Annotated in this window: 56 protein-coding genes and 1 pseudogene (1 of these 57 running past the window's edge); 28 read left to right on the forward strand and 29 right to left on the reverse strand. The window is 56.3% G+C overall.

Going from position 1 to position 57,098, the window contains the following annotated elements; all coding sequences use genetic code 11:
• From F7P80_RS12130 to F7P80_RS12165, 8 genes and pseudogenes are all read right to left on the reverse strand, one after another.
• A pseudogene (locus tag F7P80_RS12130) lies at positions 1 to 269 on the reverse strand (transposase); the annotation flags it as partial.
• 184 nt (positions 270 to 453) lie between these two features.
• Positions 454 to 1,980: a hypothetical protein gene (locus F7P80_RS12135; RefSeq protein ID WP_151045024.1), complete on the reverse strand. Its 1,527-nt coding sequence runs from the start codon at positions 1,978 to 1,980 to the stop codon at positions 454 to 456.
• Positions 1,981 to 2,281: 301 nt separating this feature from the next.
• Positions 2,282 to 2,584: a hypothetical protein gene (locus F7P80_RS12140; RefSeq protein WP_151045026.1), complete on the reverse strand. Its 303-nt coding sequence runs from the start codon at positions 2,582 to 2,584 to the stop codon at positions 2,282 to 2,284.
• Positions 2,585 to 2,716: 132 nt separating this feature from the next.
• Complete coding sequence (locus F7P80_RS12145) at positions 2,717 to 4,759, reverse strand: DEAD/DEAH box helicase (RefSeq protein WP_151045028.1); 2,043 nt, start codon at positions 4,757 to 4,759, stop codon at positions 2,717 to 2,719.
• Positions 4,760 to 4,819: 60 nt separating this feature from the next.
• A complete protein-coding gene (locus tag F7P80_RS12150) occupies positions 4,820 to 5,398 on the reverse strand; it encodes a hypothetical protein (protein WP_151045030.1) in 579 nt (192 codons plus the stop codon).
• A gap of 586 nt (positions 5,399 to 5,984) precedes the next feature.
• Positions 5,985 to 6,203 carry a hypothetical protein gene (locus F7P80_RS12155; RefSeq protein ID WP_151045032.1) on the reverse strand — a complete coding sequence of 73 codons (219 nt, stop codon included), beginning with the start codon at positions 6,201 to 6,203 and terminating at the stop codon, positions 5,985 to 5,987.
• 172 nt (positions 6,204 to 6,375) lie between these two features.
• Entirely contained in the window at positions 6,376 to 6,690 is a 315-nt protein-coding gene (locus F7P80_RS12160) for a hypothetical protein (RefSeq protein WP_151045034.1), read from the reverse strand.
• Between the two features lie 20 nt (positions 6,691 to 6,710).
• A complete protein-coding gene (locus F7P80_RS12165) occupies positions 6,711 to 7,127 on the reverse strand; it encodes a single-stranded DNA-binding protein (protein WP_151045036.1) in 417 nt (138 codons plus the stop codon).
• A gap of 166 nt (positions 7,128 to 7,293) precedes the next feature.
• Here F7P80_RS12165 and F7P80_RS12170 point away from each other — a divergent pair, with 166 nt between their 5' ends.
• Positions 7,294 to 7,485 (forward strand): hypothetical protein, encoded by a 192-nt coding sequence (locus F7P80_RS12170; protein WP_151045038.1) that lies wholly within the window; start codon positions 7,294 to 7,296, stop codon positions 7,483 to 7,485.
• On the opposite strand, the gene F7P80_RS12175 is transcribed toward F7P80_RS12170, so the two are convergent.
• The 9 genes from F7P80_RS12175 to F7P80_RS12215 all read right to left on the reverse strand — a co-directional run bounded on the left by F7P80_RS12175 (position 7,464) and on the right by F7P80_RS12215 (position 15,838).
• The gene (locus tag F7P80_RS12175; RefSeq protein WP_151045040.1) at positions 7,464 to 7,841 is read right to left on the reverse strand and encodes a hypothetical protein; all 378 of its coding nucleotides are present in this window, start codon (positions 7,839 to 7,841) and stop codon (positions 7,464 to 7,466) included. The two genes, F7P80_RS12170 and F7P80_RS12175, sit on opposite strands and share 22 nt — an antisense overlap.
• Before the next feature lie 41 nt (positions 7,842 to 7,882).
• The gene (locus tag F7P80_RS12180) at positions 7,883 to 8,395 is read right to left on the reverse strand and encodes an RNA-dependent RNA polymerase family protein (protein ID WP_249041457.1); all 513 of its coding nucleotides are present in this window, start codon (positions 8,393 to 8,395) and stop codon (positions 7,883 to 7,885) included.
• A gap of 52 nt (positions 8,396 to 8,447) precedes the next feature.
• A complete protein-coding gene (locus tag F7P80_RS12185) occupies positions 8,448 to 9,548 on the reverse strand; it encodes a PFL_4669 family integrating conjugative element protein (protein WP_249041458.1) in 1,101 nt (366 codons plus the stop codon).
• Positions 9,549 to 9,614: 66 nt separating this feature from the next.
• Positions 9,615 to 10,010: a hypothetical protein gene (locus tag F7P80_RS12190; RefSeq protein WP_151045044.1), complete on the reverse strand. Its 396-nt coding sequence runs from the start codon at positions 10,008 to 10,010 to the stop codon at positions 9,615 to 9,617.
• Between the two features lie 154 nt (positions 10,011 to 10,164).
• The gene (locus tag F7P80_RS12195; protein WP_211372031.1) at positions 10,165 to 11,958 is read right to left on the reverse strand and encodes a hypothetical protein; all 1,794 of its coding nucleotides are present in this window, start codon (positions 11,956 to 11,958) and stop codon (positions 10,165 to 10,167) included.
• 20 nt (positions 11,959 to 11,978) lie between these two features.
• Positions 11,979 to 12,542, reverse strand: a complete 564-nt coding sequence (locus F7P80_RS12200; RefSeq protein WP_211372032.1) for a hypothetical protein — start codon at positions 12,540 to 12,542, stop codon at positions 11,979 to 11,981.
• Positions 12,543 to 12,578: 36 nt separating this feature from the next.
• On the reverse strand, positions 12,579 to 13,196 hold the full coding sequence (locus F7P80_RS12205) for an STY4526/YPO1902 family pathogenicity island replication protein (protein WP_151045048.1): 618 nt from the start codon (positions 13,194 to 13,196) through the stop codon (positions 12,579 to 12,581).
• Between the two features lie 22 nt (positions 13,197 to 13,218).
• A complete protein-coding gene (locus F7P80_RS12210; protein ID WP_151045050.1) occupies positions 13,219 to 14,925 on the reverse strand; it encodes a hypothetical protein in 1,707 nt (568 codons plus the stop codon).
• Between the two features lie 13 nt (positions 14,926 to 14,938).
• Positions 14,939 to 15,838, reverse strand: coding sequence for a ParA family protein (locus tag F7P80_RS12215; protein ID WP_151045052.1), 900 nt, complete (start codon positions 15,836 to 15,838; stop codon positions 14,939 to 14,941).
• A gap of 217 nt (positions 15,839 to 16,055) precedes the next feature.
• Between F7P80_RS12215 and F7P80_RS12220 the strand changes: the two genes are divergently transcribed.
• From F7P80_RS12220 to maiA, 5 genes are all read left to right on the forward strand, one after another.
• Positions 16,056 to 17,753, forward strand: a complete 1,698-nt coding sequence (locus F7P80_RS12220; RefSeq protein ID WP_151045054.1) for an FAD-dependent monooxygenase — start codon at positions 16,056 to 16,058, stop codon at positions 17,751 to 17,753.
• Positions 17,754 to 17,773: 20 nt separating this feature from the next.
• A complete protein-coding gene (locus tag F7P80_RS12225; RefSeq protein WP_151045056.1) occupies positions 17,774 to 17,968 on the forward strand; it encodes a DUF2783 domain-containing protein in 195 nt (64 codons plus the stop codon).
• Positions 17,969 to 18,020: 52 nt separating this feature from the next.
• Entirely contained in the window at positions 18,021 to 18,560 is a 540-nt protein-coding gene (locus F7P80_RS12230) for a VOC family protein (protein WP_054065299.1), read from the forward strand.
• A 107-nt stretch (positions 18,561 to 18,667) separates the two neighbouring features.
• A complete protein-coding gene (gene fahA / locus F7P80_RS12235; RefSeq protein WP_151045058.1) occupies positions 18,668 to 19,996 on the forward strand; it encodes a fumarylacetoacetase in 1,329 nt (442 codons plus the stop codon).
• A 14-nt stretch (positions 19,997 to 20,010) separates the two neighbouring features.
• Entirely contained in the window at positions 20,011 to 20,655 is a 645-nt protein-coding gene (maiA, locus tag F7P80_RS12240) for a maleylacetoacetate isomerase (protein ID WP_151045060.1), read from the forward strand.
• Positions 20,656 to 20,760: 105 nt separating this feature from the next.
• On the opposite strand, the gene hppD is transcribed toward maiA, so the two are convergent.
• A complete protein-coding gene (gene hppD, locus F7P80_RS12245) occupies positions 20,761 to 21,843 on the reverse strand; it encodes a 4-hydroxyphenylpyruvate dioxygenase (protein ID WP_054065338.1) in 1,083 nt (360 codons plus the stop codon).
• 244 nt (positions 21,844 to 22,087) lie between these two features.
• Here hppD and F7P80_RS12250 point away from each other — a divergent pair, with 244 nt between their 5' ends.
• From F7P80_RS12250 to gloA, 4 genes are all read left to right on the forward strand, one after another.
• The gene (locus tag F7P80_RS12250) at positions 22,088 to 22,567 is read left to right on the forward strand and encodes an Lrp/AsnC family transcriptional regulator (protein ID WP_054065298.1); all 480 of its coding nucleotides are present in this window, start codon (positions 22,088 to 22,090) and stop codon (positions 22,565 to 22,567) included.
• Positions 22,568 to 22,768: 201 nt separating this feature from the next.
• Positions 22,769 to 23,734: a Bug family tripartite tricarboxylate transporter substrate binding protein gene (locus F7P80_RS12255; protein ID WP_151045062.1), complete on the forward strand. Its 966-nt coding sequence runs from the start codon at positions 22,769 to 22,771 to the stop codon at positions 23,732 to 23,734.
• Between the two features lie 124 nt (positions 23,735 to 23,858).
• A complete protein-coding gene (locus tag F7P80_RS12260) occupies positions 23,859 to 24,320 on the forward strand; it encodes a MarR family winged helix-turn-helix transcriptional regulator (RefSeq protein WP_054065337.1) in 462 nt (153 codons plus the stop codon).
• Positions 24,321 to 24,390: 70 nt separating this feature from the next.
• Positions 24,391 to 24,807: a lactoylglutathione lyase gene (gloA, locus tag F7P80_RS12265; RefSeq protein WP_054065296.1), complete on the forward strand. Its 417-nt coding sequence runs from the start codon at positions 24,391 to 24,393 to the stop codon at positions 24,805 to 24,807.
• A 54-nt stretch (positions 24,808 to 24,861) separates the two neighbouring features.
• Here gloA and F7P80_RS12270 read toward each other — a convergent pair whose 3' ends face one another.
• Positions 24,862 to 25,416: an OmpA family protein gene (locus tag F7P80_RS12270; RefSeq protein WP_054065295.1), complete on the reverse strand. Its 555-nt coding sequence runs from the start codon at positions 25,414 to 25,416 to the stop codon at positions 24,862 to 24,864.
• Between the two features lie 177 nt (positions 25,417 to 25,593).
• On the opposite strand from F7P80_RS12270, the gene pdxH reads away from it, so the two are divergent.
• On the forward strand, positions 25,594 to 26,241 hold the full coding sequence (gene pdxH, locus F7P80_RS12275) for a pyridoxamine 5'-phosphate oxidase (protein ID WP_151045064.1): 648 nt from the start codon (positions 25,594 to 25,596) through the stop codon (positions 26,239 to 26,241).
• Between the two features lie 165 nt (positions 26,242 to 26,406).
• Here pdxH and F7P80_RS12280 read toward each other — a convergent pair whose 3' ends face one another.
• The 5 genes from F7P80_RS12280 to msrA form a co-directional block, all read right to left on the reverse strand.
• On the reverse strand, positions 26,407 to 27,351 hold the full coding sequence (locus F7P80_RS12280) for an AEC family transporter (protein ID WP_151045066.1): 945 nt from the start codon (positions 27,349 to 27,351) through the stop codon (positions 26,407 to 26,409).
• 231 nt (positions 27,352 to 27,582) lie between these two features.
• A complete protein-coding gene (locus F7P80_RS12285) occupies positions 27,583 to 27,942 on the reverse strand; it encodes a hypothetical protein (RefSeq protein ID WP_077344941.1) in 360 nt (119 codons plus the stop codon).
• Positions 27,943 to 27,972: 30 nt separating this feature from the next.
• Positions 27,973 to 28,272: a hypothetical protein gene (locus tag F7P80_RS12290; protein WP_151045068.1), complete on the reverse strand. Its 300-nt coding sequence runs from the start codon at positions 28,270 to 28,272 to the stop codon at positions 27,973 to 27,975.
• A 55-nt stretch (positions 28,273 to 28,327) separates the two neighbouring features.
• Positions 28,328 to 28,789: a Fur family transcriptional regulator gene (locus tag F7P80_RS12295; protein ID WP_249041459.1), complete on the reverse strand. Its 462-nt coding sequence runs from the start codon at positions 28,787 to 28,789 to the stop codon at positions 28,328 to 28,330.
• Positions 28,790 to 28,851: 62 nt separating this feature from the next.
• On the reverse strand, positions 28,852 to 29,391 hold the full coding sequence (gene msrA, locus F7P80_RS12300; RefSeq protein ID WP_054065335.1) for a peptide-methionine (S)-S-oxide reductase MsrA: 540 nt from the start codon (positions 29,389 to 29,391) through the stop codon (positions 28,852 to 28,854).
• A 159-nt stretch (positions 29,392 to 29,550) separates the two neighbouring features.
• Between msrA and F7P80_RS12305 the strand changes: the two genes are divergently transcribed.
• The 6 genes from F7P80_RS12305 to F7P80_RS12330 are packed head-to-tail and all read left to right on the forward strand — an operon-like array spanning position 29,551 to position 37,193.
• Positions 29,551 to 30,189 (forward strand): TetR/AcrR family transcriptional regulator, encoded by a 639-nt coding sequence (locus tag F7P80_RS12305; protein WP_249041460.1) that lies wholly within the window; start codon positions 29,551 to 29,553, stop codon positions 30,187 to 30,189.
• Positions 30,186 to 31,385, forward strand: a complete 1,200-nt coding sequence (locus tag F7P80_RS12310; protein WP_249041461.1) for an efflux RND transporter periplasmic adaptor subunit — start codon at positions 30,186 to 30,188, stop codon at positions 31,383 to 31,385. The genes F7P80_RS12305 and F7P80_RS12310 overlap by 4 nt, the downstream gene beginning before the upstream one ends.
• Before the next feature lie 21 nt (positions 31,386 to 31,406).
• Positions 31,407 to 34,619, forward strand: a complete 3,213-nt coding sequence (locus F7P80_RS12315) for an efflux RND transporter permease subunit (RefSeq protein WP_151045072.1) — start codon at positions 31,407 to 31,409, stop codon at positions 34,617 to 34,619.
• A gap of 49 nt (positions 34,620 to 34,668) precedes the next feature.
• Positions 34,669 to 35,376, forward strand: a complete 708-nt coding sequence (locus tag F7P80_RS12320; protein WP_151045074.1) for a protein-L-isoaspartate O-methyltransferase family protein — start codon at positions 34,669 to 34,671, stop codon at positions 35,374 to 35,376.
• Positions 35,377 to 35,408: 32 nt separating this feature from the next.
• Entirely contained in the window at positions 35,409 to 35,756 is a 348-nt protein-coding gene (locus F7P80_RS12325) for a rhodanese-like domain-containing protein (protein WP_151045075.1), read from the forward strand.
• A 33-nt stretch (positions 35,757 to 35,789) separates the two neighbouring features.
• Positions 35,790 to 37,193 (forward strand): TolC family outer membrane protein, encoded by a 1,404-nt coding sequence (locus F7P80_RS12330; protein WP_151045077.1) that lies wholly within the window; start codon positions 35,790 to 35,792, stop codon positions 37,191 to 37,193.
• Positions 37,194 to 37,425: 232 nt separating this feature from the next.
• On the opposite strand, the gene F7P80_RS12335 is transcribed toward F7P80_RS12330, so the two are convergent.
• Positions 37,426 to 38,034, reverse strand: coding sequence for an isochorismatase family protein (locus F7P80_RS12335; RefSeq protein ID WP_151045079.1), 609 nt, complete (start codon positions 38,032 to 38,034; stop codon positions 37,426 to 37,428).
• 196 nt (positions 38,035 to 38,230) lie between these two features.
• Here F7P80_RS12335 and F7P80_RS12340 point away from each other — a divergent pair, with 196 nt between their 5' ends.
• Positions 38,231 to 38,827, forward strand: a complete 597-nt coding sequence (locus tag F7P80_RS12340; RefSeq protein WP_082669827.1) for a C40 family peptidase — start codon at positions 38,231 to 38,233, stop codon at positions 38,825 to 38,827.
• A 42-nt stretch (positions 38,828 to 38,869) separates the two neighbouring features.
• Positions 38,870 to 39,151, forward strand: a complete 282-nt coding sequence (locus tag F7P80_RS12345; protein WP_054065279.1) for a hypothetical protein — start codon at positions 38,870 to 38,872, stop codon at positions 39,149 to 39,151.
• A 59-nt stretch (positions 39,152 to 39,210) separates the two neighbouring features.
• Here F7P80_RS12345 and F7P80_RS12350 read toward each other — a convergent pair whose 3' ends face one another.
• Together F7P80_RS12350 and F7P80_RS12355 are read right to left on the reverse strand one after the other, a co-directional pair.
• A complete protein-coding gene (locus F7P80_RS12350) occupies positions 39,211 to 42,204 on the reverse strand; it encodes a xanthine dehydrogenase family protein molybdopterin-binding subunit (RefSeq protein ID WP_211372033.1) in 2,994 nt (997 codons plus the stop codon).
• Between the two features lie 45 nt (positions 42,205 to 42,249).
• Positions 42,250 to 43,335 (reverse strand): porin, encoded by a 1,086-nt coding sequence (locus tag F7P80_RS12355; protein WP_151045081.1) that lies wholly within the window; start codon positions 43,333 to 43,335, stop codon positions 42,250 to 42,252.
• 517 nt (positions 43,336 to 43,852) lie between these two features.
• On the opposite strand from F7P80_RS12355, the gene dusA reads away from it, so the two are divergent.
• The 3 genes from dusA (at position 43,853) to F7P80_RS12370 (ending at position 47,137) form a co-directional block, all read left to right on the forward strand.
• Entirely contained in the window at positions 43,853 to 44,818 is a 966-nt protein-coding gene (gene dusA / locus F7P80_RS12360) for a tRNA dihydrouridine(20/20a) synthase DusA (RefSeq protein ID WP_249041462.1), read from the forward strand.
• A gap of 256 nt (positions 44,819 to 45,074) precedes the next feature.
• Positions 45,075 to 46,406: a polyhydroxyalkanoate depolymerase gene (locus F7P80_RS12365; protein WP_151045085.1), complete on the forward strand. Its 1,332-nt coding sequence runs from the start codon at positions 45,075 to 45,077 to the stop codon at positions 46,404 to 46,406.
• Between the two features lie 83 nt (positions 46,407 to 46,489).
• Positions 46,490 to 47,137, forward strand: coding sequence for an RnfABCDGE type electron transport complex subunit B (locus F7P80_RS12370; protein WP_151045087.1), 648 nt, complete (start codon positions 46,490 to 46,492; stop codon positions 47,135 to 47,137).
• Here the strand turns inward: F7P80_RS12370 and F7P80_RS12375 are convergent.
• Positions 47,120 to 48,673: a methyl-accepting chemotaxis protein gene (locus F7P80_RS12375; protein ID WP_077345042.1), complete on the reverse strand. Its 1,554-nt coding sequence runs from the start codon at positions 48,671 to 48,673 to the stop codon at positions 47,120 to 47,122. The two genes, F7P80_RS12370 and F7P80_RS12375, sit on opposite strands and share 18 nt — an antisense overlap.
• 198 nt (positions 48,674 to 48,871) lie before the next feature.
• Between F7P80_RS12375 and dapC the strand changes: the two genes are divergently transcribed.
• The 6 genes from dapC to F7P80_RS12405 all read left to right on the forward strand — a co-directional run bounded on the left by dapC (position 48,872) and on the right by F7P80_RS12405 (position 56,520).
• Positions 48,872 to 50,077: a succinyldiaminopimelate transaminase gene (dapC, locus tag F7P80_RS12380; protein ID WP_151045090.1), complete on the forward strand. Its 1,206-nt coding sequence runs from the start codon at positions 48,872 to 48,874 to the stop codon at positions 50,075 to 50,077.
• Between the two features lie 3 nt (positions 50,078 to 50,080).
• A complete protein-coding gene (gene dapD, locus F7P80_RS12385) occupies positions 50,081 to 50,914 on the forward strand; it encodes a 2,3,4,5-tetrahydropyridine-2,6-dicarboxylate N-succinyltransferase (protein ID WP_151045092.1) in 834 nt (277 codons plus the stop codon).
• A gap of 129 nt (positions 50,915 to 51,043) precedes the next feature.
• Entirely contained in the window at positions 51,044 to 52,207 is a 1,164-nt protein-coding gene (locus tag F7P80_RS12390) for a PilT/PilU family type 4a pilus ATPase (protein ID WP_054066336.1), read from the forward strand.
• A gap of 70 nt (positions 52,208 to 52,277) precedes the next feature.
• On the forward strand, positions 52,278 to 53,465 hold the full coding sequence (gene dapE, locus F7P80_RS12395) for a succinyl-diaminopimelate desuccinylase (protein ID WP_151045094.1): 1,188 nt from the start codon (positions 52,278 to 52,280) through the stop codon (positions 53,463 to 53,465).
• Positions 53,462 to 54,391 (forward strand): 50S ribosomal protein L3 N(5)-glutamine methyltransferase, encoded by a 930-nt coding sequence (gene prmB, locus F7P80_RS12400; RefSeq protein WP_054066334.1) that lies wholly within the window; start codon positions 53,462 to 53,464, stop codon positions 54,389 to 54,391. The genes dapE and prmB overlap by 4 nt, the downstream gene beginning before the upstream one ends.
• A 134-nt stretch (positions 54,392 to 54,525) precedes the next feature.
• Complete coding sequence (locus F7P80_RS12405; protein WP_151045096.1) at positions 54,526 to 56,520, forward strand: ABC-F family ATP-binding cassette domain-containing protein; 1,995 nt, start codon at positions 54,526 to 54,528, stop codon at positions 56,518 to 56,520.
• A 94-nt stretch (positions 56,521 to 56,614) separates the two neighbouring features.
• Here F7P80_RS12405 and mnmH read toward each other — a convergent pair whose 3' ends face one another.
• Positions 56,615 to 57,098, reverse strand: partial view of a tRNA 2-selenouridine(34) synthase MnmH gene (mnmH, locus tag F7P80_RS12410; protein ID WP_054066332.1) — the final stretch only. It continues 563 nt past the right edge of the window; only the last 484 of its 1,047 coding nucleotides appear in the window; its start codon lies off the right edge, out of view — the gene reads right to left on this strand; the stop codon is at positions 56,615 to 56,617.

The raw sequence follows: 57,098 nt of genomic DNA on the forward strand, positions 1-57,098 counted from the left end.
ACAGGCCAACGAATTCCCGAAACAAGGGCATGTCATGCAGCGCTTCTTCCATAGCTGGATCACTGAGGTTGAACCACTGCTGCATAAAGTGAATGCGCAGCAGCATCTCCACAGGAAATGGAGGCCGCCCTTTGCGACCTTCAGGTGCATATGGCGCAATCAAGTCCACCAACTCTTGCCATGGAACGACTTGCTGCATCTGCTCCAGGAATTCGCGTTTACGTGTTTTTTTTGGTGGAAAGGTTCAGGCCAAGATCAAATTGCTGCATAGGCCGGGATGCTGCCGCACCCGGCACGCATGTGCAAGCACATGCGTTGGGGACTTATGCAGAGGTTCCCTAATGGTGCTCTGAAAGACATACTAGTCAATGTGCTTATTTTAACTAGGGGTGCTCGTTTGAAGCAGTTTGTTCTAAAGGCTAAACAATCTCTTGTTCATCTTCAGCTTCAGCTTCAACGATTAATCAAACTGTCGTACTGTTCGTCTCTTTGCTTGATTGCCGTTTTAGCTACACTCACGGCAGATCTCAGAAATTTCTCTGCCTTATCATGAGCCAAACCAGCAGCCTTGATCTTGCCGGCAACCTTTAACGGGTCACTGCTTCGAATGGCGTCTACGCTCTGAACCATCCTGAGCTTGGCTTCAAGGAAGTCCCAAAATGACTGACTCGAGTAATGCGCTTCTGCTTTAGTTATGGAATCTTGAACACCATAGAAGTCGGGGATGGCGATCGACTTGCGAAGATCCAGCCATTTCACGAGTTGCTCTGGCGTCCCATTGCTGGCTTCCTCTAAGACATTCAGTGCATTCGCAATAGGCAAGTCTTCCGAAATAGCAAGCTCACATACTGGCAACAGATCCAGCATAAGATGAATTGCTGTGTCCTCTAGTTCGCCGTCAACCAAGCCTCCGTGAGCGACCAAATTCCTTAGTACGGGAAACTTAAACGAATAATACTCAAAGAATAAAAAGCTTTGCATCTTACCGTCAATGTGCTGAAGCTTGTCATTCAATGACGAGATGTCTAGCTGACTCTCAGAGACACCTATTTCTCTGCAAATATCGGCAAAAATCCCCTCGATCTGCAAAGGGGCCATGCTGACAAAAGAAATATAGTCTTTGGTTTCAAAGTGTCGAAGCATTGTTTCAATGACATTTTTGCGGTTGAAAAGTATGTGTGATTTCTTAATCAGCTTAAGGAGCTTCTCCTTGACAGTAGGAAGCTGACCATGAACTCCATTAATATAGTCAATAGCATACTGCTTGAAATTCTCAGGTGAGCTCCTGCACTCAATCACTATTTCATAGTAGTCAGAGATTGGTAGATCCAAGAATTTATTGGAGTAAGTGTCCAATGATCGAACATCGTATGGATCGGAGTGCGCAAAAATTGATCTCCGACCAAAAGGATAAGGATTATTTTCGAATAATGAGGAAGCGAGCGCAATGAATGAATTTTGGACGTGAGCTGTGGATATGGCGTACTTTTTGATCTTATGCGTCATGAAATCAATGATCTCATCCTTCGCAACACAATTTTTATTCCGAAAGTACTCCAATTGATTCCTATAGTAGCGTTCATCAGCAGTCAGCCGTCCATTGGTTCTCTTTTTTTCTTCTAGGATGACTATTTCTTTATTGATATATGAAAGGTTCTCTGCCAGTGCAACAAGATCCTTGTTCACACGCACACAGATTTCGAAGAATTTTTCCTTAGGCTCTTCTTTGAGGCGAAGGTATTGTTTCTCTACGAAGGTCCAGAATTCTTCTGAATTTTCAGGGGCTTTATCCCCCGGAGAACACGCCTTGTATGCCTCTTCTAGCTCTGTATAGGTGGAGTTGCGATTGAGTTCCAAAAGCTCACAAAGAAAAATATGTGCAAGCTTCCTCTTTCCCAAAATGAAAACATCATTTTCTTCTAGAACCTTTGCACTAAGACTGCAAATTTCTCCAAAGGTGGTGAACTCGTTGTAAGCCATTTCTTAATCTCTCATATTTTATTTTCGGAATTAACAAAGAATACGCCCATGAAGCGTGTAGTTTGACTACTGCTAATTTCGTAAAAACATTGGTCTCCTCAGATTTTCAAGTGTATTCGCAAAAAGCACCCTGCGAGAGCTCTGATCAATCGCCGATCCTCTCTGTGATGCGGTCACTTAGTCCACGAAAAACTAAATGACAGGCAAGAACGACATCTGTCATAACCTCACATGAAGGCTTGCGACATCGATCACCAGATGCAAATTTCTCTTGCAAATCCATCATCTTCAGCTTCATCGCCTAAGCACTGCTTTCCTTGGTTACGACTGTGCTTGCTCTGTATTCCTCAAGCTCTGCACGCATCAATTTCACGCTACGGCGAGTACCAGGAACCATGATCGAGAGCTTGCCTTGATTCGGGCCAGCTTTCGGCGCACGGAACTCTGCACCTGTCACTTCCATGTGCGTCCATTCTTTCGGCGGTTCAGGCTTGATGCCCGCGACATAGAGACGAAAGTTCTCTGGCACATTTCCAAGTTTTTCCAGCGCTAACTGACCGAAGTCCATCTTCTCGTAAATGCACTCACTCATGTCTGCTGCCATATACCATCCTGTGGTTGTTAAAGCTGCACTGCTAAGCCCTCACAGGGCCTAGCGCTGGAACCTTGCCCAGCACGTGGGGGGGGCTGGCTGCTATGACCCACACGCATTAATTGAAGACAGAACTCGAATATTTCAGGCAAACATCAAAGCTTCCTCTGCTGTCACTTCCTTTGGCACGCTGACCAAGCTTCGCTGCTGAGCAGGCAATGCCATCTTGGCGGCCTCAACCACCTCCTCCTCAGTTGTTCGCTTGTTCTCCTGCAACTTGAGAACGCCTTCGTCGATCGTGCCTGGTATGACAGGGACAAGCACTAGGACATCGCGCTTTTGGCCCAGGCGGTAAGCACGATCCTCCGCCTGGCGCATCAGTGCCGGCGTCCATGGCATCGAGGCGAAGGCAACGATGTTCGCCGCGGTCAGCGTGATACCGACTCCTGCAGCCATCGTGGTGCCGATGAACACCTTGATGCCTGGGTCTGTCTGGAACGCATCAACGGCCGCCTGGCGCTTCCTTGCGGTATCTGAGCCCACCAGGCTTACACAGCGGATCTGCAACGCGGACAGCATGTCTTTGAGCACTTCCACGGTGCTCATGTACTCGCAGAAGATGATCAGCTTGTCGTCCTCTCCCATGGCCTGGATGGTCTCGACAAGGAACGGGATCTTCAGGACCTCCAAGGACTTGCGCAGGCGCACGATCTTAGGCATGGCCTGCAGGCTCATGTCCGCGTAGATCTCCTTGTAGGCATCCATCCCCTCAGGCGGGGAGATGAAGCGCAACTGGCGCTCTTTCTTGCCCAAATCACTCAGCACCGACTTGCTGCGCCGGATCATCCAGCCTTGGATAGCAGCGGCCAAGGCGGCTCTCTTCTCAGGGCTACCCGCATAGGACTTGCGGAAGTCGGCCAAGCTCATGCGTCCCAGGCGGTGGCCGGTAATCCGCAGTAAAGTGTGCATCTCCACCTCGCGGTTCAACAGCGGCGTGCCGGTGACCACGTAGCAGCGCTTGATCCGCGCAGACAACATGAAGACGTTGCGCGTGCGGCCGCTGTGGTACTCCTTGAGGTAGTGGGCCTCATCGACGGCCATCACCGCAAACTGCAGGTCGACCTCACGCACCAGGCCACCCATGCGCTCATAGTTGCCGATGACCCAGTCGCAGCCGTGCAGCGTGGCCATGCGGTCATCGCCCAGCATGCCTACGACCGCATCGGGGTAGACCATCTTGATCTCGCGCTCCCAGTTAAGCCGCAACGAGGCTGGACAAACGATCAGTACACGCTGCTTGCCTGCAGCAAGGCGGCAGGCCACCACGGTCTGGCGACTCTTGCCCAGGCCCATGTCGTCACCCATGCAGGCACCCGACTGACCCAGCATGAATGCAACCCCTTGCGCCTGGTAGTCGCGCAGCACACCACAGGCCTGCAGAGCTGCGAGAGCAACCTGGTCGTACTGCAGATCCTCCTCATGGTCCCGCTCTGTCGAGAAGAACCCAGTGCCCTCATCCTCCCCTGCTCCACCACCATCGCCAGATGGTGGGGGAGCTGATGGGACAGCGATAGGTGAGCCCGTTGAGCTGGAGTCTGAGAGCTGCTCCAGGACAACAGGCTGCTCATGCGTAAAGATGAACTCAGGCTTGATGCCGGCGATGGATAGCAGACGCTGCTGGATCTGCTGTGGGTCGGCACGAACCTGCCAGGCTGAAGCATGCTTGTGAAAGTAGCCCCCCAGGCTGCGCATGGCTTGCACGCACAGAGGGTCATACTGAAAGCTGACGGCCCAGCGACCCCGGGCCAGATCGCCCTTGGCCAGCGGGAAGATCTGCACGTCCAGCAGCTGCGTGAAGTAGTCCGGCTGCACTGCGGCCAGTGCAGAGCGCAGGGTCACATCGACCTCTGCGAGATCCACGAACTGCCCTGCGTAGGCATGCTCCAGCACCTCTTGAACACGTTCAGGGGTAGCTGCGTTGAGCATCCACATACGCCTGGCTGAGCACCACCAGCCACCGTAGTCAGCCAAAGGGCGCTGCATACCGGGAACACTCACCAGCTGCAGGCCGACGCGGTGGCCATCGCTACAGGCTTTGAGCAGCAGTTCGGGGGGTGAAATACTAACTGGCCCAAGGCGTACAGGCTTGGCCGAGGGAATTGGATTCAATGATCGCCCCTGTGACATGAATTAAATGTGGCGACGTTTTTGCGTCACAAGGCGCTATTTTTAAAAAACAATTATCTTTTAATCTTTCTCCTGAGAAGGAGTTAAAACATACTCACCAACTACTCTATGCATTACTTCTTTAATTTCATGAATATCTGGACTTTGGGATGATATGTAGAATCCCCATATGCCAAATACAAAAGAAATTATGCTAACAAAATTAACAACCCATGTTATTTTTTTGCTTCTAGCATAATCCTGCTTTAACTCTACATAAGCCGATAAATTGCTGACAATTGGCTCAATAATTTGAGTTTCATAGTCAGGCTCATTTTTTTTGACAATCTCCCTAAGCTTAAGAATAGAAGAACGCGCGTCCTGAGGAAGATCCGCATAAGGTGTTATTTCCTCCATCTGCTTGCACAAGTCTAAGTACAAATTATTTTCTTCACTACTTCGTGATTCTGCCATCAACTTTCTAATCGATGTCGTGGCCATTACTTCTTTCATGCCTCTTGCTTTCGCAATTTGGCGGATGATTTCAACATCAATATCAATTTTATTTTCAAGTTTCTCTTGAATATCTTTAGTAAACAATCGCTTTTTCTTTTGATCTGAAATAAAAGCATAGATACTAATTGGAAGAATTCCGATCATAGATATAACGTACAAAACAACAAACAACCAAATGAGTACTTCTTGTATCAATCGCATCATCTTCACCAAACAACGAAAACCGCGATTGTGACAAAAATTTACTGGACTAAAAATTTCTACTGCAAGCTGACTACCTCAATCTGTGTGGCACCTGGAGCAGCACAGGCACTCTTGCACTGAACCCGATAGCTACTTTTTTGTCAGTAGAGGCACAACAGCTACCTACACTCACCGCCACCCGACGGTGGCTCGACATCGCTCAACTTCACGCATTTGCTAAGCGCTAGTGCCTGCGTGGCATGCTTGTAGCTCCGTGGGAATACGCCAAGCTCTCTGTGTGAATCGATGACGAATCCGCCGACAGCATGGTCGAAAACTGGTCGATCACCAGGAGGTAGAAGTTTGTAATATTCTTCCGTGGACAACGATTTGATTTTGTCGCGCATTTCTAGTCCCAATATAAATAAAAGAAGCGAATTAGGCGAAAACAACTCTTTTAACCGTGTGTAGGGCAAGGGTCTCCGCTTCCATCGCAACAGTAGTCACAGTGACTCATTTCTTCAATTAGAGCGCTTGCTTCGCACCCCTAGAGCCAGAGCTTGATCAGAATAGGCTCTCCAGCAAACATGCCAGGAATATTATTCCCACTGTGAAAATCATTACGACCGAGATACTCAGCGCTGGCAGCGACTTCCAACATATGCTCTGAATGAATTTCGGAATCTTCGCCATAAATAGTTGCCCAAACTCTACTTTTTGCCAACTCAATTCGAGCATCCATTCCTGGTAGATCAATAAATTTCATAGCAATTTTTTATACAGAAATATTAACCAACTCTAGAAAACATAAACACATAGAGTCAGTATATGTGATGCGAGAACTCGTTGTTAGAGCGTAGATCGCCCTTGTGACATTAATTAAATGTGGCGACGTTTTGGCGTCACAAGGTGGCGGTTTTAGAACGACCTGGCAGGTATTAGATGCAGAACGCTTTTTTACGCTGCTGCCACAAATGAACGATCCCATCGACGCGACTGTCGTAATCGCCAATCAACAGCGAATCGCTATTGCTCTCATCATCCAGAATCACGTTCAAACGCGATTGCCAGGTGCCGTCAAAATTCTGAATGCATGAGCCAATACAGGTTTGCCCAATCACATCGCGCAGATGCAGATAAGCCGGGGCATCAGCATCGTTGTATGCGGTACTGAATGCCACAACCAAGAAATACTTGGCATCGTCTAGCACCAGCACGTCTTCATTGGCCGGCAGTTGGTTAGTGTCGTTCATACCCCCTCCTTACCCTTGAATCAATATTGAGGCTCAGCCTGGTTGGTGTTTACTGCTTCGGATTGGCGTGCAGCCGGTGCGGCAAAAACGATTTTCTCGATGCGGGTGAGCTGCAGCGCAATGTCTTCAGCTTTGATCTTGATGACCTGAACTTCGTTGTCGTCAGAGTCTTTGGCCATGAAATCGACCTCCTCACCGATGACCAAGACGCGAGACCCCTTACGCAAGTGCTTTGCCACATCCCTGGCTTTGAAGCCGTAGATTTCTACTTCGCGCCAAAACCCACCTGTCTGCACGACCTGGTCATCTTCGTCACGGCCGTAACGAGCAAACATCACGCGCATGGTGGCCACCTCAAAATCACCATTACGGCCATTGATGATTTTCAATTCTGGCGAGTTCGCAAGATTACCTTTACCGATAAAAATGTTTTGCATACCAATACTCCTCGGTGCATAGATTGAATGCATGACCTACTGCACCAAGGCAGGCCACGCCTGAAGGGCGGAAGAAGCCCTCTGCTACGATGTGAAGCAGCCGCAAGGGGTCCAACCTGGCTGCACCATCACTCGATAACCTACTTACGAAGGCTTCTTCCCTAAAATGGATAACACTGAGTCTAATGAATATGTTTCTCGTGCTGAATTTGATAAATTGCGAAATCAGCTTGTTAATTCGCTAGAAATAATAAATGAAATTCTCAGCGGACACGTCGATGTAGATAGTTTTGGCATTCATAAATTAGCAGAGCTAGAGAGCAGCGTAAGAGAAATTCAAGAAGATCTATTCAACTGATTAATTGACTCTGAAGCAGCATTTATGGATGCTGCCCTCGCCTCCTGCCTCAAACTTTCATACCATTCAACTACCTGTGGAGCTTCACTGAAATTCTCAGGGAGCTTCATTCTTATAGCGCCTTCGTAGTGCTGCTTGCTTTTGCGAACATCCTCTATAGAGTGAGAAATCCATCTTTGCGCTGCTACCTGGTGCGATTTTGGATGCTCACTGACAAATTCTTTGAAATTGGTCAAATTCTTCAAGAGAAACGCCAGAACCACAGCATCACCGACTGATCTTGGCGGTGGAAGGAATTCGATCCATTCCTCACGTCGTTGATCTGGGCTGCATGCATCACGTTCTTTGATATCCATTTCTTGTCCGGTCAAAATTGATAGATTTCAGGTTCAGCTTTTCAAAAAATTGAACGCTGGAACAGATGAGGTTTCATGCGTGAAACTTCTTTGCGAACACGCTTGATTTCTTCACGGCAGCGCAAGTGATCCGCGTTGAGCTGCTGAGCCATGACGGAGACTTGGCGACACCAAGCACGCACTGCTTCAGGCTGGAGGCGGGTTAAGTCTTGTGCTTCACCCCAGTCAAGATGACGATTTGAGCCAAGCCGCTCACGCCAGCGCAAAAAGACATAGCCATTGGATTTGCGTTGATGCACCACCAAGTAAATGCCAAGTCCTGATACAGATTTAGTCGCCTTGGCCAGTTCATTCATTTGATTCACCAAGTCGTCAATCTTGGCAACTTCTTGGCGCAGCTTTGCCAGGGTGCCCCTACCCGTAAGGGCCTTTACGTCAACTCGGTTTTGACAGTCTTGCCCCAACGAGTTTTGGCGCGCCCAAAGAACGTCATTGACAACTTGGTGTCCTTCCACTTGATTAGCCTGCCCTTTCATCACCACGCCCTTTTTCACACAAGCCCCTTTGAATTACTGCCCCAACCTGAAACCAATTGCCGCAATGAACCTATGCGGCAGTTTGATGAGATAGGGCATCTGCCCCAGCACTAGCCGCAAGGTCTTCAGCTTCCTGCAGCTTGCTGCCCACCCGTTGGAGCAGCTCTCGCTCAGCCTCGGTGAGTGAATAGCGGCGACGGGAGTGCGATGGGGCAATCTCACCTGTGTAGATGGCCGATGGGACAGGCCCAAATGTTTGCTGGGCAAAATCAACGCGCCCTGCCGCATCCTTATCTTCACTGACCCAGTCAAGGCGGCTCAGCTCACGAATTTGCGGTTGATTGAGCCAGCGATCAAAGCGGGCTGTGCCGTAGAAAATCCCCAGGATTCCGCGTGAAACGACCGACAACGCTTTGCGGGCTTCTTCATCAGACTGCATGTTCTTGCGCTGCAGCGTTTTCTGAATACGAACAAAGTAGTCGTACTCGGCAATCAACATGGAAATGGAATAGCCGTATGGACTACGGAAACCGAGGTTCAGGGCAATTGGGCTTGAAGAGGCAAGGACAGCAAAAGAAAGGCCACGCTGCTTTTGGGATTGCCGCAGCGCTTCAGCCTTGGATATTTCGGCACGCAAATGATCCAGCACCTGATTCACGGCATGTTCATGGCGAACCAAGGCCCAATCTGCATAAGGGTTGTCATTCACCGTCAGCAGCCACAAATTGCGCAGCGCTGCTGCCACACGCTTGCCGCCAATGATCGGCGCTGATTGCCCACCTGGTTCACGCGAACGTCCCATGAACATGCGATGGGCTTCTAACGTGTGAATCGTCATTTGATCCACACCATCATCGACAAGGCCACCGAGGTCATCGATGGTGCGGGCTTCTTGATTGCTCACAATTGCATCGGCCCCATTACGCTGATTGCGTTCACGTTGCATCTGAGAGAAGCGTTCGCGACGATCTTGCAACTCGACATATCGCTCGTGCAGTGGACTGTTCTCATCCGCACCCGATGCAATGTAGGACGCCAAGTAGCTTTCCTCTTTCGATATCGAGTACCCATCTTCAAATGGTGAATTGGCCTCCTTCTCGAAATTTTGAGCTGGAAAGGTACTTTCGAAAATAATATTTCGTCCTGGTTTATTGCTGGATGTGGTCGCCACTTTGCTCTCCAAGTTAATTGGTGTATCAGAAAAATATGGGGTGGGTTAGATCAAGAGATCAGCGAATCAATCAGATGGTTGATCGTTGCTTTCAGCTTTGGCTTCAAGCTGCGCATTCCATGCATCAAGAAATGGAAACGTCTTTTGGCTGCATGCTGGCAGTCGTTCGGGAAGTGGCTGATTCAGCAAATCAAGAACAGCCTCACGATTCACAGTCACCAACGTCTTTGACTTGTGCTGCACACGGACAGTGATGAAACCCATTTGCTGGAGTTTCTCGATTGTTCTGTGAACTGTTTTTGGAGCTACGGTTGAACAGAGTTGAAGACCCGAGATTTCATTCACAGAAACACCAATCTCTTTGCAATCAGCCCGCTCTTTCAATAGAGTCCAAAGAACAGCAGCATCGTTGTAGTTGGTCAAGTGTTGAACCAATTTGGCAAAAAGCATATTTGCATTCATTTGCAATTCTCCAAATAACCTATGTCAATCTGGCAAAGATGGTAATGCTTACCATCTGTGTCAATCTGGCAAAGATGGTAATGTTTACCATCTGTGTCATTTTGGGAAAGACGGTAATGATTACCTTCTGTCCCATTTTGGGAAAGTTGAATGTTCAGCACAGCGCACCACCCTCTTCCGCCGACAGCTGGATCAGCTTGCCTTCGTTGTGCGCATTGACGATGTCGCGGCCACTGAGGAGAACGCGCCAGGCATCGTTCACAGACTTTTGACGAAGCACTCCCGTTGACTTGTCGAAGTAGACAAGTGCACCGGTGGTGTCCAGCCGGTACACGAAGCCAGGCTGGATGAGTTGCTGGGCGTCATGCGCCTGCTTCAGCTGGGCAAATCGGGGGTTGGTGCGCTCCGATGCCTGCATACCTTCGTGCTGGGATGCTCGCGCTGAGGCGACTTCATCGGCGTACAAAAGCGTGACTGGGCCTTGGCTCATCTTGCGAATGAGTCCGTACAGCCAGCCAGCAGGGCTCTTGATGGACTTGTGGTGGCTTCCCAGTTGCCCATCCAGTTCGTCCAGCAGTCGCTGGTGTTCGCTCGCAGGAGCCTTGCTTAGCACCTCCAGCACTCCAACGCGATGCTCTTCACCCAGCCTGGAAGGCATGATCAAGCCGGCTGTGCTCAGTGCAGGAGGTGGTGCCTGGAAGGAAGCTTCATCACCACTACTACCTAACGTAGTAGTTGTTTTAAATACATCCCTTTGTATATAGATTGCAGGTTTCGGCAATTCTTGATTGCAGGAAACGGCAGATTCAAGTTTGCAGGAAACGGCAAACTTTTCTTCAGCATGAGCGTCTGTTGCCAGCAGTGCTGTCGAACGCAGTAAGTCTCTGTCATGCTTAGATTTATTGCTACGCAAAGGAGAGCATTCACGCACAACGTCTTGCACACCAACTTGCTGGAAATCGACAGGTGCGTCGACTGCAAGAAAGCTCATCAAGAAATCACGTGGACGCGATGGCTTGGCTGCCGGAGTCTCAATCACGGCATTTGTCAGGCCCAAAGAAAGCTGGCGAAAAGCAATGCCGAGCTGAGAGAGGTCCAGAGCCTGATAAGTGGCCACAGTCGGCACGCTGGCTGGTGTGGCAGCTTGCTCGTCAAGCACTGGTGCTGCAGGTGGTGTGGTGCGTCCCTTCAGTGGCTTGATGGCCTGGCCTTTCAAGCACATCAGGATCGCATCCATGTTCAGACGCACCAGAGCACCGCCCTGCCCTGATTCCTGGATCAGGCCTGCACGCTTGAGGCGCTCACGCGCATTGCGTTGCACCTTCATGCCAAGGTGCAGCATGTTGGCAATAGTCTCTTGTGGAGCAAAGATGCAACCACTATCCAACTGCCCGCGCTGCAAGCAGTCGCGGTATCGTTGCAGCAGATACGACAAATACAGGCCTGCTGCGATGTTGCCGACTACATCGGCCAGTGGTTTGTAATAGCTGTGGCAGCCACGGAACCAACTTTGGGCCGTGTCCCAATTCATGGCCGCGCTGCCGGCACCACGGATCGAAAGCTGTGTGGCCAGAGCCAACACATTGATCCGGTAATTCATGACGGCAGGACGACCGATCAAGTTCTCTTCAAGCACCCCGGCTTGAATGAGCTGCTCACGCACAGACTCTTGCTCAGACCGCGTCAGGCCAATACTGGTGCGCCACTGTTGCATGGACATGTTGAACCAGCCGCCGCGCTGCGGGTGCTTACGGATGCTATGACGTGTCCAGTAAAGAGCCATTCCAACAAAAATGGCTGCCTTGTGACCAAACTTTTCGGCCAGAGCTGGATGGAACGGTACAAAGCCACGCTCATCCAGATGCAAGAGGATTTGCTCATGCGGCGCAGGAATACCGGCAGCATGCTCGACAACCGGAGAGGGGTGAAGCTTGGGCAATCGGAGCATATTCACAAATTGCTCCGGGATCAGGACACCTGGATCTGCGAGTTCTGGTACGCAGCCCAAGCATCTGCAGCTATGCCCGTGTTACCTGCCATGGCCATCCAATGCTTGCGCTGCTGCTCATCCAGACCGTTCCACCAGTCCAGGCCCAACTGGGCTTTTGCATCATGGGCAGACAGGCCTGGAGCCAGTTGGTCAGCGCGTTGCAGCGCATCGGCCATCGGTTTCACCTGTGCCTCGAGCATCTTCATCATCGTGTCGAGGTGAATGCGAAAACTCGGCACCTTGCCTTGTCCGCCCTCCTCGGTGAGCAAGCCAAGAGCAGCCAGTGTTTTGCGGCATGTCAGCTGCTGCGCACGGGTGATGCCCGTGTCTTTCTCACACTCGCTGGCAGATACAGCAATGACCGCTGCTTTCAGAGGCTCATCGGCTGTGCCGTGGTCCTTGATTTTCTCAATCGCATACGACAGCCACAGGGCAGCCAGGACATTCCCAGTCAAGTCGATGAATGCACGATTGATCACAATGGGCGCCTGCCCAATCCAATCGAGCAGCATGGCGGATTGGATGTATTTTTTTTCTGACATGTTCAAACTTTCATTCATGAAAATAGAGTTTTTTATTTATCTAATGGAACTCAAGTTTTCTTTGGCTATTTGATTGGAAGAATCATCGTCTTCAAACTCTTTGATTGTTGAGTGAAGCGTTTCAATCGTGTATTCAGGGTATCGCTGATGCAACTCATATAACCAAGTGCGCAACGATTCATTCGGACAATTCTTAATAATCGAATACCACGTATTGTGAATTTCATCACGGACACGCAGACTTTTAGGCAAACCTGTGCGTCCTACAGTACCGCGCCCGACAAGCATTTCTCTTAGGCGTCGGATTTCATCAGAGGAGCGCTTAAATAGCTTAATCAGCAATTGACGTGATGCACCGTGCATCACGAAGTATTCACAAAGCTCATCATCACGGCGCTGACGGTCAATACCGTTGATGTGATTTAAAAGTTCCTTGGGACTGAGAAGTACCGTGAAACCACTTGCTCGATTGGAGATGTTCCACAAATCTCTGGTTGAGCGATTACGGAGTTGATCCAACAACTCCGCATCACATCCCATAGTCAGCAAACTATCGAGCCCATCCTCAGTCTCGATCATTCGAACAACTTCACTCAACATCAAAAAATTCATTTGAGTATTTTGAATTTGAACAGGAATTCGATTGGCAGACATAGAAGGACGGACTCAGCTAAAATCAAGAAAAAAGTGGTTTGAAAGGAATCTGGAATTTCTGTGGGAAAGCAACATGAAGCTCAGACAAGGTTTTCAGTAGCCCCATAAAAGCAGGTCCGACTTTGGGGTGGGCCATCAGCATCCAGAAATGAGCAGAGGTGATGTAAAGAACGCCACTGCGTAATGCAACGCTTGCTGCCACACAACTGGCAGCCATGGCACTTTCCCCCTCGCTCTTGCGCATGGCCCAAGCGCTACCTGCTGGAATAGAGCCTGCGAATGCTTCGTTCGCCTGCCCGCTCAAAGAGGCAAGGATCGGCCACAGCGACTCACGCAGCCCAGCCATCTCTTCGGACACATCCTGTCCGTTGATCTGCTCCATCGACACAGGAAAGTCAACGTAAAAGCCAAAAGGCAGTCGTGGATCAGTAGCCAGGAAATCAGCAATCGGGACTGCTGTGTTTAGCTCAGTGAAAGCAGCAATCAGCTTTTGTTCAAGCAGCGCTGAATCTGTGCCTGCGGTCTTCTTACTTTTATTTGATTCTGGATTTGTGGATGTTTTATCAACACCGCCTAGCATTCCACCTAAAGGGGATTGTTTCCCTTTGCTTACATTACCAGAATCGATAATCTTTGATTTAATCTTCTTAATTTCTTCAACAGAAATTGATGGGTCTTGTGTGACAGCCTGCAAGATGGCAGGCATATCATCAACCTGAAGCTTGAGCGCTTTTGCAGCCACAGTCTGAAAGTCAGTGATCAAGCTTTGAACATCAAGCTTGAGTTCTTGCCTTTGTGCAGGGTCTCTTTCTTTATTGACAAGTTCTAAAGCCTCAAGGTCTTGACCATGCATCAGCATGATTTCTTCCAGTGCGTTATTAACTATATCTTCACTGTCAAAAATCTTAGACAAATCAGTTATTGCACTGTATGTAGGTCTAATACTTGAGTTTATTTCTTCAGCACGAATCCAAGGACCAATTAATTGAAGATTTTCGTAGGCAAAAATGAAATTTTGAATCATTTTTATGCCATAGTTAAGACCACCAATTTTTAATTCTTTATTTAGCTCCGTTGGAGATAAAGTCTGTCCAGTTTCCAGTTCAAATTCTTTCTTGAAGTCAATGACTCCTTTCGTACGTTCCCAAAATGAAATATCACCACGATTATCATTTTCGGAAAGGTGTGCGGTAATGACTTTGGCCTCGCCTGGCCATTTCTTTGTGATGACATGGAGTGTGGCAAAGCGTTGATCGCCCTCTGCGAACAACTCTTTTGCTAATTCGACCCGAGTGTTACCACCGCCATAAGGGAAATATTTCTCCTTCGGAGAGCGTCGGGTCACCGTGATGGTGTTGGTGATCTTGCCCTCGGCCTGCATGCTGGCCTTGATCTCAGCGCGTTTGGGATTCGGCTTGGAGCGTGGGTTATGGCTGTATGTAACGATGTCGTTGATAGACAGCAGCGTGATAGAGCCGTCGACCTCATCCATCGGATCAACGTCCTGTGTTGCGTTGCTCGATGGCGACTTCAACGCATTACGAGCTTGGTCGATGCGTTTTTGCTGTGCGGAAAGCTGGGTGTTGGCAGAGGTCATGCCGCTATGAGGTGAAGAGGTGGTGGATTGGTGCTGCTTAGGTGCTGCGGGGGAAGCGTCAGCCTCCCCCGATGCCTGCTGACGCAGGCTTGCAGCACGCTTAGCCGCTGTAAGCGTTTCAGGCGTGCGCATGCGTACCTCACGATCAGTTGTCGTCGTGGGGTGCGTTCAGATCGATGAAATCGGGATGGTTGGATGCACACATGCCCGCTACGCTGGGTATGAGCTCCCACAGGAGCTTGTGCATCACATCAGACTGTTTGAGGGGATCGACCCAGTGCACCGGAACCTGGGAGGTTGCGGCCTTGCGGTAGGCCACAGCAGCTGGCACGACGGTGCTCAGCATGCTGACGCGGCCGCGCATCTCAATGAACTGTTCACGCACCAGGTCCGAGATCAAGTTGCAGTCCTTGGTCTTCTCAGTGCGGGTGAGAACCGCCTTCATGGGAGGCATCTTCATGCCTACGTTGGCGGTGCATTCGTGACGATCGAGCAAGGAGATCGTGCCATCCAAGAACTCGCGTGCAGAAACGATGTCTGGTGACACGGGGACCAGAAGTTGATCTGCCGCGTTGACGGCTGCATCCTGGAGGTGGCCAATGGCACCTTGGGTGTCGATCAGCACCACGTCATATGCTGAGGTGACGTTGGGATGCTTGAGTGGCATGTTCAAGCGCATCAGCATGTCGAGGGCCATACGGCTGCTCATCCAGTCTTGCAGCTTGCCATCGCGGGTGTCTGAGCGCACCAGATGGAGGACGCCGCCCAGGGACTGGGGCATCTTGTCCAGCTTGCCATCGTAGCTTGCTGGGGGCAGTTGGCATTGAGAGATGCAATCGGGCGAAAGAACGCCGGAGCGGATCAGTTGAGTGAGGCCATGAGCAGCCTCATGCTCCAGAGCGTAGTAGCGGGTGAGGGATGGCTGAACGTCTGCATCGATCAGCAGAACTCGCAGACCAATGTCTCGCAGCAGACCACCCAGGTTGGCCGCAAGAGTTGTCTTACCTACTCCACCTTTGGTGGAAACAACAGTGATAGTGAACATTTGAACCTCGTTGATTGGTTGAACCAATCAACGAGGTTTTGCGACGAGCTACAGCCCTTAAGGGGGTGCAGTTAACGTAACAAAGTGTCAAAAAATATACATTGTATATCTTTAGAGAATAACTACAGGGTAAGCACCGATTGGGCTACTTAGTTGCCCGTGCAACTATTTAAACATTCATCCACGTTGATTGTTCATTGCGTTTTGCCCAATAGCTATGCACCAGCCAGATTCCACACCCCGTCCATCGATTTACTACGACTACCAAGTCTTTCAGCCATGGTTGCCCAGCGCGCATGGCACGCCAAGCCGCCAGCAAGTGGTGATCGTTGGCAGCGGCCTTTCAGGCATGGTGACGGCGCTGGAGCTGGCGCGTTACGGTGTGCGCAGCGTGGTGCTGGAGTCCGAGCTGCAGGTTTCCGCTGGCAGCCGCGCCATTGTCTTTACCCGCCGCAGCATGGAAATCCTGCAGCAAGTGGGCGTGGCAGACCGTATGGTCGAAAACGGTCTGCCATGGCAGTTTGGCAATTCCTACTATCGCGGCCAGCGCGTTTTCCGCATGGAAGCACCGCACGATGCGGATGATCGCTTTGGCCCCATGCTCAATATCCAGCAGCAATACATGGAGCAATACCTGCTGGAGGCATGCGAGGCATCGGACTTGATTGACTTTCGCTGGGGCAACAAAGTGGTGAAAGTCAGCCAGGACGCACAGACCGCCACACTGGAAGTTGATACGCCCGAGGGCACATACACGCTGGAAACAGACTGGCTGGTCGCTGCTGACGGTGGCCGCTCCGGCATCCGGCAGGGATTTGGCCTGAAGATGGAAGGCGCTTCCTACGAAGGCCTGTTTGTGATTGCAGATATCAAGGTCGATCTGCCGCTGCCCACGGAGCGCCTGGCCTTTTTTGACCCTGAGTGGAACCCCGGCAACACCATCTTGATGCACCGTGAGCCACACGGCATCTGGCGCCTGGACTATCAGCTGCCTGCAGGTGAGACACCTGAAGAGGCGCTGGCACCTGAATCCTTGAAGTCGCGCATCGATGCGCAGCTGGCCATGATCGGCTATCCGGGTATTGCCTGGGAGCTGGACTGGTCCTCGGTGTACTCCGCCCGCACGCTGACACTACCCAGCTATGTGCATGGCCGTACCCTGTTTACTGGCGATGCCGCCCACCTCCTCCCCATCTTTGGCGTGCGCGGTGCCAACACAGGTTTTCAGGATGCGCAGTCACTGGCATGGCATCTGGCCATGGTCGTGCAAGGCCGCGCAAAGCCCAGCCTGCTGGAGAACTACAGCCGCGAACGCGTAGGTGCGGCACGCGAAATCATTGACGAGGCTGGCAAAAGCACACGCTTCATGACCCCGCCCACCAAGGGCTTTCGCCTGCTGCGCGATGCCGTCCTGTCTCTGTCATTGACGCAGGAGTTTGTGCGTCCCCTGTTCCACTGGCGCACTTCCCGCCCCCATGCCTACGAGCATTCAGCCCTGAACAGCCCATGTGATGACAACGCCCTCTTCGCTGGTGGCCTATCCCATGGCGCACCGCCACAGAACATACGCCTGGGCGAAGACCAGTTCCTGTTGGACAAGCTGGGCGCGGCTTTCGAGCTGCTGTACTTCACAGATGCAGACGCCCTGCCAGCAGACATTCAGAGGGTAGTCACCGACATTCAAGCCACAGGCATGCCGCTGCGTGTGACGGCCATCCGCCGCCGTGGCACAGCCAGCGTTCTGGGAGTTGACCAGACCTTGCTGGACCCTGCAGGTCAGGTGCACCAGCGCTATGGCGTGCAGCAGGCAGGCAGCGCGTATCTGCTGCGACCTGACCAGCACGTCTGTGGCCGCTGGCTGCAGCTCGATGCACAACGCCTGAAAGCCACTTTGGAGCACATCCAACAATGCTGAATCACCTGGAGACAAGCACCATGACCCGTAACCCCAACACCTCCAGTCTGGCCGATACCGAGGCCGTCTACGATTTGCTGGCCGAGGCCATTGACCAGGCTGGCCCCGGAAAAACCGAGCTTTTCCTCACCAAGCTGGCTTTGCTGCAATCGCACGCTATTGGCCATGTGCCCAGCGTGCAGCAATATGTGAACACGGCTTTACAGGATCTGTGACGCGCTTTTGCCAGGGCGCATCACGACTCAACCCCTTCAGGAGACAAACACCATGCTGATTCAAAAAATTCACCACGTGGCCTACCGCTGCAAAGACGCCAAAGAGACCGTGGAGTGGTACACCAAGCATCTGGACATGAAGTTCGTGCTGGCCATTGCCGAAAACGAAGTGCCTTCCACCAAGGCACCTGATCCTTATATGCACGTGTTCCTGGATGCCGGTGATGGAAACATTCTGGCCTTCTTTGAGCTGCCCACCAAACCAGAAATGGGCCGCGATGAAAACACACCTTCGTGGGTGCAGCACTTGGCCCTGAAAGTAGAGTCACTGGATGTGCTCAAGTCCACCAAAGCGCGTCTGGAGTCCGAAGGTATCAAGGTCATCGGCCCTGTTGACCACACCATTTTCTATTCGATCTATTTCTTTGACCCCAACGGCCACCGCCTGGAACTGGCTGCCGATGTCGGTACACCCGAGATGTACGCAAAGCTCGATGCCGTGAAGTGGGACATGCTGCAGGAGTGGAGCGAAACCAAGCGCGCCCCCAAACATGCGGCCTGGATGCATGACGGCAGCATGCGCAAGCAGTAAGAACCGCCAAGCCTGTGGCTTTGCGCCATATTTTTCCCTCCGCAGCGCTCGCACTTGTGCCGCTGCGGCTTTTGCATTTGTACTTTTTCCGTTGAATGCCATTTGCCATGACAGACTTTTTGAACGAAACCCACAACCCTGAACTGCGCAGCTGGGTGGGCAGCGCCAATGTGGCCGGATGTGACTTTCCCATCCAGAACCTGCCTTTTGCCAGCTTCAAGCGCAGCGGCAGCAGCGAGCCCATGCGTATCGGCGTGGCCATTGGCACTGAAATTCTGGATTTGACGGCCGCTGCAAAGACGGGCGTTTTTTCGGACCAGGCCGCCGAGGCTTTGCAAGCGGCGGCACAGCCCACGCTGAACGCACTGATGGCACTGGGCAAGCCCTGCTGGAGTGCGCTTCGTCTGGCCCTTTCGCGCGCTTTGCGAGAAGGTGCGGCGCAGCAATCGGCCCTGCAATCCTGCCTGGTTCCGCAAGCTGAAGTGGAATACGCCCTGCCCGCGCAGATTGGTGACTACACCGACTTCTACACCTCCATCTACCACGCCACCAACATCGGTCGACTCTTTCGCCCCGACAATCCATTGATGCCCAATTACCAGTGGGTGCCGATTGGCTACCACGGCCGTGCATCCAGTGTGGTGATTTCGGGTGAAAACTTTGCGCGTCCATGCGGCCAGATCAAGGCACCTGATGCACCTGCACCTGTGCTTGCACCCAGCAAGCGCCTGGATATTGAGCTGGAACTGGGTGTATTCATTGGCAGCGGCAACACGCTGGGCCAGCCTATTCCTCTGAGCCAGGCCGAAGAGCATGTCTTTGGCATCTGCCTGCTCAATGACTGGTCCGCCCGAGATATTCAGGCCTGGGAATACCAGCCGCTGGGCCCCTTCCTGGCCAAAAACTTCGCGACTACGATTTCCCCCTGGGTTGTCACCCTGGAGGCATTGGCCCCCTACCGCGCCCCGCTGGAGCGCCCTGCGCAAGACCCGCAGCCCCTGCCCTATCTGGACAGCGCAGACAATCGCAGCCACGGCGCGCTCGACATTCAACTGGAAGTGGGCCTGCAAACCAGCCAGATGCGTCAGCACGACCCTAAGGCAGAAGCTCGCATCTGCCGCACCAGCTACCGCCATGCCTACTGGACCATGGCACAGATGGTGACGCACCACACCGTCAATGGCTGCAACCTGCAGCCCGGCGATCTGCTGGGTACAGGCACGCTGTCCGGCCCCACACTGGATCAGGCAGGCGCACTGATCGAATTGACCAGCGGCGGCAAAAATCCCTTGCAACTGCCCAATGGAGAGCAACGCACCTTCCTGGAAGATGGCGATGCAGTGGTCCTGCGTGGCTGGTGCGAAAAACAAGGCTTTGCGCGCATCGGTTTTGGTAGCTGCTGGGGCACGATCCTGCCTGCCAAACAAGCAATTTGAGCCCGGAAACAGCCATGAAACACTACAACTACTTTCGCAGTGGCACTTCCCACCGCCTGCGCATTGCGCTCAACCTCAAAGGTGTCAGCGCGGAGTACATTCCGGTCGATCTGCGCGCAGAAGCGCATTTGCAGCCTGACTTCACCACGGTAAACCCCCAGGGGCTGGTTCCCGCCCTGGTGCTGGACAGTGGGGAAGTACTGACCCAGTCTCCCGCCATCATTGAATGGCTGGAAGAGCGCTACCCTGAGCCACCGCTGCTGCCCGATGCCCCTGAAGCACGCGCTCATGTGCGCGCCCTGGCTGCGCTGGTGGGCTGTGATATTCACCCCGTGAACAACCGCCGCATTCTGGAGTATTTGCGCCATCAGTTTGGTGCGAATGAAGACGCCATCAACCAGTGGTGTGGACACTGGATCACGGCTGGTTTTGATGCCTATGAGGCACTGCTGGCGCAGCATGGGCAGACCGGGCCCTACAGCTGGGGCGACAGCCCCACACTGGCCGACGTCTATCTGGTGCCACAGGTAGAAAGCGCACGCCGCTTCAAAGTGGATGTGTCGCGCTGGCCCAGAATCTCGGCCATTGATGCTGCCTGTGCCAAGCTGCCAGCGTTTGCACAGGCATCTCCCTGGACACAGCCAGACACACCGGCTTAAAAACGATCAAGGGCTGCGTCCACAGCCCTTGTTGTTGCGTAGCACTATAGAAAAACGCCCTGCATGCGCCAGATCATGCAGGGCGTTGTGCTTGGGAAAGCAGTGTCAGGCCGATTCGGTCACCAAGGTGCCGCGACGGATCTGGTCACGCTCGAGCGACTCAAACAGCGCCTTGAAGTTACCCTCTCCAAAGCCTTCATCGTTCTTGCGCTGAATGAACTCAAAGAACACGGGGCCCAGCAACGGCTGAGAGAAGATCTGCAGCAGCAGGCGCTTTTCGCCATTGGCCGTCGTGCCATCCATCAAGATGCCGCGCGTCTGCAGTTCGGCAACGGGTTGGCCGTGGCCTGGCATGCGCTCTTCCAGCATTTCGTAATAGATGTCATTGGGCGCAGTCATCAGAGGCACCCCGGCCATTTGCAAGGCATCCACACTGGCGATGAGATCGTCGGTCAGCAAGGCAATGTGCTGAATACCTTCACCGTTGAACTGCATCAGGAACTCTTCAATCTGACCGCCGTTCTTGCCCGACTCTTCATTGAGCGGGATACGAATCATGCCATCGGGGGCCGTCATGGCCTTGGATGTCAGCCCCGTGTATTCGCCCTTGATATCGAAGTAGCGAATCTCACGGAAGTTGAACAGGCGCTCGTAAAAATCTGCCCAGAACGCCATGCGGCCTTTGTACACGTTGTGCGTCAAGTGGTCTATGACTTTGAAGCCGTGGCCTGTCGGGTGACGATCTACACCGTCAAGGTATTCAAAGTCGATGTCATAAATGCTCTTGCCGTCTTCGAAACGGTCAATCAGATACAGCGGTGCACCGCCAATGCCTTTGATGGCAGGCAAGCGCAACTCCATCGGACCTGTGGGAATTTCAATGGGTTGCGCGCCCAGCTCCAGCGCACGGTTGTACGCGTAGTGCGCATCCTTGACGCGGAAAGCCAGACCACAGGCACTGGCACCATGCTCTGCCGCAAAGTAGCTGGCGATGCTTTTGGGTTCACGGTTGACGATGAAGTTGATGTCTCCCTGGCGATAAAGCACCACATCCTTGGAGCGATGCTTTGCGACCAGCGTAAAGCCCATGCGCTCAAACAATGGCTCCAGCACTTGCGCCATGGGAGAGGCAAACTCCACGAATTCGAAGCCGCATAGCCCCATGGGGTTGTCATACAAATCTGCCATTTCTGTCTCCTTGGTCGTTTGCATGCAGCTCTCCGATGAACGTTTCTGCATGCAAAAAGATTTCTTAACTGCTCCTGCTGCACTGATCGCTGTCACCTCATTCCTTGCCCGTAGATCAGCAGCCATGCATTGGTTAAAGTCTAAAAATCAAGCCTCACAAAGAGTTTTTATTTGAAGTGCTGAATTTCCCTTAAGCACCAAATAAAAATTCATCCAAAGCCAATAAAAAGAGAAAATATTTCCTATGAATGAGACAAGCATCACACTGGACCGCATCGACCAGAAAATCCTGGCCCACCTGCAGACCAACGCACGCGCGACCAACCTGGAGCTGGCGCAGGTGGTGCAGCTGTCCCCCGCGCAGTGCCACCGGCGCCATAAGCGGCTGGAAGAACTGGGGCTGATTCGTGCCTACGAAGCGCGGCTGGAACCTGCAGCGCTGGGCTGGAGCGTGACAGCCTTTATTCATGTATCCATGGAGCGCAGCCATGTCCGCGAGCTGGAGCAATTTCTGGTGCATGTGCGCCAGCTGGCTGAGGTGCTGGAGTGCTACTCCGTCACCGGTGACTTTGACTATGTGCTCAAAGTCACTGCGCGGGATTTGCCATCGCTGTCCCGCTTCCTGATGGGCACGCTCATGCGTCTGCCTGGCGTGGCATCTGTGCGCTCCAGTGTCTGCATGGATGAAATCAAATGCACCAGTGCGCTGCCTGTCGAGCTGTAATCCATCCGCTGGAATCTGAGCCTTGCGCTAATAGATTTCTCATTGCTTTTCCACCTGAATAATCAAACTCAACGAGAAAAAACTCGGGAAACCTCTTGGTTGCGTGCGCAACCTTCGCCGCTACAGTCTCCGTGTTGCTGCCACAAGGCAACACTATTCCAACCAGAAAAAAAGAACCAGAAGGTTCTACGGAGACGTTTCATGTCCTTAGCCCGACGTAGCTTTGTTATTTCCTCCTTGCTTATGCCCCTGGTCACATGGGCAGATGCTTATCCCAGCAAACCCATTGAATGGGTCGTGCCCTATGCTGCGGGTGGCGGCACAGACGTAGTGGCACGCGTACTCAGCGAGCCCATGGGCAAGGCACTGGGCCAGTCCATCATCGTGGTCAACAAGCCTGGCGCAGCCACCAACATCGGTGCGGATGCCGTAGCGCGCGCCAAGCCCGATGGCTACACCATTCTGACTGGGGACACTGGCACCCTGGCTGCCAACCCCTATCTGTACAAAAAACTCAGCTACAGCGCAGAAAAAGACTTCGCGCCAGTGGGGCTGCTGGTGCGCTTTCCCATGCTGCTGGTGGTCAACAGCCAGCTGCCGGTCAACAACTATGCTGAATTTGTGGAATGGGCCAAGCAGCAGGCCAAAGGTGTTTCCTATGGCACGCCTGGCGCAGGCAGCCCACACCATCTCGCCATTGAGTTGCTGCGCTCGCAAAGTGGCTTGAACTTTGTGCACATCCCCTACCGCGGCTCAGCCCCTGCGGTACAGGACGTTGTGGCGGGTCAGCTGCCATTCATGTTTGTAGACACGGCCGCAGGCATTCAGCACGTGCAAGGCGGCAAGATTCGCGCCATTGCCGTGGCCAGCCCTGCCCGTCTTCCTACACTGCCAGATGTACCTACGCTGGATGAACAAGGACTCAAAGGCTTTGAAGCCTATGCATGGCAAGGCATTGTGGCGCCGGCTGCCACCCCTAAGGAACGCGTAGCCAAGCTCTCCGATGCCCTGCAATCTGCGCTCAAGCAGGCTGACATCGTGGCCAAGCTGGAAGGCATGGCGCTGGAAGTCACGCCCAGCACCGCTGAAGAAATGGATGCCTACGCTAGCGCAGAACGTAACAAGTGGCGCAGAGTGATTGAAGAGAGCCAAATCACACTGGACTGAGCCGCCTCAAGATCGCTATCTTGTGCGGGAACGTACAGGTAGTGAGAATTGGGGCTTTCAAAGACCCCGCCTTGCAAAGGCCTGCCACATATTCTCTGGCAGGCCTTTGGTTTGAATGACAGCCATGAATTCACGCGAACACACAGACTGGGTGCCTCTGGACAGGACCTACACCCACCGCATTCACACGCTGATGAAGCTGGCCGATCGCATCACGCAGCTCGCCTATGAGCAAGAGTCCGGCATTCCCGCCCATGAAGCGCGCTGCCTGGCAGCCATTGGCAACTTTGCGCCGCTTTCCGTGAAAGATCTGGCACGAAGCGCCAACCTCGATAAGGCCCAGGCCAGCCGCGCAGCGCAGGCACTGGTAGACAAAGGCCTGATTCTGAAAGCAAGCAGCCCAACCGATGGGCGCGGTGTGGTGCTGAACCTCACGGCGCAAGGCCGCGAAGTATGGGTGCGAACCATGCGTCTGGTCACGCGGCGCAACCAGGAAATAACAGCCTGTCTGGATGCAGAGGAAGCACAGCAGCTGGATGTCATTCTGGACAAGCTTGTGGCCCATGCGCGCCAGAGTCTCACGTAGTGGCACCGGCCAAGGCAATATTTCCCGTGCACTGCCATGTGCGCTGCATCTTTGTGCAGAATATGCGCTTATGAGAATCCTCCACACCATGCTGCGCGTTGGCAATCTCCAGCGCTCTATCGATTTCTACACCAAGGTGCTTGGCATGCAATTGCTGCGCACTTCGGAAAACACCGAGTACAAGTACTCGCTGGCCTTTCTGGGCTATGAAGGCGGCAACCCCAACCAGGCAGAAATTGAGCTGACCTATAACTGGGGCACTGAAAGCTATGACATGGGCACGGCTTATGGCCACATTGCCATTGGTGTGCCAGACGCCTACGCGGCTTGCGACAAGATCCGCGCTGCGGGCGGCACCATTACGCGCGAAGCTGGCCCCGTCAAGGGCGGCACAACCGTGATTGCTTTTGTGACAGACCCTGATGGCTACAAGATTGAGCTGATCGAACGCAAGGACGACGCTGGCACTGGTACTGGCTTGCGTTAAACCATATCCACGGTCACCTTCAAACGCCCAGGTAGCTGATGCACCGGGCGTTTTTTATTTCTTCAGCAGTGAAACTTCCACACGGCGGGCTTCAGCCAGATCGAGCGTGTCTTTGGAGACTGCGGGTTTGTTCATCTGCATGACAGATGCTGGTACACCCAGATCTATCAGGCGTTTTTGCACTTCCAGCGCGCGTTTTTTTGCCAGCGCAGTGTTGAGCATGGGATTGCCTGTCTGATCATGAAAGCCCGCAATCTGAATCTTGTGCCCGTCACGCCAGGCATCTGCAATGGCTTTCAGGCCCTGATCCGCAGTCTCGCGCAGCTCTGCACGGCTGGCCGCAAAAAAGAACTTCACCTTGTCCTGCTCTACCCGGTAAGCCGGTGTACCCGCCTGCACGACGGCCGAAGGAGCCAGTGAAGGCGGCTCGTATGCGTGGGGGCTTAACCCCGCCTGCTGCAAAGTCTCTGTGCTTGAAGCAGCAGATGCTGATGGGCTGTCGCTGGAAGCATCAGCTTCCACCGAAAACGCCACAAGCATGGCAATACCTGCAGCAAAAGCAGCAAGAGGCAGTAAGGGAGGATGGGCAGCGGCGCTGAACTGTGACATGGGCAGGATCTTGCAAGCGAACGGATGTGCGCAGTGGAGCGTGGAGGTCGGTTTCTAAGTGTTACGAGAAATTGTAAAAAAATCTATACATTGGTGAGCTCTTTTTACTGCAGCACATCAAAAAAATGCCTAGTAACTTCCCTTTCATTGGCATTTTCACGGTACACAATCCGCTGTATGAGCCAAATTTCCACCCACATTGCTGATTTGCGCAAGAGCTATGAACGTGCGGAGCTCAACGAAACAGCCTCGCATGCTGACCCTCTGCAGCAGTTTGACCAGTGGCTGCAAGAAGCCATCAAGGCAGAAATTGCCGAGCCCAACGCCATGACGGTGGCCACCGTGGGCAGCAACCTGCGACCCAGCACACGGGTCGTGCTGATCAAGGGCTATGACGAGCGAGGCATTGTCTGGTACACGAACTACGACAGTCGCAAAGGCAAGGAGTTGGCTGGCAACCCTTTTGCTGCCTTGCAGTTTCACTGGGTGGATCTGGAGCGTGTGGTACGCATCGAAGGCCGCGTCGAGCGTGTGAGTGCGCAGGAAAGTGACGCCTATTTCAACAGCCGCCCGCTTGACTCACGCATTGGCGCCTGGGCCAGCCCGCAAAGCCAGGTCATCAGCGGCCGCAGTGTGCTGGTGACGAATGCGGCCAAATACGGTGCGCAGTTTCTGTTGAACCCTCCTCGCCCTCCGCACTGGGGTGGCTTTCGTCTGGTGCCGGACCGCTGGGAATTCTGGCAAGGGCGCAAAAGCCGTCTGCATGACCGCCTGCGTTATGAACTGAGAAACAACGAGTGGGTGCGCGAGCGTCTTGCCCCTTGATGGCAATGGGCCGCTAAAAATCAGCTTTCCACGTGTGAAGGCTGATTTTTCAACATGTAAGCTAGATTCAATACAATATTTATAGCTGCTTGCGCAGTTCTATAAAGGTTTTTAGATATTTTTCATCTTGAAACCCAATGAATTCAAGCGCTAGCAGCTATCTTTTTATTGAACCGCACTGATCAGCAACAGCATCACAGGCACGGTGACAAGACAGCACATGGTGCCCAGTGCAATGCTGGCCGTGACCTCTTCTTCTGCCACACCATAGCGCTGGGCAAACATCAGCACATTGGCCCCTGTGGGCAAGGCCGCAGCAAGCGCCATGGCCATCATGGGAATGCCCTGCAGATGCATGCACCAAGCCACGGCCAGAAAGACCAGCGGGTGAATCACAATCTTGACGCCTGCCATGCGCAGTGCCGGCTTGAGCAAACTGCCGATGCGGCTGTACGCCAGGGTCACGCCTACCAGCAGCAAGGCCATGGCGCCCAGCGCTGAGCCCAGCAGTTGCAGGGGCTTGTCAATCACAGCCGGAATGCTCCAGCCCGTCTGCGCAAACAGCAGCCCTGCAATAATCGGCAGCGGCACAGGGTGAATGACGCTGTTTTTCGCGGCCTGCCCCAGCGTGCGCAGCAGTCCTTGCGGCCGCCCTGCCTCGCTGTGCTGCCGGGCCTGCGCAAGTTCCAGAATCAAGGTGCCACTGCCCAGCAGCAGCAGCGCGTGAACGGAAATCAAGGTCAGCAAAACCACCAACCCCTCCTTGCCCAGCACCAGGCCAATCAGGGGAATGCCGATCATCACGTTATTGCTGAAGGTATGGCCCAGCGCACGCGTTGCAGCCCGCGTGTTAAAGCCGTTGACCAGCAAGGTGCCCGCAAACACCAGCCCTGCGGCCATGAAGTACACCACGATGGGCTTGAAATCCAGCTCAGACAGCCGCACGCTGGCCATGGTGCGAAACAGCAGTGCCGGGGTCAGCACATAAAACACCAGGTGCGACAGATCGCGAATGGCCGTAGCCCGGATCCAGCCCAGCTTGGCGGCCAGCACACCGCTCATGATGATCAGAACAACAGGCAGCAAAGCCGTCAGCGCAGGGGAATCCACGTTGCCACATCCATAAAAAAAGCCGAGGCACGCACCCTGCGTACCTCGGCTTGACATCTTAAGAAGATTTCAGTGCATGGACGGACAAACTGGCGACCGATTTTGGCGCTCACCGTGCTCGCTACCCAGCATTGCATGGATGCAGACCAAGAGCATCTACATCGGAAATATGCATAAAAAGTGGCTTTACCGCTGATACAGCAGGCGATAACAGCTATGGTTTTAGAAAATTCAGACCGGCATATGTGGCGGTGCACGTGCATCAAAGCCCGCGCGAGCCACAGGCCATGCACCGGCTGCCGGGCACCAGACCGGAACAGCATGCGGCTGGCCATGGGGGTGCAATGCCAGCGGCAAGGGCTGGTCGCAACCGAGGTTGAGCTGGTCAAAGGCCAGACACTCCAGCGCAGAGTGTTCCGCAAACAGCGCATGCCCGGCTTCATCCCCTGGCTGTGCCTGGGTGTGTGGCAATACAGGTGCGTGCAGCACTTCATGCATGCGCCCCAGCGCTGGTGCCACCACCAGAGCCAATGCCAGCCACCACGCCATCCAGGGCGTGCGCAGTTGGTGCATGCGGGACAAGAAAGTCATGACAAAGTTACGCAGTAGCTCGCCCTGTGCTTAGTGGCTATGACGCATGCCGCAGTTCTTGCCCAGTGCCAGGCCCTTGCAGCTGGTCTGCAATTGCTTCTGGCAGTCTTCGTACTTGTTGCCCTGTTCCAGACACTGTGCGGCCTGCTCGTGGGCGTGCGCCATACCGCGGTGGCGTTCGATGTCTTCCAGCGTGTGCTTGTCCAGCTGGCTGGATGCAGGCGCTGCGTGGTCATGGGCGTGCGCATCCTTGGCATGGTCGTGGTTATGGGCAAAAGCCGGTGCGCTCAGCGCCAAAGTGGCGGCAAAGATGCAAAGCAGTGATTTCATGGTGTGAAGTCCTTGAAGGTGAAGGTAAAAAAGCCAAACGTGCTGCGTGTGGCGCTCATTCAGGGCTTTGTGCACATTGCGCGCACTCGCCATGCATGGCCACATCAATGGAAGGATTGCGCACACCCGCGCTGTGTGCCAGGGCCTGGCGCAGAGCCTGCAGCGCCGACTGCACGGCGGCTGAGCCCTGATCCAGGCTGAAGTGCTGGCGGCAGCGCGTGCATTCGAGTTGCGGCACGGCATCGGCACCCTCTGCCGAGCGCAGCCAGTAACGCGTCACACGCGAAGCATCCACGCTGCGCTGCAGCAAGCCCGCCTGCACAAAGCGGTCCAGCGCCCTGTACACCGTCACGCGATTCACCACCACCCCACGCGCCTGCAAGGCGGATTCGACCGTACTTTCGGTCCAGCCCTGCATGGGCTGCTGGGGCAGGATGTCAAGCATGGCCAGCACCGCACGCGTGGCACGCATGCCAGCGGGCAGCTGCAGTGGTGTAGAAGGTGAAACAACAGGCATAGGCAATTCCATGGCATTGCTAACGCAACACAGTTGCAATTATGCCTGTGCAAAGTGCAGCTTCAGTCGTCCTGCTTCACGTGCTGCGCAAAGGTATGCAGGAACTTCTGCACCTTGGGGCCGACCACATAGGCGCAGTAGCCCTGCAATGGATTGCGCGCAAAGTAGTCCTGGTGGTAGCCCTCGGCAGGCCAGTAGTTGTCCAGCGGCTGCACCTGCGTCACAACCGGCTGACCAAAGGTGTTCTGCGCATTGAGCTGCTGCACAAAAGCCTGTGCCTGCTGCAGCTGGGCCTCGGTGGTTGTGTAGATGGCACTGCGGTACTGCGTGCCTACATCGTTGCCCTGGCGGTTAAGTGTGGTGGGGTCGTGCGTGCCAAAGAAGATCTCCAGCAACTGCTCCAGTGCAATCTGCGCCGGGTCAAACTCCACTTTGAGCACTTCGGCGTGCCCGGTCGTGCCTTCACACACCTGCTCGTAGCTGGGGTTGGGCACATGGCCATTGGCGTAACCGCTTTGCACATCCAGCACGCCCCGTACGCGGTCGAACACAGCTTCTGTGCACCAGAAACAGCCGCCGCCGAAATAGATGGTTTCCTTCATACCCTGTTTGTACACGCTGTCATCCCGCACTGACTACCGGCACCATGCTTGCCCATGTAGGAAGCAATCCTTACTTGACGCACACCCATCTGCTTTCTAAGATTCATGGTTAATGACCAATCGGTCATTTTCTTTTTCCCCTACCGCTCTGACACTCAGGTGAACACTGCTTCCACCCGCCGCACTCGCCGCAAAGCAGCACGCCCGGCTGAACTGCTGGCGGCGGCCACGCGCCTGTTTGTGGAAAAAGGCTATGCCGCCACCCGCGTGGAAGAAGTGGCTGCGCTGGCCAATGTCTCCAAAGGCACCCTGTTTCTGTACTACCCCAGCAAGGAGGCCCTGCTCAAGGCCGTGGTGCGCGAAAACATTGCCGGGCGCTTTGCCGAATGGCAGGCCGAGCTGGAAAGCTTTACCGGCAGCACGGCCGATCTGGTGCGCTATGCCTTTGCTGTCTGGCTGGAGCGCATTGCCAACAGCGAAGCAGGTGGCATCTACAAGCTGATGACCAGCGAGTGCTGCAACTTCCCTGAGCTGGCCAGCTTTTACCTGCAGGAAGTGATTTACCCCGGGCAGGCGCTGGTGCGCCGCATTCTGGAACGCGGTATTGCACGTGGCGAGTTCCGGCCCATTGACCTGGACGCTGGCGTGCACCTGATCATGACGCCCATGTTCTCCTACATCCAGTGGAGGCATTCCATGGGTGTGCACTACCCCGAATCGCTGGGCATCAGCGACACGGCGTACTTCGATATTCACGTTGACAACCTTCTGCGCGGCCTTGCCGCACTATCCGCATGACGCAGACTTCTTCTTCCTCTTCCTTTCGTGTGCCGAAATGGATGTGGCTGCTGGCCATTATTTCTGTCATTGCCATCGCAGCTGGCGTCTGGCGAGCGGTCGATGGCAGAAGCGCAAAAAAAGAAGCACTTGAGGCAAGCACAGCAAGCGCTGCACGCACTTTCAGCATTCCTTCACAGGAGTGGTTTACCGTGCAGCCCAGGCAGATGCCACTGGGCATTCCCATCACCGGCAGCCTCTCAGCCATGGACAGCGCGCTCGTCAAAGCCCGCATTCCCGGGGAACTGCGCGATCTGCAGCTGCGTGAAGGCGACCGTGTCACACGCGGCCAGGTGATTGCTCGGGTCGATGCCACAGAAACCGAGGCACGCTTTCGCCAGGCCAAGCTGCAGGCCGATGCCGCACAGGCCCAGGTCACGATTGCCCAGCGCCAGTACGACAACAACCGCGCACTGGTGGCCAAGGGCTTTATCTCTGATACGGCCCTGACCTCGTCCCTGTCCAGCCTGCAGGCCGCACAGGCCAACCACGCGGCGGCGCGTGCTGCCCAGGATGCCGCCCGCAAAAACCTGGATGACACCGTGCTGCGCAGCCCCATTGACGGCCAGATTGCCAGCCGCATGGCACAAAACGGCGAACGCGTGAATGTGGAAGCTCCCATTGTGGAAGTCGTAAACCTGTCTGCGCTGGAGCTGGAAGCGCAGATTCCTGCCAACGACTCTGCACAGGTTCAGATCGGCCAGGCGGCAAGCCTGCAGCTGCGTGCCAGCAACGGTCAGCTGCCTCAGAACCTGCAGGCCAAGGTGGTGCGCATCAACCCCAGCGCCTCCAGCAGCAACCGTGCGGTACCTGTCTATCTGCAGGTACTGCCCGCTGAAGGCGTCACCCTGCGACCCGGCATGTATGTAGAAGGCTTTATCCAGACCGGCAGTCTTGAAACACTGGCTGTTCCCCTGTCTGCCGTGCATACCGACCAGCCTCTGCCCTATGTGCAGACCGTGCGGGATGGCACCGTGCAGCACACCACGGTGTCGCTGGGCGCACGCAGCGTGGGGCAGGACGTGACCTGGGTAGCCGTTGAAGGTCTGCAGCCTGAACAGATCGTGCTCACAGGCTCTGCGGGGCGTATTCCTGCAGGCACGCGGGTTGAGCTGCAGCCGCAATCCACACCTGCCCAGCCGTCCAATGCCTCGTAGCGCAGAAAGAAGAGCTGCATCATGTGGTTTACCAAGGTAAGTCTGCGCAATCCGGTCATGGCCACCATGGTCATGCTGGCCTTTGTGGTGCTGGGTCTGTTTTCCTACCAGCGTCTGGCGATTGATCAGTTCCCGAATGTGGATTTTCCCGTGGTGGTCGTCACCGTGGACTATCCCGGCGCTTCACCCGAAGTGGTGGAAAGCGAAGTCACCAAGCCGCTGGAAGAAGCCATCAATTCGATTTCGGGCATTAATGCGCTGACCTCGCGCAGCTACGAAGGCAAGTCCGTCATCATCATCGAGTTCCAGCTGCACATGGATGGCCGCAAGGCCGCTGACGATGTGCGCGAGAAAGTAGCCACCGTACGTCCTACGCTGCGAGATGAGGTCAAGGAGCCGTGGGTGCTGCGCTTTGACCCGGCCAGCGCACCCGTGTGGTCTGTGGCGGTACTGCCCAATCCAGCTACCTTGCCTGAAGGCGCCCAGCCACTCACGCCCATCCAGCTGACCACCTGGGCCGACCAGGTGCTTAAAAAACGCCTGGAAAACGTGCGCGGCGTGGGTGCCGTCAATCTGGTGGGCAGTACACCGCGCGAGATCAATATCTATCTGGAGCCCACATCGCTCAAAGCCTATGGCATCACCCCAGCTCAGGTGGTGCAGGCGGTGCGCAGCGAAAACCAGGACCTGCCGGTAGGTACCATCCGCTCTTTACAGCAGGAACGCGTGGTGCAGATCAATGCACGCGTTGCCCGCCCTGAGCAGTTCGCCGACATTGTGGTTGCACAGCGCAATGGCGCCCCTGTGCGCCTGGGCCAGCTGGCGCGCATTCAGGATGGCGCGCAGGAACTGGAGAGCCTGGCGCTGTACAACGGCGAGCGCACGCTGGTGCTGTCGGTACAAAAAGCACAGGATGAAAACACCATCGAAGTGGTCAACGGCCTCAACCGTGTGGTCGCAGAGCTGGACCAGGACCTGCCGCCCGGCATCATGCTCGAGACCATTGCCAACACGGCCCGCCCCATTCAGGTGGCTGTGGACAACGTGCGCCAGACGCTGATTGAAGGCGCGGTGCTCACGGTACTGATTGTGTTTCTGTTCCTGAACTCCTGGCGCTCGACCATCATCACCGGCCTGACCCTGCCCATTGCGCTGATCGGCACCTTCTGGTTCATGTACATGTTTGGTTTTTCAATCAACATGGTCACGCTGATGGCGCTGTCGCTGTGCGTGGGCCTGTTGATTGACGATGCCATCGTGGTGCGCGAGAACATCGTGCGCCACGTGCAGATGGGCAAGTCGCCCTATGACGCGGCCATGGACGGCACGCAGGAAATTGGTCTGGCCGTGCTGGCGACCACCCTGTCCATCGTGGCCGTGTTCCTGCCCATTGGTTTCATGGGCGGCATCATTGGCAAGTTCTTCCACGAATTTGGCATCACCATCGTGGCAGCGGTGCTGATTTCCATGTTCGTCAGCTTCACGCTGGACCCTATGCTCTCCAGCGTCTGGCATGACCCCAGCATTCACCTGCACGGGCAGCCTGCCGCGAACAGCAAACGCAGCCTGTACGACCGCACCCTCGGTCGCCTCACGGCCTGGTTTGACAAGGCGACAGAAGACCTGACCGAGCTGTACCAGCGCCTGCTGCGCTGGTCGCTGATGCACAAGCTGGCCACCGTGCTCTCTGCGCTTGCCATCTTTATCAGCAGCTTGCTGATGCTGCCCTTGCTGGGCTCTGAATTTGTGCCCGGTGCGGACTTTTCGGAAACCTACGTCAACTTCGAAACGCCGCAAGGCTCCTCCATCGAAGCCACGGAAACCAAGGCACGGCAGGTGGAAGCCATCATCCGCGCCCAGCCCGGCGTGCGCTATACGCTGACCACCATCAACACAGGCAGCGCCGAAGGCAAGCACTCGGCCAGCATCTACATTCGCCTGACAGACCGCAGCGAACGCGCTCAGAGTCTGGAGCAGATGACGCGCACGCTGCGTGATGCACTGCGGGGCATTCCCGGCATTCTGGTCACGCACGTGGGCCAGCTGGAACCCGTGAGCGGCCAAAAGCAGATCGAGTTTTCCATCATGGGGCCTGACCTGCAGGAGCTGGACCGCATCAGCCAGGAGCTGCAGACCAAGCTGCAGCACATTCCCGGTCTGGTCGATCTGGACAGCAGCCTGCAGCCGCCCAAACCCATTGTGGAAGTCAAAGTCCACCGTGATGCAGCAGCTGATCTGGGGCTTTCCGTGGCCAGCATTGCCAGCAGCCTGCGCACGCTGGTGGCTGGCGACACCATTGGCAACTGGCGCGCCAGCGATGATGAAACCTATGACGTGAATGTGCGCCTGGCGCCTGAAGCACGCACCCAGCCTGCGGACTTGCAGCACCTGCCTTTTGTACAGACACAGGCAGATGGCAGCCCGCGTGTGGTGGAGTTGAATCAGGTGGCCGATGTGGTCGAGTCGCGCAGCCCCAGCCAGATCAACCGCCGCTCCATGACGCGAGAAGTGCAGTTCACCGCCAATACCTCGCTGCGCTCGGCGGGTGAAGTCTCCAGTGACATTGCCAAGATGCTGCAGGATCTGCAATTGCCGCCCGGCTACCACTGGGAGTTTGGGGGCTCTACCAAGAACATGAATGAGTCCTTTGCCTATGCCGTGTCTGCACTGGCGCTGGCCGTTATCTTCATCTACATGATTCTGGCCAGCCAGTTCAAGAGCTTTATCCAGCCGCTGGCGCTGATGACTTCGCTGCCCCTGACCCTGATTGGCGTGGTGCTGGCACTGATGATGTTCAACTCTGCCATGAGCATGTTCTCCATCATCGGCATCGTGATGCTCATGGGCCTGGTCACCAAGAACGCCATCTTGCTGGTGGACTTTGCCATCCGTGCCCGTGGCGAACACACGAACGAGCAAGGCGAGATCAGCCCGGGTCTGCCTCGCGAGCAGGCCCTGCTGCTGGCGGCTCGCGTGCGCCTGCGCCCGATTCTGATGACCACGCTGGCCATGGTGTTTGGCATGGTGCCGCTGGCCTTTGCCGTCAGCGAAGGGGCCGAGCAGCGCGCCCCCATGGGCCAGGCCGTCATTGGCGGGGTGATTACCTCGTCGCTGCTGACGCTGGTGGTCGTGCCCGTGGTGTATTGCTATCTGGATGATTTCACGCAGTGGCTCAAGCGACTTTGGCATGGGCGCGAGTCCGACAAGGCCGCAAACCCATCCTCACCCTCGTAGAATCACGGATTTGTTTCAGATAAGCCATCCCGTAGCGGAGGAGACCACCATGAATTTGCCCCTGAACAGCCTGTTAGACCGTAACGACGCCACCGAAAACGCACGTTACAACATGGTCCAGCAGCAAGTGCGCCCCTGGAATGTGGACGGTGAACGACTGCTGGACGCGCTCTACACCGTGCGCCGCGAAGATTTCACCCCACCTGCACACTACAGCCTGGCATTCATGGACGTGCTCGTTCCTCTGACTGAAGGCGCTCAGTCCCTGGACAAGGGCGAATGCATGTTCCAGCCCCGCGTGGAAGCCCGCATGATCAACGACGTGGACGTGCAGCCCACCGACCACGTGCTGGAAATTGGCACCGGCTCTGGCTACAGCGCTGCCTTGCTGTCCAAGCTGGCCAAGGAAGTGGTGACACTGGAGCTGAACGCCGAGCTGGCCGAAATGGCACGCGAAAACCTGGCGGACGCTGGCTGCGACAACGTGAGCGTGCGCGTGGCCGATGGTTCCAAGGACGTGCTGCCTGAAGGCCCCTTTGACGTCATCATGCTCAGCGGCTCGGTGGAAAGCATTCCTGAAGAGCTCCTGCCCCACCTCAAAGATGGTGGCCGACTGTCTGCCATCGTTGGCAATGAGCCCGTGATGCGTTTCACCGTGGTCACCAAGCAAGGCGGCTCCATCGTGACCAAGACCCCTTGGGACATCGTGGCTCCTCGCCTGCACGGCTTCAACACGACCAACCGTTTCAAGTTCTAAGTTCCCTGCCCGCATCACCGGAGAAAGTTTGCATGTTCTATCAAGTCCCCCCAGCCCAGTTTGATGAGTGGCTGGGTCAATTCGCCGGTGATGCCGTCAAGCCTCTGGTGCTTGACGTTCGTGAGCCTTGGGAATGCCAGATCGCCAGCATTGTGCCCAGCGACCAGTTTGAGCTGCAGTGCATTCCCATGGGGCAAATCCTTTCTCGCTTTGAAGAGCTGGACCCTGACCGCCCCACTGCCTGCCTGTGCCACCACGGCGCACGCAGCATGAGTGTGGCGAACTATCTGGTGCGCGCCGGTTTTGAATCGGTAGCCAACATCGCCGGCGGCATTAACGCATGGTCGCAGGAACGCGATCCGAGCGTGCCCACGTACTGACACAGCCCTGAGCGAGATTCTGGAGACGAATTCATGGTGTTCCCCACTGCGTTGCGAAACCTTGCCGCTTTCCGCTTCTCGCTCAGTCATCTGGCCTGCGCTGCAGCACTGTGCTGCGCATGGCCTGCCGCGCAGGCCCAAAGTCTGGTCGAACTCACCGAGCGGGCCCAGACCTACGACGCTGCCTGGCAAAGTGCACGTGCACAGTACGAGGCCACCCTCAGCCAGAGCGCACAGGCCAAAGCCGGCTTGCTGCCACAGATTGGCATTCAGGCCGGCAGCCAGTACAACGAAACACGTGTGCGCGGTGATTTCCCCTCGCGCCAGCTGGATGCCCGTCAAGACTCCGCCAGCCTGCAGGCCACCCAGCCGCTGTACAACCCTGCCAACTTTGCCACTTACAAGCAGGGCCAGTTTCAGGCAGAACTGGCTCAGATTCAGCTTGATGCAGCCTCGCAGGACCTGCTGGTGCGCACAGCCCAGGCCTACTTCCAGGTACTGACCACACAGGAAACGCTCAAGCTGGTCCGCGCCCAGCAACGCTCGGTCGCTGAACAATACGAATTTGCCAAGCGCCGTTTTGAAATTGGCGACGCCACCATCACGGATGCGCGCGAAGCGCAATCCCGCCTGGACCTGATCCGCGCCCAGGAAATTGCTGCAGCCAACGATGTGCGCGTTGCCCAGGCTGCGCTCGATCAACTGCTGGGCACCAGCAATGCCAGCCCCTGGCCCCTCGCCCAGCCCGAGCGCCTGCCTGAACTGACACCTGGCGACCTGCAAGCCTGGCTGGACCAGGCGGAAAACCACAGCCCGCAAATCCGCCAGGCTCGCATTGCGCAGGACATTGCCAGACTGGAAACTGACAAGGCCTACGCTGGCCACAAGCCCACGGTGGATCTTCAGGCCAGCTACGGCACGCAGCGCAACCCCGATGGCTCATTGACTCCGGGTATGCCCGGCGGCCGCGTCAACTCCACAGTCGGCAGCGTGGGCGTGGTCATGAACATTCCTCTGTTTGCAGGTTTTGCCGTACAAAACCGCGTCAAGGAAACCCTGTCACTCGAGGAAAAAGCCCGCGCAGATCTGGAAGGCGCCAGACGTCAGGTCGCCCAGGCCGTGCGCACGGCCTTCTTTGGCGTGCAGTCGGCCTATGAACAGGTCAAGGCACTGGAAACTGCGGTCGCTTCCAGCCAGAGTTCTCTGGAAGCCAATATGCTCGGCTACGAGGTAGGTGTGCGCATCAATCTGGACGTGCTCAACGCCCAGAGCCAGCTGTTCCAGTCGCAAAAAGACCTGGCACATGCCCGATACCAGCTGCTGCTTGGCCTGCTGCAACTGCGCCAGGCTGCGGGCAATCTGCGCATGCAGGATGTGCACACCATCAATGCCGTCCTCAGCCCTGCAGCGCAAAACCTCACACAGCCTGCTTCATAAAAAAGAGCTGCCAGCGCTTGTCATTACTGGTTTTCAAAGTCATAGAGCTTTGAAACCTTTATTTTTGCTGCGCAAGCAGCTCTATTTTTCATAGTTCCCTATCACACCTCTGTCACAGCATGTGCAGGACTGCCGATCTGTGTTTCGGTCGCTTTAAAACAGCATGTAAGCTAGATTCAAATGCCGTAAAAAAAGCTCCGGCAGTCACGCCGGAGCAGTGGCTGGTACTGGCTTACTTGACCAGCTCCAGCATTTGCTTGAATGCGGGCTGCTCGCAGCTGCGCAGCCACTCAAAAGCCACCATCTCTGTGGTCACCAGCTCTGCGCCAGCACCGGCCAGGCGGTCGAATGCTGCATCGCGGTTGCGCTCTGTGCGCGAGCTGCAGGCATCCGTCACCACCCAGACTTCCATCTCTTCTTCCAGCAGTTGCAGTGCGGTCTGCATCAGGCAGACATGGGCTTCGCAGCCTGCAATCACAATGGAGGGGCGCTCGGGCTCCTGCGGTGCCGCAGGCTTTTGCAGGTGCTTGGGCAAGCTACGGGCATTGCCGCCCTGCTGCTTTTTGACGGGAGGACGCAGCAGATCAATCAAGCCGTCTTCTACCGCGCTAAAGCTCATCTTGGCCAAAGTGCGATCACTCAGGGCGCGCAGCTCTGCCGCATTAGGCCCCAGTTTGGAAGGATTTTGCTCGGTCGCCCACACAGGCACCTGCATCATCTTGGCAATCTTGGCCAGCTTGACCGCATTGGCCAGCACCTGCTGCCCTTCGAAAATGGCAGGCATCAGTTTTTCCTGATAGTCAATCAGCACCAGTTGCGAATCATCGGCGTCCAGCAGCATGTAGTTTTCCTGTGTTCTGTTGTGCAAAACCTTATTGTCGCAGCGAAGCCTCAACCCCGTGGCATGCCTGCACACACAGCGACGACAGGCTGCAGCCTCACAATATTGAAACAAGACGTTTCAGAAGCCGGGATATGCCCCGTCTTTGACATAGCTCTCATTTGTGCCATGCCCGCCGCGTGATAATCTCAAGACTATGACATGCAAATGGCTATTAGTTCTGGCCCTGGCATGTGGCAGCGTACATGCCACGCCTCCAGACCAAGAAGAACATCAAGCCCCCCTTTCCCATGAACGTCTGACAGAAATTCTGGCAGAGCGTGGGTTGGGCGCTAATTTGCAGTCCATGGGCGAGTCGGTTGCGTCCAACACTTCCGATCTGATCAGCACCGCCATGGGCATGATCGGCATTCCCTACCGCTTCGGCGGCACCAATGCTGAAACGGGTTTTGACTGCAGTGGCTTTGTGCGCGCCATCTATCAGGAAGCCGTTGGCCACGTTCTGCCCCGCAACGCACGTGAGCAAGCCAAGGCCACCCAGAAAATCGACAAAAAAGACCTCAAGCCCGGTGATCTGGTGTTCTTCAACACCATGCGCCGAGCTTTCAGCCATGTCGGCATTTATGTGGGTAATGGCCAGTTCATCCATGCACCACGGCGCGGCAAAAGCGTGCGCGTGGAAAGCATGAATAGCAAATACTGGTCCAAGCGCTTTAACGGTGCACGTCGCGTTGACGTTGCACTGAGCCAGCCTCAAGCCATCAACACCAGCACCTCCCCCATTCAGCCCTGAAGTCAGGCCCTACTCTGGCCCACAGTTCAGGACTTCACACTTATGTCTACACCACAGCCCGACAAGGCCATGCCACGGCCCAAACTGGTTTTCTGGATCATTGGAACACCTGTGGCCCTGTTTGCCATTCTGATGCTGGGCAGCCAGATTCTGTTCAACCTCTCTCCTGCCAAAGAGCAGCAGTGGGTGGAGCGTGAAACCATTCGCCTGTGCTGGAAAGAGCGCGAAAAAGGCCCCAAGGAAGACACGCCACCACAGTTCACACCGGGCCAGTGTGAGCAGCTTGAATACGACTTCAAGAAGAAATGGAACATTAATCCATAGGATTCAGGCAGCTGATGCTTCACCAGCCATCAAGCTGCCCTTTGCCCCAGATCTCCTGCTTACTGATTCGCCGTAGCTTGCGCCTGCTGCTCGCGCAAGGCTTCTCCCGAAACCACAGAACTGGCTGTTTGCGACAGCGCTTCCTTGATTTTTTGCGGCGTGACAGGGTAGTGATAAAAGCGCTTGCCCACTGCATGGCTGAGCGCATTGCTGACCGCAGCCACCATGGGCACCATGCCCAGCTCTGCCAGCCCCTTGGGCGGCGATGTTTCTGACAAGGGCGGCAAGTAGTCTGCGGTTTGCGTCCACACCGCCACATCTCTGGCGCGTGGCAGCGTGTAGCGGTTGAAGTTCCAGGTGCCATTGCCCGGACCGTCTTCATAAAGCGGCAGCTCTTCCATCAGCGCATGGCCAATCCCCATGGCTGCGCCGCCCTGCAGCTGCCCGGAAACCAGCTCCGGAACAATCATGGTTCCCGGATCCATCAGCCCATGGTGACTCATCACCTGCACCTGTCCCGTAAAAGTGTTCACATTCAGCTCAACGATATAGGATGCAGGCGTATAAGTGGTGGGCCCAGCGCTGCTGCGCTGCGTGGGAGGATAGGTGGCACTCTTGCGCTTGATAAAGTCATATCCGGCTACGGTCATGCGGTTTTTCAGCGCAGCAGGCGCGCCATCGCCATAGCGCACGGCCAGCGCATCAATGGGCAGGTTGCGCAAGCCCACGCCCGGGATATCAAATTCTGCCCGCGCCCATTCCCAGCGGCTGTAGGTATGCACGGCCACCCCGGTGATCAGGCCCATTTCGTGGGCCTTGCGGGCCAGCTGCTCAAAGGCAATTGGCTTCATACCAGCGCCCCCCAAGCCATCTGGGCCAATGCGCAGATCAGCCAACTGCACATTGAAGCTGGACATGGCGCCACCGCCTGCCCCCTCGCTCCAGATCGCACGCGCTGCAGGCCACAAGGTGAACTCCAGCAAAAAGCGTGCTGCCTGGCGCGTGGCAAAGCCGATGTAATACACGCTCGACGACGAACTCATATCCGGCACGATGGATGGCACCCAGTAAGGATTGTTCTTGGAGTACTCATCCTGCAGCTTCTGGTCAGCCCAGGCACTGGTCAGTGGTAGTTCCGGAAACTCCGTCACGCCAAACTCCACTTCGTCCGGCGCTTTGCCCAGCGCTTGCCACACCATGACCTGCTGTGCCGTCGTCGCGCCCGTGCCAATTTCCTGCACGCAATGGCGCATGCTCAGCTTGCCGTTGCTGTCAAACTCCAGCACCAGAATGCTGGGGTCACCGCTGGAGCCATAGACTTGCTGCACCTGCGCAAAACCAACGCCATAGCGCTTGCCGGGGTTGGCCGCCTCAAAATCCGCCTTGGCTTTCTGGCGATTGACCCACAAAGGGTGCTTCGCTGCCAGATCCAGCATCTCCAGCAAGCGCGGATCACCCGCCTGCACGCCCCCTTGTGTGTTCTGCCAACCTTCACGCAAGGCATTGCGCCGGCGCAGCTCGATAGGGTCCAGCCCCAGTTCCCCAGCGATCTCGTCGACCATCACCTCGGTAACGCTCAACGACTGCAAGGAGCCAAAGCCCCGCATGGAGCCTGCCTCCACCGCGCGGGTGGCCAGCGCCACGGCGGTCAGATCAGATTTTGGAAAGTAGTAGATGGACTGCGCCCCACGCGCCGCCACGTGTGACACCGCCACCGACAGGTTTTCGCGGCCTCCGCCATTGCACACGTAGGCACCTTTGAGCACCTCGAACTTACCGGTCTTGCGATCTGCGGTAATGGTCACGTCCATCTCGATGGAATGGCGCTTCATGCCCAGCTGGAACTGCTCGTAACGATTGTTGGCCATACGCACTGGCATACCGTCGCTATACAGGCAGGCCGCAATCGCGTAGTACGGGAACACCGAATAGTCTTTGGAGCCATAGCCAACGGTGGAACCCGTCAGCAAAATGATGCGCTCCACAGGCGCCTGGCTATTGTCTTTGACCATGGCTGCCGCGCCGCTGGCCACACCTGCAGGTGACTGGGTCGCCGTCATGATGTACAGGCTGCGGTTTTTGGCGTCATACCAGGCCGTGCAGTTATCGGGCTCCATGGCACATGGGTCGATGGACTGTGAAAAACCACGGCGCGCCAGCACCAGCTTGTCTGGGTTGTTGCGTGCTTGCTCGATCTCATCCGCAATCAGCATGGCGGCATCCATGGCCTGCTCTGCCACGGTTGGATCCAGGCTGGATGCATGCAGGGAGTCCTCAAAGCCGCTGCCACGCTTGCGCTTGATGACCTCGGGCATGAAGAGTTCGCGGTCCGGCGTAAAAGGCGGCCATACCACCTCGTTGCCATCAAAAGCACCTTTGATGGAGCCGTTCTGGAAAGGCGCGAACAATGGTGCTTCGTAAGGCTGCGCCCCACCTATACGCACAAAGCGGCCTGCACCGTAATTTGCTGGAGGCTTGGGGCCTGTGAACTCTCCGTACTTGACCGCACTTTTCTCAAAAAGCAGTGCGCGCTTTGCGGCCTGGAAACGGTCAAAATCCTTGTAAAACAGGATGGCAACAGGGTGCCCCAAGAGCGGCGCTGTTTCACCAACCGGCAGCAGAATATGTTCGCCATAAAAGCCCTTGCCCATGCTGTCTGGTGCTTGCAGGCCTTTGTCTGCCAGGTCTTTTTGCAGCAGCAGCCGGTCTGGCTGCAAATCAGCGCCCAGCACGGATAGATCAATGCCTTCAAAGCGATGCTCCGCATCCGTGGCCTTGAGCATGAAGGCATAGCCCTGCTGTTCTGGCCAGCCCGGCAAGTCCTTGGCCCGGAAGTCAAAAGAGAAATTCTTCTCACCCGTCACTTTGCGGATGGCATCCCAGCGGAATTTGGGCTTGCCATTGCTGCCCATCCAGTCTGTGGGACTTGGGCCTGAGTTGACTTCCACCGCCTGCGCTGTTGGCAGGCGCCCCAGCAGCAAGGTGATACCGCCCACAGTACCTAGCTTGATAAAGTCCCGACGAGAAAATCCATTGGGGTGGGTACTTGCCACGTGCCTGCTCCTGAAATCGACTGAAATGATGTTGCGCTGCAGTGCTTAGAAACTATGGTCCAGGCCTGCAAACATTTGCTGTGCGGTGACGTTCTGGAAAGCAAAACCCGTTGCATAGGCTGCTATGACGTAGAACGAGGTGCGCTTGGAAAGGTTGTAGGTATATCCAGCGCTATAGATGTTCTGCTGGCGTTTGTCCAGGTTATAGGCGTTGTGAAAGCCGCTGCTTGCACGAGAGCCGCTCCAGCCCACCATCACGCTGGCAGCCGTACCAACAGGCACGGTGGCATTGAAAGTCAAACCCGTGGTTTTAAAGTCTGGCACATAGCCTGAGCCCCAGGTCGCAAAAGCTGGGTTGGACAGATAGGAACTCAGCGACGACTGGCGGCCATTGATGTCCTGCCCCACCGCAGCCCCCAGCGACACCGATTTAAGCTCATAACCGGCCACCGCCACCCAGGAGTGGACATTTTTGGCCCATGCGCTGGAGTGCAGGCGGTCATAACCCAGGCTCAGTGTCAGCGGGCCTTTGCTATATCCAATAGCACTGGTAATCAGCTTGATTTTTTCATCATTGCTTGTGCCGGATGAGCCCTTGGTATCAAAGGAGTAGCCCACCGAGAAATCCACACCGCTGAATGTTGGAGATTTATAGACAATGGTGTTGTTGGCTTTATTGGAGCCGGCAGCGCTGAAGATATTTTCAATATCCGCAAAGTTTTCTTCGTCAGAGATGCCGGCAATAAAACTGGCGTACTCTTGGATCGCATTACCCACGCGCCCCATGCGCACACGCCCCCACTCGTTGCTGGACAGGCCGACCCATGCCGTTTTGAAGTAATGGTTGCTGGAAGTGCTGCCATTGAGCACATTGAACCCGCTTTCCAGCTCAAAACTGGCCGTCAAGCCTTGACCCAGATCTTCCTTGCCCTTGATCCCCCAAGCGTTGCTATTCCAGATGCCGTTGAACAAGCCAGATTGGTGCACCTTCACACCCTCTGATTTGTTTTTCCAGGTCTGAAACCCATAAGCGGCATCCACATAGCCAAACAAGGTGATCGAGCTTTGTGCAGATGCAGTGCCTGCCCAAAAACCTGTGATGCACGCCATGCCGAGCAATATTTTTTTCATGCATTCCTCTCTCTTTGGTGCTGAATCAATGCGGCAAAATTCAAACTGGGTATTGGCGATGGTCGCTCAGTTCTCACGGGAATCTGCCAAGATTCTTTGGCCAACTATAGGAGCATGCTATTTCGCTTCATGTAGTAAAAATTCGATTTCAAGGGGCTGCCCCCATAACTTGTGACATATCAAGCACTTCAGCGGCACATTCACTTTGAAACTTCATTGCCTTGAAGCTTTACCCGCCTCAAGACCATGCCCCGCATGCCACCCAAGCATCGCCATGCTTCAGACAAAGCCTTGTTTCTGAAAACCGTTGTCTGTCTGGGCACAATAACGCCCTGCTCTTGAAGGCGAACCTGTGCCGCATACCTGTGCCGTATACGCAGTTGCTCCATTCTGAACTCCAAAAAGACGGGGAATTTGGCGTTTTTTGGGGTGCTACAGACGGTGCTACAGACCGCCAAAAATGCCAATGAATTCCAAAGAAACCAATACAAATCAAGAAGTTAAGCCTTATCCACGCATGAGCGTTGCGCCGATGCTGGATTGGACCGACCGACATTGCCGCTACCTGCACCGTCTGCTGAGCAAGCACACTCTGCTCTATACCGAGATGATCACCACGGGCGCCCTCATCCACGGCGATGTGGCACGCCATCTGCGCTTCAATGAGGAAGAGCACCCCGTTGCCCTGCAGCTGGGCGGCAGTGAGCCTGCCGATCTGGCCAAGGCCGCCAAGATTGGTCAGGACTGGGGCTATGACGAGATCAACCTCAACTGCGGCTGCCCCAGTGAGCGCGTGCAGCGCGGTGCCTTCGGTGCCTGCCTGATGAACGAAGCCCCGCTGGTGGCCGACTGCGTCAAGGCCATGCGTGATGTGGTCGATGTGCCAGTGACCGTCAAACACCGCATTGGCATCGACAAGATTGAGAGCTACGACTTTGTGCGTGACTTTGTGGGCACGGTGGCTGAAGCAGGGTGCGACACCTTTATCGTGCATGCACGCAACGCCTGGCTACAGGGCCTGTCGCCCAAGGAAAACCGCGACATTCCACCGCTGCGCTATGAAATCGTGGCCCAGCTCAAGCGCGAATTTCCGCATCTGACGATTGCCATCAACGGCGGCATCAAGACCGACGAAGTGGTGCAGCAGCAACTGCAGGCCGTTGATGGCGTGATGATTGGCCGCGAGGCCTATCACAACCCCTGGTGGCTCTCCCGCTGGGATGAGCTGTATTTTGGCGCGGAACCTTCAGAGCTGACCCACATGGATGTGGAACGCGCCATGGTTGCATACATGGAACGTGAAGCGCGCGAGCACGATACGCACTGGTATGCCATTGCACGCCACATGCTCGGCCTGCGCCACGGTCTGCCCGGTGCGCGCCGCTGGCGTCAAGTGTGGAGTGACCACCGCCTCAAGCATCTGCCCGCCAGCGAAGTCTCGGCCATTGCCAACACCAAGCCATCGACCGCTGAAGCCCAGTAAATCCCGCTGAAGGGCTCAAAGTCCTCTAAAAACATAGCTGCCAGCGCTTGCAAATGAAGCATTTCAGATAGGTATGCATTTGAAATGCTTATAAAACATGCGCTGGCAGCTATTATTTTTTATACCTTCCCAAGCGGCATGGTGTACACCTACAGACAGCCTGTCACCGCAGCGACTGCATCTGCAGAAATTGAGAGTTCCAAAGTGACCGCCCGTGCTTTATATTGCACTGCAACATTTAGCAGCGGACCTCACTATGCTCTACCAGATCTATGAAACCCAGCGTGCGCTGATTGAACCCTTTGCCGACTTCGTTCAGGCTACGTCCAAGCTCTACAGCAACCCCTTGCTGCCGCTGTCGCAGATGCCTTTTTCGCAGCGCATGGTGGCTGGTTTTGATCTGTTTTACCGCCTGGGCAAAGGCTATGAAAAGCCGCAGTTCGACATTCAGTCCGTGCCTGTCCATGGCGTCAATGTCACGATTTTGGAGCGCGTCGAAATCGATAAGCCGTTTTGTGAGTTGCGCCGCTTCAAGCGTTTTTCGGACGATCCGGCAACGCTGTATGCCTTACTGCAGCATCCGCCCGTTCTGGTAGTCGCCCCCCTGTCCGGGCACTACGCCACCTTGCTGCGCGACACCGTGAAAAGCCTGCTCAGCGACCACAAAGTCTTTATCACGGACTGGAAAAACGCACGCCAGGTGCCACTGGAAGAAGGTGACTTCCACCTGGACGACTACATCAACTACGTGCAGGACTTCATCCGCTATCTGCAAAAACAGTACGGTAACTGCCACGTCATCAGCGTCTGCCAGCCCACGGTGCCTGTGCTGGCCGCCATTTCGCTGATGGCCAGCCGTGGCGAGACCACCCCGCTGTCCATGACCATGATGGGCGGCCCCATTGATGCACGCCGCTCACCCACCGCCGTCAATGATCTGGCCACACAGCGCAGCTTTGAGTGGTTCGAAAACAATGTGATCTATCGCGTGCCCAGCAATTACCCCGGTGCAGGTCGGCGCGTCTACCCTGGCTTTTTGCAGTACACAGGCTTTGTGGCCATGAACCCCAACCGCCACGCCAGCAGCCACTACGACTATTTCAAGAACCTGGTCCAGGGCGATGACGCCAGCGCCGAGCAGCACCGCAAGTTCTACGACGAATACAACGCCGTGCTCGACATGGATGCCCACTACTATCTGGAGACGATTGAAACCGTGTTCCAGGAGTTCAAGCTGGTCAACGGCACCTGGGAGGTACGCGCACCCGATGGCACGATCGAGCGCGTCAAGCCTGAAGACATCAAGACCACGGCGCTCTTGACGATTGAAGGGGAGTTGGACGATATCTCCGGCTCCGGCCAGACCCACGCCGCCCACGACCTGTGTGCAGGCATTCCCAACGATATGCGGCTGCGCTATGACGTGATCGGCGCGGGGCACTACGGCATCTTCAGCGGTCGCCGCTGGCGCGACATGGTCTACCCCAAGGTGCGCGGCTTTATCTATGCCCACCAGCCTGCCTCCACTGACAGGCCCGATCCCCTGCAGCAAGGGGAATATGTGGCCGAAGCTGACATACCACGCTGATTTGCGCGACACTCTGGCCTCTTACAAGCCCCATCCACCGGCGCGGGACTGCCTGTGCCGCCACGGTCGTTGCTGAAAACTGCATGCCTGAGACACCTACCAAGCCAGCCCTGACAGGACTGGCTTTTTCCATTGATGCTGCCCTGCCACAGACGCAATGCCAGCGCTGCGGCTACCCTGATTGCGCCAGCTATGCCCAAGCCATTGCCAGCGAAGGCGCGCCCATCAACCAGTGCCCGCCCGGTGGCGAAGCAGGCATTGCCCGCCTGGCCGCCATTACCGGCCGCCCCGCTGAGCCGCTCAACCACAAATTTGGCATTGAAGGGCCGCTGACCGTAGCGCACATTGACGAAGACTGGTGCATAGGCTGCACGCTGTGCATCAAGGCCTGCCCGACCGATGCCATTCTGGGTGCGAACAAGCGCATGCACAGCGTGATCCCGCAGCACTGCACAGGCTGTGAACTGTGTATTCCTGTCTGCCCTGTGGACTGTATTTCTCTGGACGTCGTCAGTGGCGAGCGCACCGGCTGGGACGCCTGGTCTGCCCAGCAGGCCGAGCACGCCCGCCAGCGCTACCACGCCCACCAGCAGCGTCTGGCACGCAGCCAGCCAACGGTTACTGCGCCCAACGCCCAGGCTGCCGCGCCTGTCCCTGAAGTCGTGCCTGACAAAAAGGCCGCCATTGCTGCGGCGCTGGCCAAGGCACGCCAGCTACGCAAGAGCAACTGATGGAAGCTTCTGGCGCGGGGTGGCTGCCTGTGCCTGGCTCTGCGGCGCGCCATCTCCCACAAAGCTCTTGTAGACCCCGCAGCCCAGGTACACCCCATCCTGCTTGCACACGTAGGACATCTTGGTCTGCACTTTGCCTGTCGTGGGATTGGTAATGTCGTACTCCACCCAGCCAGCGCCCTGTTCGGCCTGCGCCACGATGGCTGCCAGCAGGGCATCGCCATCTACGCCAGACACATCCTGCACGCGGCTACCGCATTTCTCGGGATGGCCTCCAAAGGCCAGGTAGCGGCCACTGGCATCAAGCACAAAGACATACATGTCCCGGTCATGGAAGGGCTGCTGCGGGTCTGACAGGGCCTCCCAGTACTGCTGCAGCGGCATGCCCAGGCGCCGCAAAGCCACGGCGCGCTGCACCAGTGCTTCGGCCTCTACTGCCGTGCCCTGCTGCAGGCGAAAGCGCTCCACCACCCGCGACAGGGTCTCCGCACGCTGCTCCAGCGCCTGTGCCTCCTGCACCACACTGCGTACCATTTGCGCGTTTTCCTGCGTGACACGGTCAATGCCATGCACGGCCTGCTGGATCTGCGCCAGCCCCATGTCCTGCGCCTGCCCTGAGCCGGATATGGCCTCCACATGACCCGCGACCTGGCGAATGCCCTGGGCCACCTGTTGCATGCCAGCGCCTGCCTGGCGAATCAGCCGGGTACTGCTGGCCACCTGCTCTATGGAGTCCTGAATCAGATGCCGGATCTCCCGCGCTGCCTCGGAGGAGCGCTGTGCCAGGCTGCGCACTTCAGAGGCCACCACGGCAAAACCCCGCCCCTGCTCTCCTGCGCGCGCTGCTTCCACCGCCGCATTGAGGGCGAGGATATTCGTCTGAAAGGCGATGCCATCAATCACGGCAATGATCTCGGACATACGGTCTGCGCTGCGCTCAATCGCTTCCACAGAGTGCACCGCCTGTTCCATGACACCGCTGCCCTGCTCCACGACCTGGCGCAGCTGGGTGGTGTATCGGTCTGCCGCCACAGCCGCCTCGGCATTGTTCTGCACCACAGCGGTCACCTGCTCCACGCTCACCACGGTCTGCGTCACATTGCTGGCCTGCAGCTCGGTACGCTCCGCCAGGGCCTGGTTATCCTGCGTGAGTGCATGCCCGGCCTGTGTCACCAGTGCGGCATTGCTGCGAATTTCCGCCACCATGCTGGACAGCGCCACCACCATGCTGTCCAGCAGACGTGCCATCTCGCCGAGTTCATCCTTGCTGCTGGCTGTGATGCGGTGGGTCAGATCGCCATGCGCCGCCTTGTCCATGGCCTTGAGCAGACGTGCCACCTCATACGAAAAATTGCGATAGACGCTATAGAGCACAAACAGGAAGAGCAATCCACCTGCCGCAGCCACCGCCCCTTGCAGCGCCACGTTCTGTGAAAAAACCGCCGTTGCCCATAAGGCAGCCATGGCCGCCAGCCCACTCACAGCTACACAGCCCAGTTTTCCTGCCAGCTTGCAGCGCCTCAAGATCCACAGCATCTCCGCCCTCGCCTTTGATTGGTATTGACCCCAAAGTTTGTAATCCCATGGTGCTGGCGCTGCCTCAGGAGTTTTCCTAGCCGGGCACGTAATCCTCAAGCAAGCCAATGCTGCATTCATGCTTTTTTTGCATTTAGAATGCAAATTTACGCATGATGCGCATGAGCGCTTGTATTGATATCCCATAATGTGCGGATCATGAATCCCCTGCTCCAACACTTACAGCCTTATCCATTTGAACGGCTGCGTCAACTGTTTGCGGGGGTCACCCTTCCCTCGCATCTGAGACCTATCAGCCTGGGTATTGGTGAGCCTCGCCATGCCACGCCCCACTTTCTTACCGAACAGCTGACCGCCCATCTGGACGGGCTTGCCAGCTACCCTGCCACAGCGGGTTCCATGGAGCTGCGCCAGGCCTGCAGCCACTGGCTGCAGCGCCGCTATGGCATTGCCGTGGATGCCGCCACGCAGATCTTGCCTGTCAATGGTTCGCGCGAGGCGCTGTTCTCATTTGCCCAGACCATCATTGACCCCACCCAGCCCGGCGCTACCGTGCTGTGCCCCAATCCCTTCTATCAAATCTATGAAGGGGCCACCCTGCTGGCCGGTGCCCAGCCCTGCTTTGTGCCGAGCGACCCGGCGCGTAACTTCGCCGTGGACTGGGACAGCGTGCCTGCCGATGTCTGGGCCAAGACGCAGCTGATCTATGTATGCTCGCCCGGTAACCCCACGGGTGCGGTCATGCCGCTGGATGAATGGCAAAAGCTGTTTGACCTGTCTGACAGGTACGGTTTTGTGATTGCCTCAGACGAGTGCTATAGCGAAATCTATTTCCGCGATGAGCCGCCGCTGGGTGGCCTGGAAGCCGCCGTCAAACTGGGGCGCACCGACTACCGCAACATCGTAGCTTTTACCAGCCTGTCCAAGCGCTCCAACGTGCCCGGTCTGCGCAGCGGCTTTGTGGCGGGTGATGCCCAGCTGCTGAAATCTTTTCTGCTCTACCGCACCTACCACGGTGGCGCCATGGGCCTGCCTATCCAGCATGCGTCGATGGCCGCATGGTCGGACGAAGCCCATGTGCAGGAAAACCGCGCCATGTACCGCGAAAAGTTCGCGGCGGTCATGCCTATTCTGGAGCCTGTCATGGACGTGCGCCTGCCAGATGCCAGCTTTTACCTGTGGCCACGCATTCCCGATGCACTGGGCATGAGCGACACGGAGTTCGCCCGCGAACTGCTGGAATCCACGAATGTCACCGTGCTCCCAGGCAGCTATCTGGCACGAAACGTGCATGGGTACAACCCTGGTGCGCAGCGCGTGCGTCTGGCTCTGGTGGCAGAGACTGCAGAGTGTGTGGAAGCCGCGCAGCGCATCGCTGACTTTATTCAAAAGAAACTGAAATAGACCATGACCCAACAACTGCAACAAATCATCGACTCCGCCTGGGACAACCGCGCAGAAATTTCTGCCAAGTCGGCCCCCAAGGAAGTGGTGGAAGCCGTGGACTTCGCCTTGAACGCACTGAACAGCGGTAAGTTGCGCGTCGCCAGCCGTGAAGCTGTCGGTCAGTGGACCGTGCACCAGTGGCTCAAGAAAGCCGTGCTGCTGTCTTTCCGTCTGAATGACAACAAGCTGATGCAGGCCGGTGATCTGAATTTCTTCGACAAGGTTCCTACCAAGTACGAAGGCATGAGCGAGGCTGACATCGCTGCCACCGGCGTGCGCGTGGTGCCTCCTGCCGTGGCTCGCCGCGGCTCCTTCATCGCCAAGGGCGCCATCCTGATGCCTTCCTATGTGAACATCGGCGCCTATGTGGATGAAGGCACGATGGTGGACACCTGGGCCACCGTGGGCTCCTGCGCCCAGGTCGGCAAGAACGTGCACCTGTCCGGCGGCGTGGGCCTGGGCGGCGTGCTCGAGCCCCTGCAGGCCAACCCCACCATCATTGAAGACAACTGCTTCATTGGTGCGCGCTCGGAAATCGTGGAAGGCGTGATCGTGGAAGAAAACTCCGTGATCTCCATGGGCGTGTACATCGGCCAGTCCACCCCCATCTTCAATCGCGAAACCGGCGAAATCAGCTACGGCCGCGTACCTGCGGGCTCCGTGGTGGTCTCGGGCAACCTGCCCAAGAAGACCAAGGACGGCAAGGACTACTCCATGTACGCAGCCATCATCGTCAAGACGGTGGATGCCAAGACACGCTCCACCACCAGCCTGAACGACCTGCTGCGCGACTGATAGACGCGCCGCATTGCGCTCTTGATACGCCTCAAACGCCTAGGTATGCCCTAGGCGTTTTTCTTGGTTTTTTTGTTGCACACTCAGGGGCATTCTGGTTTCACACAACAATGAGGCGAGGGTAAACCTATGGGCATGATGGAGCGCTTGCTACGCTTGATGGCGGAGAAAAAAGCTTCGGACATTTATCTGTCTGCAAGCTCGCCAGCACTGATCAAGATTGATGGTGTCTGCGTACCCATCAACAACCAGCTGCTCAGTCCAGACACCCCGCGCGCCTTGCTGGCCGAAGTCGTCAAACCGCAAGACATGGAAACCCTGCAGGAAACAGGTGAGCTCAATATCGCCGTTCCGCTGCAAGGCGTAGGCCGTTTTCGTATCAGCGCCATGCGCCAGCGCGGCACCACTGCCGTAGTGATTCGCTTTATCTCCCAGCAAATCCCCAAACTGCATGACCTGCAGCTGCCTTCCATTCTGGAGCAGCTGGTGCTGGAAAAGCGTGGATTGATTCTGGTCGTCGGGGCAACAGGTTCGGGCAAGAGCACCACGCTGGCTGCGATGATCGACAGCCGCAATGAACAGAAAACGGGCCATATCCTCACGATTGAGGACCCGATTGAATTTCAGTTCAAAAACAAGCGCTCCATCGTCAACCAGCGTGAAGTGGGCTCTGACACCCAGTCACTGCAGACTGCGCTCAAAAACGCGCTGCGCCAGGCACCGGACGTGATTCTGATCGGCGAAATCCGCGACCGCGAGACCATGTCTGCCGCCATTGCCTACTCCCAGTCTGGCCACCTGGTGCTGACCACCCTGCACGGCAACAACTCTTACCATGCACTCAACCGCATTCTGAGCTTCTACCCCGTAGAGGTACGTGCCACCATGCTGGGCGATCTGGCTTCATCCCTCAAAGCCATCATTACCCAGCGCCTGCTGCGCACGACCACTGGCTCACGCGTTCCAGCCACTGAGGTACTGCTCAACACCAAACTGGTGTCTGAGCTGATTGAGAAAGGTGACTTCTCCGGTGTGCGCGACAACATGGAAAATTCCATGGCCGAAGGCTCTCAGACCTTTGAAGAAGACATCGCGCGCCTCATCACTAATGGCACAATTGAGCGCAGTGAAGGCTTGGCCAACGCAGACTCACCCACCAACCTGATGTGGCGCCTGCAAAACGCACCTCAAGGCAATGTGCAGCCCCTCCGCACGGAGGTACGCGCCCCTGCTGATGAGACTTCTGCGGTTCCGGCCCTGCCGGCGTTTGACAGCGCATTGCTCAACACCTGAAAAGCTCCGTGACAGTTGTCAGGGGGCACAGACTGCAGTTGTATGCTGCAGTCTCGTCTGGATTCCTTTTATGTCTCGCACCCTGCAACTGGCTGAGCAATTGATCAGCCGCCCCTCCGTCACCCCTGAAGATGCGGGCTGTCTGGAGCTTTTAGCCGACCGCCTGCACGCGCAGGGCTTTACCTGTGAACGTCTGGACGGAGGCCCTGACACTTTCCGCGTTCACAACCTCTGGGCTATCCGCCGCAGCCAGCACCCCAACGCCAAAACCCTGGTCTTTGCAGGCCACACCGATGTGGTGCCCACAGGCCCTGTCGAGCAATGGTCCCACCCGCCATTCACCCCTACCTACCAAGACGGCAAGCTCTTTGGTCGCGGCAGCAGCGACATGAAGACATCGATTGCCGCCTTTGTGGTCGCGGCAGAAGAGTTTTTGGCAGATAACGCCGAGACTCCGTTGAATATTGCCTTCTTGCTGACCAGCGACGAAGAAGGCCCCGGCCATGATGGCACCAAGATCGTGGTCGAAGCGCTGCGCGAACGTGGCGAGCCACTGGAGTGGTGCATCGTAGGCGAGCCTACCGCAGTGAAGCAGACAGGCGACATGATCAAAAACGGCCGCCGCGGGTCGCTGAGCGGTCGCCTTACCGTGGAAGGCATTCAGGGCCATATCGCCTACCCACAACTCGCTCGCAACCCCATTCACCACGCCCTGCCTGCGCTGGCAGAACTGGCCAGCATCGAGTGGGACCAGGGCAATGCGTTTTTCCCGCCCACCAGCTGGCAGATCAGCAATATGCACGGCGGCACGGGCGCGACCAATGTCATCCCTGGCGAAGTCGTGATTGACTTCAACTTCCGCTACAGCTCGGAAAACACGGCCGAAAGCCTGAAGCAGCGCGTCAAATCCGTGCTGGACAAGCATGCGCTGGAGTATGACCTGGCCTGGGCGCTGTCTGGCGAGCCCTTCCTGACCACGCCTGGCGATCTGGTCACTGCTGTACAGCAAGCAATTCGCGCTGAAACCGGGCTGGAGACTGAGCTTTCGACCAGCGGCGGCACCAGCGATGGCCGCTTTATCGCCAAGGTCTGCCCACAGGTGATAGAACTCGGCCCACCGAACGCCACCATCCACAAGATCGACGAGCACATTGCCGTCGCCGATGTGGAACCGCTGAAGAACATTTACCGCCGCGTGCTGGAAAACCTGCACGCACGCCTGCAGCCTGCTGCACTGGAACAAGGAGCCGCTGCATGAGCCACGCTTACACCCTGCCCCACGGCAACACCGTGGGTGAATTGATTACAACCGGCGCTCAATGCCTGGAACAAGCTGGCGTAGGCTTTGGCCATGGCACCAGCAATGCCGAAGAAGAAGCCATCTGGCTGGTGCTGTTCAAGCTCGGCTTGCCTATCGACGCTCCACTGGGCGACGAAGAAGCTTCTGTAGAAAATCAGGCTGTAACGCCCGAGCAGCAAGCGCTGGTAGCTACGCTTTTTAAAGAGCGTATCGAGACACGCAAGCCTGCGGCCTATTTGACGAATGAAGCCTGGCTGATGGGCGTGCCGTTTTATATCGACGAGCGCTCCATCGTGCCACGCAGCTTTATTGCAGAGCTGCTGGCCGACGGATCCATCGACCACTTCCTCTCGGACAAGACCAAAAACGTGCTGGACCTGTGCACGGGCAACGGCTCGCTGGCCTGCCTGGCCGCCATGGCCTACCCCGAGGTCAACGTCACCGGCGCGGATATTTCCACGGATGCACTGGCTGTGGCCCGCATCAATGTTGACAAGCACGGTCTGCAGGAGCGCGTGACGCTGGTGGAAACCGATGGCCTGTCTAAGGTACCCGGCCCCTGGGACCTGATCCTGTGCAACCCGCCCTATGTGAATGCCGACAGCATGTCCAAGCTGCCTGCCGAATACCTGGCCGAGCCAGAACTCGCGCTGGCCGGTGGCACAGACGGCATGGACTTTATCCGCCAGCTGTTTGCCGATGCACCTGCCTGCATGACAGAAGACGCCGTGCTGGTGCTGGAAATTGGCAATGAACGCCCCTTCTTTGAAGCGGCCTTCCCCGAGATGCTGGTCTACTGGCTGGACACCAGTGTGGGTGAAGATGCCGTACTGCTGGTCACACGCCAGGAACTGCTGGCCCATGCCCAGCGCACGGCACAATAAGTTCCACACCAGCTTGGAATCATTTCAAGCCTTTTTGGCCTCTAGCGCTTATGCAGCAAGCGCTAGCAGCTATTAAATTTTTAACACCCGCATGATTTGCAACATCTGCGGGTGCGCTTTTTTCTCAAATCTCGATGATTACCCTGAAAAACGTCACCCTGCGCCGTGGCACCAAAGTTGTGCTCGACAGCGTCAATGCCACCATCAACCCCGGCGAGCACGTGGGTCTGGTGGGGCGCAACGGGGCAGGCAAGTCATCGCTGTTTGCCCTGCTCAATGGCACGCTGCATGAAGACGGCGGCGACTTTTTTATCCCTCCGACCTGGCGCATGGCCCAGGTGGCCCAGCACATGCCAGAAACCGACGAATCTGCCACACAGTTTGTGCTGGACGGCGACACACGCCTGGCTGAAGTGCAGGCGCGCCTGAAAGCCGCAGAAGCCTCTGGCGACGGCATGGCCATTGCCCAGGCCCACGCCGACCTGGCCGATGCCGGTGCCCACGATGCCACCGCGCGTGCGCAGGCCCTGATTCTGGGATTGGGTTTCAAGACCAGTGAGCTGGAGCACCCGGTCAACAGTTTCTCCGGCGGCTGGCGCATGCGTTTGCAGCTGGCTCGCGCGCTGATGTGCCCTTCGGACCTGCTGCTGCTGGACGAGCCCACCAACCACCTGGACCTGGACGCCCTGGTCTGGCTGGAAGCCTGGCTCAAGCGCTACCCCGGCACCATGATTGTGATTTCGCACGACCGCGAGTTTCTGGATGGCGTCACCTCCGTTACCTTTGAACTGGCCAGCGGCAAGATCACGCGCTACGGCGGCAACTACAGCAAGTACGAAGAACTGCGCGCCCAGCAGCTGGAGCTGCAGCAGGCTGCTTTTGACAAGCAGCAGGACAAGATTGCCCACCTGCAAAAGTTCATTGACCGCTTCAAGGCCAAAGCCACCAAAGCCAAACAGGCCCAAAGCCGCATGAAGCAGATCGAGCGCATGGAAAAAGTAGCACCTGTGCTGGCCGATGCCGAGTTCACCTTTGAATTCAAGGAGCCCGCCAACCTACCCAACCCCATGCTGGCGATTACCGATGCCAGCTTTGGTTACACCGACGATGCAGGCAATGAAACCGTCATCCTGCGTGGTGTGAACCGCTCGGTGCTGGCCGGTCAACGCATCGGCATTCTGGGTGCCAATGGACAGGGTAAATCGACCCTGGTCAAAACCATTGCGCGTACCATGCCTGCGCTCGGCGGCAAGGTCACCGAGGGCAAGGGCCTGAACATTGGCTACTTTGCCCAGCAGGAACTGGACGTACTGCGCCCCGATGAAGACCCGCTGCAGCACATGACGCGCTTGGCCAAGGATCTGGGTGCCGATGCCCCTGCCGCCAGCCGTGAGCAAGACCTGCGCAACTGGCTGGGCACCTTCAATTTCACCGGAGACATGGTCAAGCAACAGGTAGGCAGCATGAGCGGCGGCGAAAAGGCGCGCCTGGTGCTGGCCATGATTGTCTGGCAGCGCCCCAACCTGCTGCTGCTGGACGAGCCTACCAACCACCTGGACCTGGCTACCCGCGAAGCACTGGCCATGGCCATCAATGACTTTGATGGCACGGTGATGCTGGTCTCCCACGACCGCCACCTGCTGCGCGCCGTGTGTGAAGACTTCTGGATGGTGGGGCGCGGCGTGGTCGGCCCGTTTGACGGCGATCTGGACGACTACCAGCGCTATCTGCTCGATGAGTCCAAGCGCCTGCGCGAAGAAGCCAAGCATGCCGAGCTACAGGCAGCCGCTGCCGATGCACCTGCACAGGACGCGGCTGCACCCCAGATGGATCAGCGTGAAGCACGGCGTCTGGCCGCACAGGCGCGCCAGCAGCTGGCGGAAAAAACCAAGCCGCTGAAAAAAGAGTTGGAGCAGGTAGACAAAAAAATGGCCGCGCTGTCTGCAGAAAAAACGCAGCTGGAAGAAAAGCTGTCCACGCAAATTCCACCCGCAGAAATTGCTGAAGCCGGCAAGCGGCTCAAGGCGGTGGGCGATGAGCTGGACACACTGGAAGAGCGCTGGCTGGAGCTGAGCGAGGAGATCGAACAGCTCACCCAGCAAGCACAGGTCTGGGCGCTTAACCAATGACTGCCAGGCCGATCATCCACCGGCTTGGCAGTCACTGGACTGGCCCTTGACAGGGACAGTCTCTCAGGGCTGCGCCTGTGTGCTGTGCTTATGCTTATGCGGATGCAATGGACTGAGCCAGGCGCTCAATCGCCGCATCACTCAGGTCATCCACTTCCCATGAGCTGCGTTGGTCCCACTGCACAAAGTGCTTGGACTGTGAGCGCTCGTACAGCGGGTCGTAATGCAGGTGCATGAGCTCGTCAAACAACGATGGCAACGCACGAGCCTGCGCCCATTCCTGCCAGCGTGTCACGGTGGCATTGCCCTGGATTTCCTTCAGGAAGGACAGGCGTTCACAAAGCTTTTCTACGTCATCGCCCAGGTAGGCATAGTCGCGCAGCAGATAGCTCAGGCGCGCTGAGGCGCTGGCCTGAATCTCTACCACCGCCGACTGGCGCATGCACTGCACCAGCACCAGAGGCAGTGCCACGCGGCCAATCTTGGGGCTTTCGCCTTCCAGGTAGACGGGACGGCTCAGGTCCAGCGCCTTGAGCTCGCCAGCCAGCAAGGTCTCGAAATGCTTCTGACTGGGCTGT

This window comes from Comamonas kerstersii, assembly GCF_008801935.1.
GTDB lineage: Bacteria > Pseudomonadota > Gammaproteobacteria > Burkholderiales > Burkholderiaceae_C > Comamonas > Comamonas kerstersii.

Coding starts and splice junctions, on each gene's coding strand:
- F7P80_RS12365 (WP_151045085.1), top strand. CDS start 45,075: ATGCTCTACCAGATCTATGAAACCCAGCGTGCGCTGATTGAACCCTTT.
- F7P80_RS12335 (WP_151045079.1), bottom strand. CDS start 38,034: ATGCTGCTGGACGCCGATGATTCGCAACTGGTGCTGATTGACTATCAG.
- F7P80_RS12345 (WP_054065279.1), top strand. CDS start 38,870: ATGTCTACACCACAGCCCGACAAGGCCATGCCACGGCCCAAACTGGTT.
- F7P80_RS12310 (WP_249041461.1), top strand. CDS start 30,186: ATGACGCAGACTTCTTCTTCCTCTTCCTTTCGTGTGCCGAAATGGATG.
- F7P80_RS12135 (WP_151045024.1), bottom strand. CDS start 1,980: ATGGCTTACAACGAGTTCACCACCTTTGGAGAAATTTGCAGTCTTAGT.
- dapD (WP_151045092.1), top strand. CDS start 50,081: ATGACCCAACAACTGCAACAAATCATCGACTCCGCCTGGGACAACCGC.
- F7P80_RS12315 (WP_151045072.1), top strand. CDS start 31,407: ATGTGGTTTACCAAGGTAAGTCTGCGCAATCCGGTCATGGCCACCATG.
- F7P80_RS12150 (WP_151045030.1), bottom strand. CDS start 5,398: ATGATCGGAATTCTTCCAATTAGTATCTATGCTTTTATTTCAGATCAA.
- F7P80_RS12220 (WP_151045054.1), top strand. CDS start 16,056: ATGCACCAGCCAGATTCCACACCCCGTCCATCGATTTACTACGACTAC.
- F7P80_RS12375 (WP_077345042.1), bottom strand. CDS start 48,673: ATGCTGTGGATCTTGAGGCGCTGCAAGCTGGCAGGAAAACTGGGCTGT.
- F7P80_RS12255 (WP_151045062.1), top strand. CDS start 22,769: ATGTCCTTAGCCCGACGTAGCTTTGTTATTTCCTCCTTGCTTATGCCC.
- F7P80_RS12145 (WP_151045028.1), bottom strand. CDS start 4,759: ATGTCACAGGGGCGATCATTGAATCCAATTCCCTCGGCCAAGCCTGTA.
- gloA (WP_054065296.1), top strand. CDS start 24,391: ATGAGAATCCTCCACACCATGCTGCGCGTTGGCAATCTCCAGCGCTCT.
- F7P80_RS12390 (WP_054066336.1), top strand. CDS start 51,044: ATGGGCATGATGGAGCGCTTGCTACGCTTGATGGCGGAGAAAAAAGCT.
- F7P80_RS12140 (WP_151045026.1), bottom strand. CDS start 2,584: ATGGCAGCAGACATGAGTGAGTGCATTTACGAGAAGATGGACTTCGGT.
- fahA (WP_151045058.1), top strand. CDS start 18,668: ATGACAGACTTTTTGAACGAAACCCACAACCCTGAACTGCGCAGCTGG.
- F7P80_RS12250 (WP_054065298.1), top strand. CDS start 22,088: ATGAATGAGACAAGCATCACACTGGACCGCATCGACCAGAAAATCCTG.
- F7P80_RS12160 (WP_151045034.1), bottom strand. CDS start 6,690: ATGAACGACACTAACCAACTGCCGGCCAATGAAGACGTGCTGGTGCTA.
- prmB (WP_054066334.1), top strand. CDS start 53,462: ATGAGCCACGCTTACACCCTGCCCCACGGCAACACCGTGGGTGAATTG.
- dapC (WP_151045090.1), top strand. CDS start 48,872: ATGAATCCCCTGCTCCAACACTTACAGCCTTATCCATTTGAACGGCTG.
- F7P80_RS12260 (WP_054065337.1), top strand. CDS start 23,859: ATGAATTCACGCGAACACACAGACTGGGTGCCTCTGGACAGGACCTAC.
- F7P80_RS12170 (WP_151045038.1), top strand. CDS start 7,294: ATGGATAACACTGAGTCTAATGAATATGTTTCTCGTGCTGAATTTGAT.
- F7P80_RS12230 (WP_054065299.1), top strand. CDS start 18,021: ATGCTGATTCAAAAAATTCACCACGTGGCCTACCGCTGCAAAGACGCC.
- F7P80_RS12155 (WP_151045032.1), bottom strand. CDS start 6,203: ATGAAATTTATTGATCTACCAGGAATGGATGCTCGAATTGAGTTGGCA.
- pdxH (WP_151045064.1), top strand. CDS start 25,594: ATGAGCCAAATTTCCACCCACATTGCTGATTTGCGCAAGAGCTATGAA.
- maiA (WP_151045060.1), top strand. CDS start 20,011: ATGAAACACTACAACTACTTTCGCAGTGGCACTTCCCACCGCCTGCGC.
- F7P80_RS12355 (WP_151045081.1), bottom strand. CDS start 43,335: ATGAAAAAAATATTGCTCGGCATGGCGTGCATCACAGGTTTTTGGGCA.
- hppD (WP_054065338.1), bottom strand. CDS start 21,843: ATGGCAGATTTGTATGACAACCCCATGGGGCTATGCGGCTTCGAATTC.
- F7P80_RS12330 (WP_151045077.1), top strand. CDS start 35,790: ATGGTGTTCCCCACTGCGTTGCGAAACCTTGCCGCTTTCCGCTTCTCG.
- F7P80_RS12215 (WP_151045052.1), bottom strand. CDS start 15,838: ATGTTCACTATCACTGTTGTTTCCACCAAAGGTGGAGTAGGTAAGACA.
- F7P80_RS12285 (WP_077344941.1), bottom strand. CDS start 27,942: ATGACTTTCTTGTCCCGCATGCACCAACTGCGCACGCCCTGGATGGCG.
- F7P80_RS12290 (WP_151045068.1), bottom strand. CDS start 28,272: ATGAAATCACTGCTTTGCATCTTTGCCGCCACTTTGGCGCTGAGCGCA.
- F7P80_RS12205 (WP_151045048.1), bottom strand. CDS start 13,196: ATGTCTGCCAATCGAATTCCTGTTCAAATTCAAAATACTCAAATGAAT.
- F7P80_RS12165 (WP_151045036.1), bottom strand. CDS start 7,127: ATGCAAAACATTTTTATCGGTAAAGGTAATCTTGCGAACTCGCCAGAA.
- dusA (WP_249041462.1), top strand. CDS start 43,853: ATGAGCGTTGCGCCGATGCTGGATTGGACCGACCGACATTGCCGCTAC.
- F7P80_RS12195 (WP_211372031.1), bottom strand. CDS start 11,958: ATGCTCCGATTGCCCAAGCTTCACCCCTCTCCGGTTGTCGAGCATGCT.
- dapE (WP_151045094.1), top strand. CDS start 52,278: ATGTCTCGCACCCTGCAACTGGCTGAGCAATTGATCAGCCGCCCCTCC.
- F7P80_RS12370 (WP_151045087.1), top strand. CDS start 46,490: ATGCCTGAGACACCTACCAAGCCAGCCCTGACAGGACTGGCTTTTTCC.
- F7P80_RS12295 (WP_249041459.1), bottom strand. CDS start 28,789: ATGCCTGTTGTTTCACCTTCTACACCACTGCAGCTGCCCGCTGGCATG.
- F7P80_RS12200 (WP_211372032.1), bottom strand. CDS start 12,542: ATGTCAGAAAAAAAATACATCCAATCCGCCATGCTGCTCGATTGGATT.
- F7P80_RS12405 (WP_151045096.1), top strand. CDS start 54,526: ATGATTACCCTGAAAAACGTCACCCTGCGCCGTGGCACCAAAGTTGTG.
- F7P80_RS12325 (WP_151045075.1), top strand. CDS start 35,409: ATGTTCTATCAAGTCCCCCCAGCCCAGTTTGATGAGTGGCTGGGTCAA.
- F7P80_RS12210 (WP_151045050.1), bottom strand. CDS start 14,925: ATGCGCACGCCTGAAACGCTTACAGCGGCTAAGCGTGCTGCAAGCCTG.
- F7P80_RS12190 (WP_151045044.1), bottom strand. CDS start 10,010: ATGAATGCAAATATGCTTTTTGCCAAATTGGTTCAACACTTGACCAAC.
- F7P80_RS12175 (WP_151045040.1), bottom strand. CDS start 7,841: ATGGATATCAAAGAACGTGATGCATGCAGCCCAGATCAACGACGTGAG.
- F7P80_RS12340 (WP_082669827.1), top strand. CDS start 38,231: ATGACATGCAAATGGCTATTAGTTCTGGCCCTGGCATGTGGCAGCGTA.
- F7P80_RS12270 (WP_054065295.1), bottom strand. CDS start 25,416: ATGTCACAGTTCAGCGCCGCTGCCCATCCTCCCTTACTGCCTCTTGCT.
- msrA (WP_054065335.1), bottom strand. CDS start 29,391: ATGAAGGAAACCATCTATTTCGGCGGCGGCTGTTTCTGGTGCACAGAA.
- F7P80_RS12320 (WP_151045074.1), top strand. CDS start 34,669: ATGAATTTGCCCCTGAACAGCCTGTTAGACCGTAACGACGCCACCGAA.
- F7P80_RS12225 (WP_151045056.1), top strand. CDS start 17,774: ATGACCCGTAACCCCAACACCTCCAGTCTGGCCGATACCGAGGCCGTC.